35 protein-coding genes (2 of these 35 only partly in view) are annotated in these 57,671 nt (G+C 37.2%); 30 read left to right on the top strand and 5 right to left on the bottom strand.

The genetic code is table 11. The features are described 5' to 3' along the window. The 14 genes from KSX81_RS01075 to KSX81_RS01010 form a co-directional block, all read left to right on the top strand. Window positions 1-2,078 carry the 3' portion of a beta-galactosidase gene (locus KSX81_RS01075; RefSeq protein WP_195591091.1) on the top strand. It extends 211 nt beyond the left edge of the window, so 2,078 of the gene's 2,289 nt are visible here — the last part of the coding sequence; the start codon falls outside the window, past its left edge; the stop codon is at window positions 2,076-2,078. A gap of 38 nt (window positions 2,079-2,116) precedes the next feature. Next, on the top strand, window positions 2,117-5,329 hold the full coding sequence (locus tag KSX81_RS01070; protein ID WP_072066907.1) for a glycoside hydrolase family 2 TIM barrel-domain containing protein: 3,213 nt from the start codon (window positions 2,117-2,119) through the stop codon (window positions 5,327-5,329). A 333-nt stretch (window positions 5,330-5,662) separates the two neighbouring features. Then, a complete protein-coding gene (locus KSX81_RS01065; RefSeq protein ID WP_072066908.1) occupies window positions 5,663-6,292 on the top strand; it encodes a hypothetical protein in 630 nt (209 codons plus the stop codon). 81 nt (window positions 6,293-6,373) lie between these two features. Continuing rightward, window positions 6,374-9,439, top strand: coding sequence for a SusC/RagA family TonB-linked outer membrane protein (locus tag KSX81_RS01060; protein ID WP_195591094.1), 3,066 nt, complete (start codon window positions 6,374-6,376; stop codon window positions 9,437-9,439). A gap of 12 nt (window positions 9,440-9,451) precedes the next feature. Beyond that, window positions 9,452-11,245, top strand: coding sequence for a RagB/SusD family nutrient uptake outer membrane protein (locus KSX81_RS01055; protein WP_195591096.1), 1,794 nt, complete (start codon window positions 9,452-9,454; stop codon window positions 11,243-11,245). Window positions 11,246-11,280: 35 nt separating this feature from the next. Continuing rightward, on the top strand, window positions 11,281-12,942 hold the full coding sequence (locus KSX81_RS01050; RefSeq protein ID WP_128859082.1) for a hypothetical protein: 1,662 nt from the start codon (window positions 11,281-11,283) through the stop codon (window positions 12,940-12,942). 13 nt (window positions 12,943-12,955) lie between these two features. Beyond that, window positions 12,956-15,001: a hypothetical protein gene (locus KSX81_RS01045; protein ID WP_128859081.1), complete on the top strand. Its 2,046-nt coding sequence runs from the start codon at window positions 12,956-12,958 to the stop codon at window positions 14,999-15,001. A gap of 77 nt (window positions 15,002-15,078) precedes the next feature. Then, window positions 15,079-16,182, top strand: a complete 1,104-nt coding sequence (locus tag KSX81_RS01040; RefSeq protein ID WP_072066913.1) for a family 16 glycosylhydrolase — start codon at window positions 15,079-15,081, stop codon at window positions 16,180-16,182. Window positions 16,183-16,413: 231 nt separating this feature from the next. After that, a complete protein-coding gene (locus KSX81_RS01035) occupies window positions 16,414-16,599 on the top strand; it encodes a hypothetical protein (RefSeq protein ID WP_072066914.1) in 186 nt (61 codons plus the stop codon). 20 nt (window positions 16,600-16,619) lie between these two features. Beyond that, window positions 16,620-17,075, top strand: a complete 456-nt coding sequence (locus KSX81_RS01030) for a hypothetical protein (RefSeq protein ID WP_195637796.1) — start codon at window positions 16,620-16,622, stop codon at window positions 17,073-17,075. 445 nt (window positions 17,076-17,520) lie between these two features. After that, entirely contained in the window at window positions 17,521-17,769 is a 249-nt protein-coding gene (locus tag KSX81_RS01025) for a hypothetical protein (protein ID WP_072066916.1), read from the top strand. 273 nt (window positions 17,770-18,042) lie between these two features. After that, complete coding sequence (locus KSX81_RS01020; protein WP_195591098.1) at window positions 18,043-19,632, top strand: sulfatase-like hydrolase/transferase; 1,590 nt, start codon at window positions 18,043-18,045, stop codon at window positions 19,630-19,632. Window positions 19,633-19,771: 139 nt separating this feature from the next. Further along, on the top strand, window positions 19,772-20,500 hold the full coding sequence (locus KSX81_RS01015) for a FadR/GntR family transcriptional regulator (protein ID WP_004320118.1): 729 nt from the start codon (window positions 19,772-19,774) through the stop codon (window positions 20,498-20,500). Between the two features lie 283 nt (window positions 20,501-20,783). Beyond that, window positions 20,784-21,512, top strand: a complete 729-nt coding sequence (locus tag KSX81_RS01010; protein ID WP_072066918.1) for a FadR/GntR family transcriptional regulator — start codon at window positions 20,784-20,786, stop codon at window positions 21,510-21,512. A 55-nt stretch (window positions 21,513-21,567) separates the two neighbouring features. Here the strand turns inward: KSX81_RS01010 and KSX81_RS01005 are convergent, their stop codons facing one another. Continuing rightward, entirely contained in the window at window positions 21,568-22,743 is a 1,176-nt protein-coding gene (locus tag KSX81_RS01005) for a transposase (RefSeq protein WP_317191158.1), read from the bottom strand. A gap of 270 nt (window positions 22,744-23,013) precedes the next feature. On the opposite strand from KSX81_RS01005, the gene KSX81_RS01000 reads away from it, so the two are divergent. The 16 genes from KSX81_RS01000 (at window position 23,014) to KSX81_RS00925 (ending at window position 49,077) form a co-directional block, all read left to right on the top strand. After that, window positions 23,014-24,942 (top strand): FAD-dependent oxidoreductase, encoded by a 1,929-nt coding sequence (locus KSX81_RS01000; RefSeq protein WP_128859075.1) that lies wholly within the window; start codon window positions 23,014-23,016, stop codon window positions 24,940-24,942. Between the two features lie 57 nt (window positions 24,943-24,999). Beyond that, window positions 25,000-25,191 carry a twin-arginine translocase TatA/TatE family subunit gene (locus tag KSX81_RS00995; protein ID WP_072066919.1) on the top strand — a complete coding sequence of 64 codons (192 nt, stop codon included), beginning with the start codon at window positions 25,000-25,002 and terminating at the stop codon, window positions 25,189-25,191. A gap of 335 nt (window positions 25,192-25,526) precedes the next feature. Continuing rightward, the gene (locus KSX81_RS00990; RefSeq protein WP_141652218.1) at window positions 25,527-26,903 is read left to right on the top strand and encodes a hypothetical protein; all 1,377 of its coding nucleotides are present in this window, start codon (window positions 25,527-25,529) and stop codon (window positions 26,901-26,903) included. An 84-nt stretch (window positions 26,904-26,987) separates the two neighbouring features. Further along, on the top strand, window positions 26,988-27,980 hold the full coding sequence (locus KSX81_RS00985) for a hypothetical protein (protein ID WP_195591100.1): 993 nt from the start codon (window positions 26,988-26,990) through the stop codon (window positions 27,978-27,980). Beyond that, complete coding sequence (locus tag KSX81_RS00980; protein ID WP_195591102.1) at window positions 27,923-29,032, top strand: hypothetical protein; 1,110 nt, start codon at window positions 27,923-27,925, stop codon at window positions 29,030-29,032. Before KSX81_RS00985 ends, KSX81_RS00980 begins: the two co-directional genes overlap by 58 nt. Before the next feature lie 398 nt (window positions 29,033-29,430). Beyond that, complete coding sequence (locus tag KSX81_RS00975) at window positions 29,431-32,535, top strand: SusC/RagA family TonB-linked outer membrane protein (protein WP_080973943.1); 3,105 nt, start codon at window positions 29,431-29,433, stop codon at window positions 32,533-32,535. Between the two features lie 6 nt (window positions 32,536-32,541). Continuing rightward, window positions 32,542-34,386: a RagB/SusD family nutrient uptake outer membrane protein gene (locus KSX81_RS00970; RefSeq protein ID WP_072066922.1), complete on the top strand. Its 1,845-nt coding sequence runs from the start codon at window positions 32,542-32,544 to the stop codon at window positions 34,384-34,386. A gap of 33 nt (window positions 34,387-34,419) precedes the next feature. Further along, window positions 34,420-37,470, top strand: a complete 3,051-nt coding sequence (locus KSX81_RS00965; protein WP_060451295.1) for a SusC/RagA family TonB-linked outer membrane protein — start codon at window positions 34,420-34,422, stop codon at window positions 37,468-37,470. Between the two features lie 11 nt (window positions 37,471-37,481). After that, a complete protein-coding gene (locus KSX81_RS00960) occupies window positions 37,482-39,263 on the top strand; it encodes a RagB/SusD family nutrient uptake outer membrane protein (protein ID WP_080973944.1) in 1,782 nt (593 codons plus the stop codon). Window positions 39,264-39,568: 305 nt separating this feature from the next. Continuing rightward, window positions 39,569-40,189, top strand: a complete 621-nt coding sequence (locus tag KSX81_RS00955; RefSeq protein WP_044917864.1) for an RNA polymerase sigma-70 factor — start codon at window positions 39,569-39,571, stop codon at window positions 40,187-40,189. 73 nt (window positions 40,190-40,262) lie between these two features. Next, on the top strand, window positions 40,263-41,243 hold the full coding sequence (locus KSX81_RS00950) for a FecR family protein (protein ID WP_072066923.1): 981 nt from the start codon (window positions 40,263-40,265) through the stop codon (window positions 41,241-41,243). A gap of 46 nt (window positions 41,244-41,289) precedes the next feature. Next, entirely contained in the window at window positions 41,290-44,607 is a 3,318-nt protein-coding gene (locus KSX81_RS00945; protein WP_081084229.1) for a TonB-dependent receptor, read from the top strand. Window positions 44,608-44,618: 11 nt separating this feature from the next. Then, window positions 44,619-46,367: a RagB/SusD family nutrient uptake outer membrane protein gene (locus KSX81_RS00940; RefSeq protein ID WP_060451317.1), complete on the top strand. Its 1,749-nt coding sequence runs from the start codon at window positions 44,619-44,621 to the stop codon at window positions 46,365-46,367. A 15-nt stretch (window positions 46,368-46,382) separates the two neighbouring features. Next, entirely contained in the window at window positions 46,383-46,844 is a 462-nt protein-coding gene (locus tag KSX81_RS00935; RefSeq protein WP_060451316.1) for a DUF5018-related domain-containing protein, read from the top strand. A gap of 41 nt (window positions 46,845-46,885) precedes the next feature. Beyond that, the gene (locus tag KSX81_RS00930; protein ID WP_060451315.1) at window positions 46,886-47,860 is read left to right on the top strand and encodes an IS982 family transposase; all 975 of its coding nucleotides are present in this window, start codon (window positions 46,886-46,888) and stop codon (window positions 47,858-47,860) included. A 431-nt stretch (window positions 47,861-48,291) separates the two neighbouring features. Continuing rightward, the gene (locus tag KSX81_RS00925) at window positions 48,292-49,077 is read left to right on the top strand and encodes a hypothetical protein (RefSeq protein ID WP_060451314.1); all 786 of its coding nucleotides are present in this window, start codon (window positions 48,292-48,294) and stop codon (window positions 49,075-49,077) included. Window positions 49,078-49,226: 149 nt separating this feature from the next. Here KSX81_RS00925 and KSX81_RS00920 read toward each other — a convergent pair whose 3' ends face one another. The 4 genes in view from KSX81_RS00920 to KSX81_RS00905 are tightly spaced (at most 15 nt apart) and all read right to left on the bottom strand, a layout consistent with a single transcriptional unit that may run on beyond the window. After that, window positions 49,227-51,707 carry a glycoside hydrolase family 2 protein gene (locus KSX81_RS00920; protein WP_195590909.1) on the bottom strand — a complete coding sequence of 827 codons (2,481 nt, stop codon included), beginning with the start codon at window positions 51,705-51,707 and terminating at the stop codon, window positions 49,227-49,229. 15 nt (window positions 51,708-51,722) lie between these two features. After that, window positions 51,723-53,195 carry a sulfatase gene (locus KSX81_RS00915; RefSeq protein WP_060451208.1) on the bottom strand — a complete coding sequence of 491 codons (1,473 nt, stop codon included), beginning with the start codon at window positions 53,193-53,195 and terminating at the stop codon, window positions 51,723-51,725. 6 nt (window positions 53,196-53,201) lie between these two features. Then, window positions 53,202-54,650 (bottom strand): sulfatase, encoded by a 1,449-nt coding sequence (locus tag KSX81_RS00910; RefSeq protein ID WP_081084211.1) that lies wholly within the window; start codon window positions 54,648-54,650, stop codon window positions 53,202-53,204. 6 nt (window positions 54,651-54,656) lie between these two features. Then, a protein-coding gene (locus KSX81_RS00905) for a glycoside hydrolase family 2 TIM barrel-domain containing protein (protein WP_060451210.1) crosses the window boundary here: on the bottom strand, window positions 54,657-57,671 show its 3' portion. The gene runs 42 nt beyond the window's last position; the window shows 3,015 of its 3,057 coding nt (coding positions 43-3,057); its start codon lies beyond the right edge, outside the window; it ends in the stop codon at window positions 54,657-54,659.

Raw genomic sequence — 57,671 nt, 5'->3', positions numbered from 1 at the left:
ACATTGAGCCTAATGTTTATCAGTTCAGAGCATGGCCGGCTTATAAAAAAGATGCAGAAAAGATGGCTGCAGAGCTTGCCGAATTCGAAAGAGATGAAGTAAACAAAATGCTTGATACCGCTATCGAAGAATTACAAGGTGTTATATCAGGCAAATATGTACGTCGTCCGGTTCCTTCTATAGATTGGGAATCCATTAAAGTAAAAGGAAACCAATTTGTGAGTGGCAATCGACCTGTATATATAAATGATTATTTTACGAAGCCCGACTTCATGGTTAATGAATATTGTGGAAAAGTCGATAGAGTTTCATTGGCGTTACCATCCATAAAAAATGAGAACGGAGATCTTTCGTATATGGGTGTTGAAAAGATAGCCAAATATCCATCCAAATATTCCGGTTATGTACTTTTATGGCATGGAGTAGCTCCAAAATGGGCCTTGGACATTGACCCTGATTTAGGTATAGGCTCAAGATACTTTACAAAATACGATATTGACAATCCTAACATACGTAGATTTTGGGAAACGACATTTAAATCTACGATACCTTTAATGAAAGGCAAGGCCTATACTGATATGGGGTATATACTGTCAAATGAACCGCATTGGTTTTCTATGCAGAAAACGTGGGCTACTGGTGTAATCTCGAAATATACAATGGAAAAGTTCCGTGTTTGGTTGAAAAACAAGCATGGCAATATAGCTCATCTCAATAAATTATGGAATACATCATTCTCTTCTTTTGATGAGGTGGAGTTTCAAGTTCCGTTTGCCGTAAATCTTAAGGGAAAACCGGCCGGCTATGATTGGATGTCGTTTAATATGGATAGAGTGACAGAATGGTTCAAGTTCCTTGATTCAGGAATAAAGAAATACGATTCTGATGCAAAAACACATTTAAAAATCATGCCACATCTTTTCTCGGACGATAAGATAGATCATGGTATTGACATGGAAGCTCTGACAAAACTTTCTGATATAATCGGTAATGACGCTAAAATAGTAAAGAAACAGTGGAACCGCAGAAAGGAAAAAGAATATTGGGAAGGGGTTTATTCTTTCGATTGGAAAGAAGTGACTATGACTTATGATTTTTGCAGGTCGGTTTCTCCAAACAAGCCAAATGTAAACTCGGAGTCACATTACCTTTCCTCGTCACAGTATCGTAACCTTTATATGACACCTGACTTTGTTCGTTCTGCATATTGGCTTGCAACCCTCCATGGTATGAATGTTAATTATACATGGTTTTGGGCAAGAGAAAAAGACGGAGCTATACGAAAAGATCTGATGAATTATAGAGGGCCTGACAATGCGATGAACAATGCATATGCGGCAAGTGTGGTTCAGCAGCCAAGGGTGGCAAACGAAGTTGCAAAAACAATGATGGATCTTAATGCTTTCAGTAGTGAAATCGCAGCAATGCAAAGCCTTAAACAGCCTATACGCCTGTTCTATTCTAAAACTTCTGTCATCAACAAGTGGTTCCATATGCAAAACCTTTTCGATCTTTATCGCAAAATGTATTTCAACGGTGTTCCATTGGGATTTGCTACGGAAGATATAATCAACAGTCAGAAAAATAATCTTTGGGAATTGATAGTAGTGTCGAAAACAGAATTTGTGACAGATGCAGAGTTTAATTCCATACAAAAATATCTTGACAATGGCGGCACGGTTATTATAGATTCTGTCAGTTTGAAGAAAAATGAATATGGACAACCTCGGAATATCTCCTTGAACGCATCTAAAGGCAAGTTAATCCCTATGGATGGCATTGGCAAAATAACTAACGAATCATTTAGAATTCTCGAACAGAAGAAACTTATGCCGGATGTGTTCATTGTAGAGAAAAATGGAATAAACACAAAAGGTTGTATGTGGAGAGTCGTTCCGACAGGCAAGAACAAATATGTCATGTCGATTATAAATTTAGGATGTACAGATGCCATTGTGACTTTGAAGTCAAAGAAAGGAAACATAAAGAACGTCGTAAATCTTATAAACGGAATGTCGCTGGGACAACAATTCACTTTGACTTCCGAAAAAACAATGCTGATAGAAATTCAGAAATAAAGAACTGATAAGTAACTTAAACTTAACATTGTAGATTTATGAAAACCATAAAAACATTATGTTTAGCTATGATGCTTGCATCAGTAAATGGTGTGGCGCAGAATAGGACAGAGTGGTTAGACCCTGAAGTAAACCAGGTGAACCGCATGCCGATGCATACATATTATTTTGCTTATGAGTCTGAAGAACTTGCCATGAAAGGTGATAAATGGCTCTCGGAAAATATCATGTCTTTGAATGGAATATGGAAATTCAATTGGGTAAAAGATTCGGATATGCGCCCTCTTGATTTTTATAAAACAGATTTCAACGACCGTGGATGGGGCAAAATGCCTGTGCCCGGAAATTGGGAAATGAACGGATATGGCGACCCGCAGTATGTCAATCTTGGCTATCCATGGAGAAGCCAGATTGAAGACTGCGAAATAAACGACCTAACCCAGGCATGGACCAACAAATATTATCATACTCCGCCTAAATTTCCTGTTGAGAATAATCATGTAGGCTCTTATAGAAGAAGTTTTGTCATTCCTGCCAATTGGAAAGGAAAAACAGTCATAGCACATTTTGGTGCGGTGACATCAAATATCTATCTTTATGTAAATGGAAAATTCGTAGGATATAGTGAAGATAGTAAACTTGAGGCAGAGTTTGATCTCACCCCTTATGTGAAATTTGGAAAGGAAAACCTTATTGCTTTCCAGGTATTCAGATGGTGCGATGGAACTTATCTTGAGGACCAGGATTACTATAGGCTGAGTGGCGTGTCGCGCGATTGTTATCTTTACGCCAGAAATAATAAACGTATTGACGATCTCCGTATAATGCCTGACTTGGACAAAACATATACTGATGCTACACTTGATGTTTCTTTAAAATTAAATGGACGTCAGACGGTATCTCTCGAACTATTCTCTCCGGACGGACAGCCTGTCGAAACCAAGACGGTTTCAGGGAGTGGTCACCAGACAGTAAGCTTCAATGTGAAGTCTCCTCTGAAATGGACTGCAGAGACTCCTAACCTTTATAAACTTCTTGCCATTTCAAATGGTGAGGTAATTCCCGTAAATGTTGGTTTCCGCAAGGTGGAACTGGATAACGAAAAAGGACAAATTCTCGTGAACGGACAGCCTGTATTATTCAAAGGTGCCGATCGTCACGATATTGACCCGGATTATGGATATGTAATCAGTAAGGAAAGAATGCTTCAGGACATACGTCTCATGAAAGAATTAAATATAAATGCCGTACGTACGAGCCATTATCCTAATGATACATATTGGTATGATTTGTGCGATAAATATGGAATTTATGTGTGTGCAGAAGCTAATATTGAATCACATGGGATGATGCTCTTCGAAGATCGTTCGCTTGCAAAAAACAAACAATATGCCAAAGCGCACCTCGAAAGGAATCAACGCCATGTACAGCGCAATTTCAACAATCCTTCCATAATATTCTGGTCGTTGGGTAATGAAGCAGGTATGGGACCAAACTTTGAAGCTTGTTATGAATGGATTAAGAAAGAAGACCCGTCAAGAGCATGCCAGTTCGAGCCGGCTATGTCTCAGGTCATAAGAGACCTTAACAAAGGTATGCCATTGGAAGAATCGCTCAAAAAAAATCCAAGTGTTAACTATACTGACATATTCTGTCCTATGTACGCGGGATACAGTCCTTGCGAAAAATATGTAAAGGCAAATCCTAAAAAGCCTCTTATCCAATGCGAGTACGGGCATTCAATGGGTAATTCAATGGGAGGTTTCGAACATTATTGGAACATGATACGCAAATATCCTCAGTTTCAGGGAGGTTTCATTTGGGACTTTGTAGATCAAGGTATTCGTAGATATGATGAAAATGGTAATATGTATTATGCCTATGGAGGTGATTTTAATCCGTATGATGCTTCCGACAATAATTTCTGTGCCAACGGACTAATCAGTCCTGATCGTGTGCCTAATCCGCAAAGTTATGAGGTCAAATATTTCCATCAACCGATATGGACAAGTGCATCCGATATCAAGAATGGAAAAATAAATGTTTATAATGAATATTTCTTCCGCAGTCTTGATGCATATATCATGAATTGGGACTTGTCAGTAAATGGAAAAATTGTTGAAGAAGGAATTGTTTCAAAACTTGATGTACCGGCGCGAGAAACTGTTGAACTTCAGATTCCATTCTCACGCTCAAACTTTGCCGATACAGACGAGGTCTACTTGAATGTCTATTACACACTCAAGCAATCCGAACAGTTGCTTCAGGCCGGTCATATCATAGCTAAAAGCCAGATTGAAGTAAATATTCCTAATCATAAGTTCCAACAGTTGAGCAACAATCCCGTTGGTCATGCCGAAATTATAGCACCTCGTATAAAGGAACCGGATGTTAACAGAGTAATAGTTGAAGGCGAGAACTTTAATATAGAGTTTAGCAAGGTCGATGGTTTCCTGTGTCGTTACGATGTCAATGGAGTATCAATGATAGAAAAAGGCTCAAGCTTGACACCAAATTTCTGGCGTGCCGGAACAGACAATGACTATGGCGCACGTCTCAACCTCAAGTATAAAGTCTGGAAAAATCCGGTAATGAAACTGAACAACATTACTTCTAAAGTTGAAAATTCCATGGTCTATGTAGATGCAGAATATCAAATGCCTGAGGTATTCTCTACATTAAGACTATCGTATGTCATCAACAATGAGGGAGCCATTCAGGTTACTCAGAAACTCTTGACAGATAAAGGCAAAAAAGTTCCAAATATGTTCCGTTACGGAATGCGTATGAGGATGCCTAAAGAAATGTATTATAGCCATTTCTATGGACGAGGACCTGTAGAAAACTATATAGACAGAAACCACAATTCGTTTGTCGGTATATATAAAATGACCACACAAGAACAATTCTACCCATACATTCGTCCGCAAGAAAATGGTTGTAAGACCGACATCAGATGGTGGAACCAAACAAATAAAGGTGGTATAGGTTTGAATTTTGTGGCTTCAAAACCTTTCTCTATGGTAGCATTGAACTATACAATTGAATCTCTTGACGATGGTGACCTCAAAGATCAAAGGCATTCAGGTCAAGTAGAACCTGCCGATTTTATCGAAGTATGCATAGATTACGCCCAGCAAGGATTAGGTGGCGAAAATAGTTGGGGTAGCACCTGTTTGCCTCAATACAGGCTAACATATAAAGATTACGAGTTTACATATCAGATTAAACCACTGGATACAGTTTATTAATTAATTTTTTTGTTTAGGGTATCGCAAGCTTACATATCGAAAAAATATTAAGCTTGCGATTTTTTTCTTTATCCAAAGTCCGTCCCATGTCATATAATCCGAAAGTTTCTTTCCCATAGTCCTAAATAAGTATCGCAAAAAGCATAGAATTTACATTGTGTTTATTATAGTTAAATATCACCCTTAAGTGTGGTTATATTTTAAAATTATTTGTATATATAGAATATAATCCCTAAACTTGCAAAGACATCAGACAACCTACATTTAATTTAAAGTCTAAAAGAACGATATTTAAGAGAAAAACAATAATTCATAAACTAAAATTTAATTATCATGAAAACAAAAGTATTATTCCTTGGATTGGTCATTGCTTCAATGGCTTCAGCAAACGCTCAGACATTTAATAAAAACAATTACGCTTTCGAGGTAGGCAAGATGGCCGCAAACCTATCTGTTAAAAGTTCATGTAACTGGTGGTTGCAGGATAATGATGTATTCGCCGTTACAGATTCAAAGAATCATACACCAAATGGAAAACACAGTCTGTGCTTTAAAAGCGAAAGTATTTTAGAGAAACTGAAGATGGCATGTGGAACATTCAACCAAAACGGTCTTGTGGAATTGAAAGATGGAAAATACATAGCCAAGTGTTGGATTTTTATAGAGTCAGGTAAATTGAAAAACTTTACGATGTATTTCCCGAACGCCAAATATAAGGACGGCAAAAAACTTGCTCCAAATTCTAATGAAAAACCAGATTTCGAATCGCCTTATCGTTCGTCTATGCTTAAGACTGGATGGGTGAAACCAGGAAAATGGGTTCAAGTGAAATCCGAACCTTTCCATTTGGATGGTAATAAGGAGATTGATATGTTGAAAGCCCCTCTTCATATCAATGTACCAAAAGGAACAGAACCTGTAGTTTTCTATATTGATGACATTACTTTCGAGAAAGTTGATTAAAAAGAAAGTATATTTCAGGTCTTATGATTGATGCTTTCCATTAATAATAATGCTTGAAAAACATTTTAAAAACAAATTTATATGATAAGAAATAACAAGAAGTTTAACAGGAGGTTTTTTTTCTTATTGTCCTTTCTATTTGTCTCTTTAGGGCTGTTTGCGCAGAAGATTACAGTTAAGGGAGTCGTAAATGATGCAACAGGCGAACCGGTTATAGGTGCAAATGTCATTATCAAAGGAACTTCGGTAGGTACAATTACCGATTTTGATGGAAATTTTACATTAAATGCAAATGCCAAAGATGTGTTGGTCGTTTCATTTATTGGTTACAAGAATGCTGAGGTTAAAGTTAAGCCTAATATGGTTATAACTTTGAGAGACGATACTCAACTTTTGGACGATGTCGTAGTAATCGGTTATGGTGCAGTTAAGAAGAAAGAACTTACAGGGGCTGTGGCCCAAGTTAAGTCCGAAGAGTTGACCAAAATCAATACATCCGATTTGGGTAACGCACTTCAGGGTATGGTGTCGGGTGTTAGCGTCACCGCAGAGAGTGGTGCTCCTGGAGCAAGTTCAAATATTCTTATTCGTGGTGTAACTTCAGTTAGTGGTGGAAATACTCCGCTTTATGTAGTAGATGGAGTTCCTCAAGAAGGTGACCCTCGCATCAGCCCGAATGAAGTTGAAACAATTGATATTTTGAAAGATGCCGCTTCGTGCGCTATTTACGGAACTCGTGGAGCTGCCGGAGTTATTTTGATTACTACTAAAAAAGGTTCTGCCGGAGCCATGAAAGTTACATTCGATGGTAGTTTTGGTGTTAAGAAAATTGTATCAAACGATTTTTTGATGAATGCTTCAGAACAGAACTATTTTGAGATAATTCGTAATAGAGCCTTGAAGCCTGATCTGCTTGACGACCAAGTGATTTTGGATTTGTACAAGGTTCCTGGCTATTTCCATAACAATACAAATCTTTTGGATCAGATATTTATTGATAATGCCATAAATCAGAATTATTCGTTAAATTTGAGTGGAGGTGGAAATGGCTTGAACTATAGTGTTATGATGGGATATTTCAATCAGGGAGGTAGTATTATTAATTCAGGATTTGACAGATTTAATACCCGTGTAAATCTTAATTACACTAAAGGAAAGTTCTCTATGAGGGGAAGTGTAGGTCTGTCTGTCGAAGATACGGATTATTCTCCAAGTGGAATTATTGTTCAATCTATCAAGTATTATCCGTCGCAGCCATATATAGCTCAGGATCAGAGCTTTGAGACAGCCGGTGGCGAGGAACAAAATAGAATTGGATATGTACTTCAGACTTTCTTTTCTAAAGATAATTTGCGTACATCTAATTCTTTCGCAAACTTAAATGCAAAATATACCGTAATAAAAGGTCTTGACCTTTCGGCACAAGTGTCAATGAATGAAAGTCATGGAGTAAGAAACCAGTTCAGACCATATAAAGAAATCATTAATCAGAATACTGGCAAACTGATATCTAAGCCGGAAGACAGTTATGCTTTGGCTCGTTCTATTAATAGAAATTCTATAACATGGAATTTTGGAGCGCAATATCAGAATACTTTTAACAAGCATAAAATTACCGCATATGCTGGTGTGACTGGCGAAGAATATAATTTCGAAGGTTTCTATGCCAGAAAAGAAGGGGTGCTGAACAATGACATCGAAGTTATAAATGGTACGTCAATCAACCCGGAAGCTGGTTCAGACGGAAATTATACGAACAAACTTCTTGGTACTATAGCCCGTTTGCAGTATGACTGGAAGAGCAGGTATCTATTAAGTATGAGTATGCGTGCGGATGCGTCTTCGCGTTTTGCAAAAGAAAACAGATGGGGATTTTTCCCGTCTGCATCGGTGGCATGGAATATAAGTGATGAGCCATTCTTCAAACCTTTGACAAAGGTGGTAAACAATTTCAAGTTGAGAGGTAGTTATGGTACTACAGGTAACCAGAATTTTTCTCCATATTCATTCTATTCGACTGTTTCTCCAGGATACGATTATACCACAGGAACAGGTTCTGGTGAATATCTTGGATTAGGTACTACACAAGTGAAATATGCAAACCCCGACGTTAAATGGGAGACTTCAGAGCAATACAATTTGGGTCTTGACCTTGCTTTTTTGAATAATAAGGTAACATTGACTGCCGAATATTATTCGACAAGAAAGAGAGATATGTTATTCCCGGTTACTTTGCCTGGTTCAACCGGTTCCGCATCACAGCTTACAATGAATGTTGGAAATATGGTAAATAGTGGGTATGAGCTGGCTGCACAATATCGTTCACATATTGGTAAATTCTATTATAATTTAAGTGGAACGTTCAGTACCAATACTAATAAAATTACTCGCATTAATGGAGATGGTACAAGAATAAGTGCTTATAAATGGGGACTTGTGTCAGGAGCACAAGATGTATCTCAGGTTACATATATAGCAGAGGGGTACGAGGCCGGTGCTTTCTTCCTTTATCCTACAGATGGTATAATTAATTCATCTGAAAAGCTTGCAGCTTATCAGAAGATAAATCCGTCTGCAAAAATGGGTGACCTTATATATAAGGATACGGACAAGGATGGAAAAATAACAGACAATGATAGGGTATATTGTGGTAGTGGTTTGCCTAAATATGAGATAGGTTTCATTATGCAATTCAACTATATGGGATTCGATTTGTATACCAATTTTTATTCAGCTCTCGGACATGAAATTATGAATGGTTCACGAGCTACAGCTTTTGGATATGGAAGACATAAAGATTTGGTTGCAATGTATTCACCTGTAAATACAGATTCTCCTATACCGACATATCGTGGTGACTTGAAGTCACATCCCAACTATCATGCTGATACTGACTTGTGGCTGGAAGATGGCTCTTATTTAAGACTGAAGAATATTACATTAGGATATACGTTACCTAAGAGTATAACAACCAAATGGCATTTGAATAAATTCCGAGTTTATATAGCTGCACAAAACTTGTTTACTCTTACGAAATATTCTGGATACGACCCGGAAATTGGTGGTAACATCAGCACAAGAGGTATGGATATGGGTAACTATCCAAGTTTTACAACTTACAGTGCAGGTATCAATTTATCATTCTAATTTAGTATGACGATGAATAATATATTAAAAAGTATAGCTATATTGACAGTCGCATTGCCTACTTTCACATCTTGCGACAATTATTTGACAGAACTTAATCCAAATGAAACCACCACCGAGGTGTTTTGGAATACTTTGTCGGATACTCAATCCGGAATATATGCTACATATGCAGTATTACGAAACGATTATGTCTTGAATATACGCCAGGAAGCATGGCGTTCTGATATGGGATGGCCCGGATATGGACGACCAGTTCCGCAAAATAACGACGAGGGTTGGTCGTGGTACACACATTTGTATAATTACACCACAGATGCCATATCAAGAAAATGGGATGCTCTTTATACTGGAGTATGGCGTGCAAATCAGGTTATATATGCATTGGAAAATAGGATAGACAGGGAGGCTTTAAGTGCCGAAGACCAGTCTAAATGGGACTATCAGATGGGACAGGCCAGATTTATGAGAGGTTTGATGTATTTTTATCTTTCGTCAGCGTTTAACAACGGAAGCGTGGTTTTGCGTAAAAACCTTATCCAGTCCACTTCTGAATTCAATCAGCCATTGGCACCAGCCGAAGAAGTATTGGAATTTTATCGTGCAGATTTGCAGGCAGCTTATGATTTGTTGCCATATACCAATCCGTCAGGACAGGCATACGTGGGACTTGCTACCAAAGGAACTGCGGCTACTATTTTAGCTACCAGCTATATGTACACAAAAGATTATGATAAGGCGGAACCTTTGTTCTATGAGGTGATAACCGATAAACGTTATGGTTACGAACTCGTTCAGGACTTGTCAAAGATGTTTACCACTGCCGGAGAGTTTAATTCCGAGTCCATTTTGGAAATATCTTATTCGCTCGACCAACGTCCTGATATCGGAACATGGGATGACAACTGTATGTACAATCGTTTGAACTCTATGACTACGAGTACAGTTGGATGTCTTGTTCCTGCATGGTTGGTCTGGGCATACAACAATGAAGAAATGGATCCGGCTGTACCGGAAAACCATTTGGATGGTGATCTTAATAAAGCCTTAAGAAATGTTTCTTTGCGTGCGTCCTCCATGGTTGCTTTGATAAATGATGTCACTACTCCATATTATATCACAGGCAATACGGCTGAACAGCCCAATATGTATGGTGGTCCTAAGGCTGAGTGGGGATTTGGTAAATACAAGAAATACACCAATCACGATATCGTGACAGAAGAAAAGGCTGTAATGTCCGGAAAAAATGTTGTGGTAAATCGTTTGTCCGACGTGTATTTGATGTATGCCGAATGTTTGCTTGTAAAAAATGACGTTCAAGGTGCATTGAATTATATCAACGAAATCAGATACAGATGGGGGTTGAAATTGTTGGGTACAACAGGAAAATACAGTTCACGCACATACGATGGCAAAACTTATTCAAAAGAAGAAGTCTTGCATCATTTGCAGTTTGTAGAACGTCCTTTGGAACTTTCAGTGGAAGGACATCAAATCAGATGGCAGGATTTGTTGAGATGGGGCTTGCTTGAAGACGATGATAATAATATTTTCAAAAAGCTTTCCACGGATGAGGAATATGAATATTGGACAAATAATTTTGCTGCTGTGAAACTTGACGGGACTCCTCTGACGGATTTGAAACAGAACTGCACTTTGGTTAAGACAAAACCTTCGGGCAATCCCAAGACGCAGTTTATCAATTACGAGTATGATGATGCGGCGATGAACTATAGGAAATCTTATAACGCGTATTATCCGATACCTCAGAAAGAAATAATGAATAACACTGCTATTCAGAAATAATTATTGGTTGATGAATTTTTAATGATAATTACAGTATGAAAAATAAATATATAATAAATTCACTTATAGCTGCGGCAATGCTTTCTGTTGTGGGTTGTAAAAACGATTATGATCCCATGGATACTCTTTGTGACGTTTCGTGGTACACAAGTGAAACTATTAAGCAAAGCGGAGTTTACAAAGTAAATGTCGATTCTTTTATTTCATTCATGGATTTATCTCAGGGATGTCTGAAACATGAATGGATAATAGAAGAAGGTTCCAAGTTCTTGAAAAATGATTTTAATTATAAAGATGGTAATTTAAGCTCCCAAGTAGATGAAAACAAAGGTTTAGTTTCTACCAGACAACAAGAAAGTGTATTCTTTGCAAAACCAGGTATGACCAAGGTTGTTCTGAGGAATGTTTTTTCCGAATGGGTCAGGTCTAATACTTCTGAGCCTGTTGAAGCCGTAAAGGAAGGTGATGACTGGGTATTGACAAAAGAATTTCCTATTGATGTCTATGGTAAGCTCGACCCTGCTGTAACAGTAAAGAAACTGGATGGCACTGTTGTACTCGACATTGAACCGGGTTATGAAGTATCCGACGATAAGGAGCAATGGACTAAAATAGAATTGATGGCTGGCGACCAGTTGGTATTTATAGATAAAGAGGGTGGCGACCGTCCTGATTCTCGGACATGGGCTGTTGCTAACAGGACATACAGCGATAAAGAGGCTGTGGTAAGATTTACCAATGCCAATACTTTCTCTGGATTTACAATTTCGAGTTCAAGAAAAGAACCTAAGGCTAATGTCAGAAAGATTATTCCTCTTGTTGTAACAGTGAAGCCTTGTACAGACCCGTTTGAAATTGATTATGCTTCGTCGTATGTTGATGTCACTTCTCCTGATATTATCGTGCTTCAAGCAAAAAATGGTGCCTTTCTTAAGGCAACTGGTGTAACAGATGATTTTACTGTCAAGGTAGCATCAGATAATACAGAATTAGATGTTATAGAAGTTGTAATTGACGAAAGCGACAACTCCAGATTGAATTTGAAACTCGCAACACCTGTTTATCCTGATGAAAAGATCTTGGTAAGTTATAACGCAGGTGCAAATGAGATTGTGGCTACGAATGCCAACAGGGTTTTGCAGAATTTCTCAGACCAGGAAATAAGAAACGACTATTTAGGAGAAAGTGTCATACCTGATGCTGCATTGAAATTATGTGGATTTGAATTGCCGTATGCAGGTAATTATTGGGCCGATAATAATTCTTTGAAACATTGTAGCTTGTCGGGCGACAGGTATTACGAAGGAGCACAGTCTCTTAAGGTCGATATTAATTCGGTATTAAGCAGTCAAATATTCTTCATGCAGTCGGAACCTAAATACTTTGCGTTAGAACCGGGTACATACAAGCTTATGCATTATATTTATGTGGAAAAAGCAGGTTCAGGTCTTGCCGGTAAACCATATAGCGCATATAGTATGGGGGCTAATAATGAACAACATGATGAAGACGGACAGATTGTCCAATTCAAGTTCCCTGAAAAAACAGGAGAGTGGGTTCTTAATTCATTGGTTGTGACATATACTGCCGACGATATTAAGAACGGAAAAATGGGATATAAGTTTGTATTCCCGCAGACAACACCACAGGGAAGCTTGTTCTATATTGATAACATAAATCTAATCAAATTAAGATAAAATGCTAATAGTCATGAAAAAAATATTTCATTACATATTCTTGCTGGCAACATTCCTCTTGCTATCATGTCAACCGGAGAAATGGGAGGTAGATGTTCCGGCAAAAGAATCAATTTATGAATTGACGGAGGTGACGAGTGGAAAAATCAAAATAGACTTGATGGAGGTTTATCGTACCAGGCCATTGATGATTCAGTTTGTCGCCAATCAGGCCACTGCATTCAAAACTTCCGATTTTGTAGACAATTCTACTACAACCAACTTTGATTTCTCGTTCAAGATAGTGTCCGAGGTCGAAGCTGCTCGCGCCGAAGGCGAGAAAGTGGAAAGGATTGACGAATATATTTGTTCCGGTAGCAAGCTGGACGGTAAATCAACCATGGAAGTAACTACCACAATAGGAACTTCTGTTACCACCACGTCGTATACGATGAAGATAGCCGAGACGGAGAAATACACTCCTTCAAGCGAGGAATATCATTACAAGGCTGCGTGGGATTCATCGGCTGTCAATGTGATAATGGTTGACACTTTCCTTACATTTACCAATAAGTCCGTGGGATGTAAATCTCATGAGTGGATAATAGAAGAAGGCAATGGATTCTTGAAAAAAGGATTTAATGTAGACGACGATTTGCGCCAACAGCTTGTTGAAGGCTTGTCGTCTAATGAAGACACGGTCAGTGTTCTGTTTGGTAAAACAGGTGTTTCTTCTGTTACTTTGCGTAATGTATACGACAAACCGGTGGCTTTGGAAGATGGCTCTTTAAGAGCCATTCAGGATGAAACTACAGGCGATTGGGTTATTACCAAGAAATTCGAAGTTAATGTTTATGGTGGATTGGAGCCGCGGTTTAAAATAACCAATATGGCTACAGGAGAAACTATGGACGAAAAATCGGAATCTATAACATGGACCATCGAAGCCGGACAGAAAATAAAGGTTGAAGATTTGACTGAATCCGATCGTCCGGATGCAAGGACTTGGAATGTGGAAGGTTCTTCGGAAAAAACATCAACAGAAGAGTTTGCGGAATTTACTTTTGCTGTTCCGGGTGAGTATTCTGGTTTCACATTTGTGGCCAAACGTACGCAGCCTGCTGCTGTGGCAGTCGAAGTGACCAAAAACATTCCTTTGAAAGTTATAGTAAAGAAATCGGAGAAACCATTTACTATGCAGTCTGTTTCCATTTCTTCCGAAGCAAACAGTCAGATTGTAATCAAGGCCGACGGAGCATTCAAAAACGAGAATTTAGAACAGGCTGTCGCAGACTTTACTTTGACTGTAAATGGTGTTGATGGTAATCCTGTCGAAAATCTTGCTGTTTCTGAAATTAATGTTCTTGCAGATGGTAATTTGGCTCTTGTTTTGTCTGACCGCATATACGAAGGTGAAACAGTGAAACTTTCGTACAATGGTGATAAACTGACTTCTGTAGACGAAAGGACTCTTTCAAGTTTTGACAATGCCGAAGCTGTTAATTCTATTAAAGATATTTCTGTACTTCCATTAAATGAAGGAAAGAATGTAAATAGCTTTGAAGGTGGAACTGGTTTCTGGTTGACGAACGAATGGTGGGCTGCCAATTTCTTTTATGGAAATCAAGTAGGAGTAAATGGTGTTGTACAAGGCTCATCAGAACAAGCTTGTGAAGGAAGCCGTTCTTTGAAAATATCCTATTTGGAAACTACGTCTATTGACGAAGGAAAGAAAAATGACCAGATGCAGATAATGTATGCAAAAGCTCATTATTCTCCGACAATACCAGTGGGCAATTATAAGTTTAGTTTTAATATTTACATCACAAGTGATAGCAACAATAATATTAAATCTAAAAACTTCTGGTTCTATTATGGTACAGATGGCAATGCCTCTACGAAAATAGCAGATTTCTCTTTCAATCAAACCAGAGGCGAGTGGGTGAAACTTTCGAAAAATATATCCTTGAATAATGATATTCAGAAATTTTCTCTAAAACTAACAGTGCCTTCATGTAATGCATTACAGTCAGGTGTGGTCTTTTATATAGATGACATACAGCTGATACCTGTAAGATAAAATAATTATATAGTTTTATTGAACCTGCTTATTTATACCAATTATGCTTAAGCAGGTTTTTTAATAATTCATTCATCATGAAAAGATTATTTCAAACGAAACTTTTTGTTTTTATATTTGCTATACTTACGGGTGGCGCTACAATATCTTGCCATGAAGAGAAAATTGGAAATGATTCCGGAATAGATTCTCCCGATGGTAACGATGGCTCAACTCTGCCCGACCATGGCGGCGGTAGTTCCAAACCGGAGATGGGGGATGAAATAACGGCTGTGGATGGCACTAAGCTTGAGGAATTAAGTAAATGGACCGTCACCCCGCATACCAATCCCGGACTTTTTGTTCAGGACGAGGCTTTTTCCAACGAGTTCGATACCGACGGCAAGGCTTACGGCAGTAATTGGCTGGCTGCCACACAGACATTCGAAACCATAGACTTTCATCCCGAAAATGTGATGATGAAAGATGGAAATCTGAACGTTACCATCAGGCATAATGAACACGATGCGCCTTATGGCGAAAGTTCCATACATATGTATTTCCAGTCGGGGATGTTGCGCTCCAAATCCAAAACCACTTATGGATATTATGAAGCAAAGATAAAAGGCGCGCACGTGTTCAAAGGCACTTGCTCGGCTTTCTGGCTATATAACATTCCATGGGAAAAGGTGGAGGGAGAGCCTTACCCGCGAAAAGTGGTGTACAATGAAATCGATGTGGTAGAGTTGCAGCAAGTACCAAAGGATTTGCACATTATGAGCTGTAATTACCATATCATGGTGTTGAAAGACGACTGTGTGTCAAAGGATTTTATCCGTCCTGACGATATGTGGGGGACCAACGAGTGTCTTGTGAAATGGGATTCGCGCGACGACTATCATCTCTACGCTTGCGAGAACCGCCCGGATTCTATAATATGGTATATAGACAACCGGCGTGTAGCCTCGAAACCTAACTACTACTGGCATCTGCCGATGTATGTTGTCCTTTCCGTCGAACCACGTACTCCGTTTGAAAAATATGTCAATGGAGAACGTTTTCCCGTCCCGACCACCAAAGAACAGGCCGATGCGGCCGGATTTCCCTCTACCATGAAGGTAGACTATATACGCACATGGCGAAGAAAGGATTATTCACAATTCAAGTCCTCCAAGAGGGAGTACAATCCTAATGATTTTTAAGCTTTCATTTGTATGGATGTACTGCTCGGAAATCTTTCTTGAAAAATGCTGTATAACATATGTTGTTAAATAAATATTAAAAAGCTTGCTGTTTTGCTCTTTAATATGTGTTTTTGTGTAGATGTCGGACAAAAGAAAGCTCTTTCCTCTAAAAACACTGCGATGTTAGGCTGTATATCTCGTTAGGATTTTTATTTGTTTACGAATACTAATTAAATAAAATATATTAATATGAAAACAAATCAAACAATAATCGAAAATGGTTCTTTGAAGGACGTTTCTTATGAATTCCCCAAGTGTGTAGTGATTAATGTTGAGTCGGAAGGTGTCTTGTGTTCAAGTGGGGATAAGGGTGTCGGTATGGATAATTTTACAATAAGTGAATCAAATCGTTTCGATTCAAGCATTTGGAAATAACCATTTAAAAATTTGAAATTATGATTAGAAAATTTTTTTGTATATTGAGTCTTGTAACACTTGCAACATCTTGTACTAAAGATAACTTTGGGAATGATAAAAATAGCGGTGATACGATAACCATGAATGTTTCGGCATCTATGCCAACTCCGAAACAAGAAACTATGCTTGAATCAAGAACAGTTGTTGATCAGATTACAAAAAATAATATATCATTAAAATGGGTAAAAGATACGGATACAAAAGCTTATGCTCTTACTCTTTATACCGACAATGAAGGGCAACAAGTAATGGGGCAGCCGCCTTTTAATATTGATCGTTATAGTGACGATATGAAATCCGTGTATTTTAATGCAAGTTTTAATTCAGGATTTAAAGAAGCATATTTTTATTATCCCTATGCTAATACCATTGATAGAAAAACTAAAGTTCTGACTATACCGGCAGAACAAACTAAGGCAGGTTTTAATAAATAAAATGTAATGATTTCAGATAAAATAACGCCAACTAAATCCGGTGATTTGTCTGTAACGTATAAACAGTTGACATCAATCGTATATGTAGAAGTAGAGAATATTCCTGATGATAAAACTATTGCAAACAGGTTCTTAATCAAATTCCGTGCTAGTAAAGCTCATTGAAAGGCCGATGGATAAAGGGATATCGGCATATTAGAAATAACAAATAAATTATCCAAACTATATGCATCTTAAAGTACTCCAGAATAGCCATGAATAAGGTAATTGAACATAAATAAGTAGCACGGAATTTGATTAAGAACCTGCAAACATTACTTTTTATCCATCCAATAAAGATGGAGGTTCAGTTAAAACAGTGGTTTTAAACCAATTAACTTTAGGATTCAATGAAACCCAAACACTGACTCAAACTTATGAGTCGAGTTTAAATTCGGAAAAGTGGATGAGATATACATTTAACGAAGGTGATGAAGCTGATAAATGTATGTTTATTATCTATCCGCCGGCTATGAATAGTGTTAAGGCGGATGATATGACTTTCACTGTAAACTATACAGACGGAACTAAGAAGAATTCAAAATTATCTTCTGATAGTGAAGGTGTAAACAGGATGCTTCAAGCTTTTAATGCTTTGAAGGCAGGAGAAGTGTTATGTCTGACTATACCAGGTTCTACGGCACCAGCTAACTAAAGATATCTATTAAAGTGCAGTTAACAGAATCCTCAATCTAACTGCCGGATTTATACACTAAAAATATTGGAGCATTCTTTTTCTATCCAGTTAAATTCAAGCGCCTCGACGTTTTGATTAAAATGACGAAGAATTTAAGAGAAAACGTTTCGTCGTTTTATCCAAAATGCCGAGGCGTTTTTTGTGATTCGAAATTGCTGTGAATCAGCTTTCCCTTTTGCTTTTAGCATAATTGGAAAGTATTGTTTTTATAAAATAAAAATATATTATACTATGAACAGATTTTTGTATTTATCATCAGCTTTGTTTCTTTCTGTAAGTAATTCGTCTTGTTTTAAAGATAAGACTGATGTAGATAAGCCCAATTTACTTGTAATTATGACTGATGAACATTCTATAAGGACTTTGGGGTGTTATAGAGAACATATGGCAGAATGTCAGAGAAACTTGTGGGGAAGTTCGCTTAAAATAGAGACCCCAAACATCGATAGGCTTGCTTCTGAAGGAGCTTTATGTTTGAACTTTTTCACTTCCGCACCTGTATCAACACCGGCCAGGGCGTCATTCCAGACTGGACTTTATCCTGCTGCTGCAGGGGCGCCTATCAATGGTATGCCAATGGATTCAAATCTCATGACTTTTGCTGATGTACTTTCTGAAAATGGATATTCGACTACTTACGTTGGCAAATGGCATCTGGCAGGAGTTCCTAAAATTCCTGGCAGAATGTACTACGAGCCTGGCTTTTCTTTTGGGTGGCAGAATAGAAACTATATGTTTGAGACAGATCACGAGAAGTGGTATAAGGTGAAAGAAAAACCCAATAGAATATACATCACCAATAAGAATAAAGAAGGGGATGATGCTTATGAATACAGTACTGACTTTTTGACAAATAAAGTCATTGAATTGTTGGAAGAACGTGATAATCGTCCGTTTTGTATGATGCTGTCGATTCCCGACCCTCATTCACCTGATCTGTGCAAGGAACCTTACATATCACAGTATGCTAAAATTGAAATTACCAACCCATCTACAAATACCGAAGAGTTGCTTAATGCTCGTCCGGGATGGGGGATAGGGGGAAAAGCTCAAGCAGAAAAATTTGTTCCTAAAAATATCCGGAATTATTTTGCTATGGTTAAATGTATAGATGACAATGTTGGAAAAATCTTGAAATATCTGGATGATAATAGTCTGACTGATAATACGATAGCTGTTTTTACATCCGATCATGGAGACATGCTTTATAATCACATGAGAGTTGATAAAGGTTGCCCTTATGATGATGCAATAAGAGTTCCTTTTATTGTGAGATATCCTTCACGTATAATGTCGGGGAAAGTGATAAAAAGAGCTTTGAATACAACTGATTTTCCTCCTACTATATTGGGACTGATGGGCTTTAATGAATTGGGTGAAGTTCATGGTGAAGATGAGAGCTGTATTTTGAAAGATACAGTCAGTGTCGTGGAGAATGGCAGAATGGTATACATCACTGACTCTCCTTTTAGTGAGTGGACTGCTATCACAGATGGGAAATACAAGCTTGTTTTGTCATGCAAGGATAAGCCTTGGTTACTCGATATAGAGAAAGACCCTTTGGAAATTCAGAATTATTATGATGCTCCTGAATATTCGGATATTAGGAAAAGATTTCAAGATGAATTAATTTTAAAAATGAAGAAATATGATGAACCTGCTTTAAAATTAGATCGTCCTTTCCTATATAGCAGTGACGATGATATAACATATAAATCTCCTTATTATGGAATGAACAGAAAACAGATTAGTGAGGTTGAAAAGGGAACTTTGGAGAAATATATTATCGAAATGCATAGAGATTATTATCGAAAATATTAAGAATGAAGTAGTTTTTGTACTTATATTGTGATTTTAATCACAGAAAGTTTCCGTTATTTAAGAAAAAGTTATCATATTTGCATCATAATATGACATCAGATAACTTGAATAAAAAAATAATAACAAAAAATAATAACATATGAGTTCGGATTTATTGAAAGGATTACCAAGTTTGGCCAATGAATCTGTGGCTAAACAGGTGACGGATATTTTGACAGATTTAATCGTGTCGGGAAAGATTAAACTTGGCGAGTATCTCCCCACTGAGGAAGACTTGTGCCGCGAGTTCGGAATAGGCAGAAGTTCTGTAAGGGAAGCCATCAAGACCCTTGAGTCGAGGGGAATGGTAAAGAAGTTTCACGGCAAGGGGATGGTAGTGATAGACGAAAGCGCGGCGGCTACTGCCAAACTGCTGCAGATATCGCTGAAAATGAAAAAAACTACGATGAAGGATATCATGGAGTTCCGAAACTCGATAGAAATCAAGATGACGGAGTTGGCTGCCAAACGTGCCACCGACGAACAGATACAAATTATTTCCGGTCATTTGGAAAAGATGAAGAACGAGGAGTACAAGCTTGACACATTTGCTGAATTCGACTATAATTTCCATAAATCAATAGCCGACGCTTCCGGCAACAGTGTGTTCTCGCTGATGATGGAAACCATGCGTCCGATGCTTTATAATCATATCATATATACGCTGAATCCTACATTCAATCCTGAACATTCGAACCATTATCACGAAAAAATCCTTCAAACCATCAGGGACAGGAATCCTGAAGAGGCGGTAGAGGCCATGCGTTTGCATCTGACCGGAACGGAAAGGATAATAGAAGAACTTGAAGGCGTAAACGTCACTATATAGGTGGCTGCCCATCACGATAATTCAAGCCCTGCCATTGCCGATATGTCTGTCGGCGATGGCAGGGCTTTTGTTTTTAACATATAATATTTATTGAAAAATTTACAGAAAAGCTTGTTTGTATGATAATAAGAATGTATTTTTGTGCAGATGTCAGACAACATAGCTCGTGCGTGTAGCTTTCGAACAACAATTGTTGTATTATTCAATCTGGGCGTGTCTGATGAGTATTATTCATTTTTAAGATATAGCGTCAAAAAACATTTTAACAAACTTAATTTAACTTATGACTTCCAAGATATTAAATAGTTTGCCTCATTTAGCCAATGACTCTGTGACTAAGCAGGTGACAGACATACTGTCGGACTTAATAGTTACAGGCAAAATTGTAGAAGGGGATTTTTTGCCAACAGAAGAAGATTTGTGCCATGAGTTCGGTATAGGGCGTAGTTCGGTGAGAGAGGCCATCAAGACGCTTGAGTCCAGGGGTATGGTGAGAAAACTCCATGGCAAGGGGGTGGAAGTGATAGACGAGAGTGCCAAGGCCACAACCGAAATGCTTCATATATCGCTCCGGATGAAGAAAACGACGGTACGTGATTTTATGGAATTCAGAAAGTCTATGGAAATCAAGATGACCGAAATGGCTGCCTGTCGTGCCACGTCTGAACAAGTGAAAACCATCGAAGAAGTTTTAGAGAAGATGAAGACGGACGAATACAGACTTGAGACATTTGCCGATTACGACTTCATGTTTCATAAATCGATAGCCGATGCTTCGGGCAACAAAGTCTTTTCGCTGATGATGGAGACCATCCGCCCCATGCTTTATTCTCATATCATTTATACGCTCAACCCGAATTTCAATCCGGAGCTGTCGAACCATTTCCATGAAACCATACTTGAGGCCATAAAAGCTAAAGACCCCAATGCAGCATCAGCCGCCATGGCTGCACATTTGGCGGGAACAAAGAGTATAATAGATGAACTGGAAAGTGCTAATGTAACGTTGTAACTATTATATTTAAATTGATATCCATGAACAATAGTTCGTTAAAAATTCGCCAAGCCTAAGCGGCTCTGGCAGTAAATAAAATGAGTTCTTTGAAGAGTTTGTCAATAACTTGCATGTCTGGGTTAATCCCAAACACGCAAATAAATCGTTCAAGCATATACGCATTGTGTATGAATGACTTGCAAGAGGATATGGAATAGGCTATTCCGAGCCTCTTACATGCCGCTTTGGTCAAGTTGACAGCAGCAAGCGATGCATTGAAGTGAAAATCCAACTTTCTGAAGTCAGTTGACTGACAGTTGGTAATTCCAGCATGCTGCTTTCCATCTCTAAAGCAAAATTCCAATTGGAACCTGGTTCTGTAATAATCCAGGACTTCGCATCCATCCATGGAATCATCTGTAGAGAAATAAAGCTGCCACTTGTCTGTCCTCCCGTCCATCGGATACCAGACGGCCAAGGAAACATACCTTTTGAGAGCTTTTGCATATACCCTCAATCCGTATAGTTTTCCCTTGTTCACCTCGTATTCCTTGCACCGGGTCAGATCCAGATTGGCAAAGTCAATCCTGCCGTCAAACCACTTGGGATGACCACGTTTTCTTGTTTTCTTTTCCAATGTCGGATAGTACAGGACTACGTCGTTCCTAAAGCGGCTGATGACATGGAAATCACTCTCACACATAGGCGTTATGAAAGTTTCCTTGGAAAAGAATGCGTCTGCAACCACCGTTCTGGATATGCTCTGTAGCTTGTCTTTTCTACTGATTAGATAGCTGCTATACCAGTCAACCAGGTTCTTACCCATATTATCCAAGGTCTTACAGTCCGGTGTCTGAATGGAACCTAAAGTCATGCATTCATGGTTGTCGATGTCAATGACACCGATGCCCATGATTTCTAATCCTCGCTTATAATCCCCGGCACAGCCTGACCAGAGGTAACCAATCCAAGGTGTCTTATGACCGGACTTGGGGATATAGGAAGGATCGATGGCGATGGCTTTTCTTTTGCCTGTGAGATGCTTGCTGATGATAGAGGCGTTGAACGCAAACCAGTCGAAAGTTTCATTTTCAAAAAGGTTACGGTAGGTCTGTTCCGAAAAACATCCATACCTGCCCAATTGGAGGAAGTTTATACGATCCGGGATGGCCATGAATAATTTCATGGTGTCCATGAACGTTTTTTCAAAAGGTTTGTGTATATTCACGACTGATTTGAGAGCCGACAGGCACTCGGATTGGTATTACATAAGGAGTGTTTCTTTAGCCATAATTAGATGAGTAGTTAACTTCTAATTTACTAAAAAAATCAACGAATTATGCAATACTTTTCACCTTTGTTATCAGCAGGTTAGCCCATTTTTTTCAGCACATTTCTTCATGCTTAACCATTCGTTTTTGACAACATTTCAATGACCTCTTTAATGTTTTCGAACCGACTTTTGCCGGTTCTATTGTTTAACTTTTAATTTTTCGGTAAAAATTTACCGAAGTATTACATGAAAAGACGTGAATTTTTAAAAAAATCATTCCTTACAACCACTTTTTTATCTTGTGGGGGATTTTCCATCGCAAGTCAGGGCAATGAATTTAAGCCGAGAGAGTATTGGCCTAAGCGTGACGACAACTGGAAGTATATGGGCAAAAAGGATACTTCTACAGTAAAGCGCGAAAAGGAATACACTTTTGATGTTGCAGTGATAGGTGGTGGAGTGGCAGGATTGTGTGCAGCGGTTTCAGCAGCGCGACATGGTGCCAAAACGGTGCTTGTGCAAAACAGACCGGTACTTGGTGGAAATGCATCCAGCGAGATTCATGTTCCTATAAACGGCTCTTATCATTTCAAGAATAAATTTGGAGTTGACAGGGAAACAGGTATAGTAGAGGAAATCCAGTTGGAAAACAGGTACTATAATGTCCAGAATTCTTGGGAGGTATGGGATCATGTAATGTATGATTATGTAACTCGCCAGGAAAATCTTACATTGATGCTGAATACTCAGGCCATGGAGGCTGTCATGGACGGAAATTCAATAAAAAAGGCCATATGTTTTCAGTTCTCTACGGAATCAAAGATAATAATAAGTGCCGATGTCTTTATTGACTGTTCCGGTGATGGAGCTCTCGCAGCGAGTGCCGGTGCCGAATATAGGACAGGCCGGGAAGGCAAGGCCGAGTTTAATGAAAAATATGCGCCTGACGAACCCGACGGATGGGTGATGGGCGACAGTATTCAGTTCAGTTCAAAAGATATGGGGTATCCCGTACCATTTAATCCGCCATCGTTTGCAATAAAATATGACCCAAGTAAAGCTAATAAACGAAATATCACACAGTTGAGTTGTGGATTCTGGTGGGTAGAATTAGGTAGCGACTTGGATATTGTTGATGTTACAGAAGAGAACCGCCACAAATTGTTGGGATATCTATATGGTGCTTGGGATTATGTTAAGAACTCTGGAAAATTCCCTGAAGCCGCCAATTTGGTACTGGATTGGGTTGGTTCCGTTCCGGGACGACGTGAGTCAAGGCGTTTTATGGGAGATTATATCCTGAATGAAAACGATTTGACGAAGTTCACTCATTTTGATGATGCAATAGCATACGGAGGCGGCTGGTCGCTCGACGAACACTGTCCCGGCGGAATTTTGAATGATAAGGAACCTGCAAGTTATTTCCATCAAAGATTTGAAAAAATGTTTGAAATTCCATACAGATGTCTTTATTCCAAGAATATCGACAATCTTATGTTTGCCGGACGAAACGTGAGTGTCACCCATATAGCTTTGTCGGCCACCAGGCTTATCGCAATATGTGGTCTCATGGGACAGGCAGCCGGTACAGCGGCAGCCATGTGTATGGAATATAAGGTTTCTCCAAGAGGTATTTATAAAAAGTATATCGAGGAACTGCAGGAAAGGCTTTTACGGGATGACTGCTATATACCAAACCGTCCTGCAAACGATGAGGCTGATTTGGCACGTAAGGCCAAGATTGAGGCTTCGTCAACAACTTCCGGCAACGTCGCGCTATTGACTGATGGTTACAGCAGAGACGAGGTGGACCACATACATCATTGGCAGTCAGACGGTTTGAACCCTGATTTGACTCTCGCTTGGGAGAAACCCGTGTCGTTGTCCTCGGTAGAAATTAAATGTGATTCAAATCTTCATACGGAAATCCAGATTCACCCTAATATAGAAAAAAGAAGAAAACAAAGGCCTGGAATGCCAGTTGAACTTGTAAAGAAAGTTTCTGTTGAGGCAGAGGTGAATGGAGTGTGGAAAGAATTGACCGAGATTGACAACAACTTGCACAGGCTGATAAAATTAGAATTCTCACCTGTCCGTACTTCCAAAATACGTCTGAACTTAAAGGAAACATATAGCGCTTCTGATATAAAACTTTTTGAAGTCAGATGTTATTGATTCAGGAGCTGGCAACGCCGGCCGTTTTTATCGTGGTTAAAATTAGCTTAATTAGATATGTGTAATTTGTTGCTTTTAGGTATTGGAGGTCAGGAGCTGGTATTTATAGCTCTAATCATTCTGCTGTTGTTCGGAGGTAAAAAGATTCCTGAACTGATGAAAGGTCTTGGCAAGGGTGTCAAGAGCTTTAAGGATGGTGTGAACGGGATAGATGAAATAACAGATCAGGAAGATAAGAAAAAAATATAACTGAAAAGTAAAAGAAAAGGTAAACATAGGAGTATTTGTAATAACCTTTTAACTCAATATGTGTACCTGGCGGTATTGTTAGGCAAATAGTACTTGCAGATACAAAATTAAAATTTGCAGATACGTTAATCTGTGCATGAATAATTTATTTTGTGACGCATGAAAGCAAGACTTGTGCTTCGGTCTTACTTTCATGCTGTAATGGATTCATCTTTTAAAAAAAAGTGGGTTCATTATTCTGTAAAAATAATGGTATAATGCAGGCCTCGTGCATTATACTGTTACTGTTTGTAAATCTTATTTTTAGAAAGGACATGAATAACATTAACCTTAAAATGACAATAATACCGTCTGTGGCAAAAGTAAAGCAGGTTGTTTTATTTTTATCAGTATCGTGTGTGTTATCTTGCAACAGATATGTTGCCGATTGGGGCGATGCGTCCGGTCAGGAAGAAAAAGAAGTTTTTTCACCTACATTGAATATCCCCGATATTTCCGGTACAGAGATACCTTTGTATACCATTCTTAGAACATCCGAGTCGTATGGGTTGGAAAGCAATGCGACCAAGGATCAGTCGTCAGCCTTCCAGAGTGCGATAGACGATTTGTCATCTAAGGGAGGCGGGGTTTTGTTGATATCCAAGGGAACATATTGCCTGAATAATGTGTATATGAAGTCCGATGTACATATTATGGTTGAAAAGGATGTGGTATTCAAGCCTGTATTATCTGGAAACAAGTCTATAATGTTTATATTCTCGACTGTAGATGAGACTGTAGACGGTTATATCAGCAATGTCAGTATCAGTGGTGTTGGCGGAGAGAGGTTTACAGTTGATTTTACCGGATTTCACCCCGATAACGATTATTCCTGCGAATCGTCGTCCACAGCCCCTTCTTTAAGATTTATAAGATGTTGCATGGTGAAGAATTTTCTGATTTCTGATTTCAATGTCCTTGACAATTATACAAAGCATAGTGCGATAGAATTAAACTGTGCCAATGTCGATGTCGAAGGTTGGGAATTGTCCCGTCCGACTGACGGACTTGTAGAAAACTGCTATATAGACAAGGCAGACTGGGGATATGGACTTGTACAGGCACATGCCGCCCACAACGTGTTGTTCAGGGATATCAGCGGAGTGGGCGGAGTGACATTACGCTTTGAAACAGGTTACGGCAAGAATATAGGCCTTTTTGATGTATATGGGTATAATGTATCTGTGTCCGACGGCAGGTCGGCAGTGTTGTTGTCGCCTCATGTGTCACACAATGGAAAGGTATTGGTGGAGAAGGTTACTGGTATAAACACTGCATTGACCGTATCGATAGAAGAAGGTTTTGACGATGAGCGGGATCCATCCAAGGAAGGGATTAAAGGTTCATTCTCTGATGAGAGTGTCATTTATGACATATATGCCGAATATGGAGAAAAGTCACAAATCAGAATTCCCGATATATATCTCTATGAGCCTGAGTATTACCCTCTTTTCAAGAAGGAAGTCATAGGCGAATCTGCACGTCAATACACAGGACCTTCCATAGCGCCTGCCTTCGACGGCTCCAATAAGACATATTCCGTCAAGATTGAGAACATAAAATCGAAAGGCTTTAAATATCATTCCGACAAAATATTGTATGAGGAAGATATTGAAAGAGAAAGAAGCGATTCGTGGAAGATCTATAGAACTTTACCTTTTTATTACGAGTAGCGTGCGTTTGACGTCTATACTATGATTGTGACATTCAAGTATCAACTTGCTCTGCAATACATGCAGGGCGTTTATAATTTCCGTATGAAAAAGATATTATGTTTTTTTGGCATTATTATGATGTTCTCTTCTTGTTCTGTTGCAAAAAGACATGAAAAGAAAAAATTGCAGGATTTTTTTCTTCCGATAGAATCGAAAAGCCTTGTTTCCGATGGCATTTGGGGTGATACTTGTGTCTTACCTCGCGATACGATGAATGGTTTGGAAGACACGAAGATGAAACATTGGTGTTATTGGGATGGCAGCATTGTTAAAGATGACGAGGGTATTTATCATATGTATTCCAGCAGATGGTCGCAGTCGTTGTCTCATGGCGAGGGGTGGCATATAGGAACGAAGGCGGTCCATTCTGTTAGCAACAGGCTTGAAGGGCCATATAAGGATTTGGGTTTGGTATATCCTGATTTTTATGATGGCTTAGGACATAATGTAGTTGGACTTAGGACGAAAGAAGGCAAATATGCCGTTGTCGTCAGTGAATCACTTCCGGGTAATGTGTTCATTTCTGATTCGCCATATGGCCCATTTGAATTATTGGGCGAAATAAAGATTGATAATAATGGTTTTTATCCCGGATTTACGAGATATGATGAGTTGGATATAGGTGCTGTAAAAGCAGGTGCTTTAGGTAAGATGTCGAATGTAATGATATTTGTTCGCCCGGATGGTAAATATATGTTGTTGGCCCGCCATTGTGTGCCTATGATAAGTGACGATGGCATTTTGGGGTCATATAAGGTTTTGGGTGATAGGGCTTGGGAAAATATGCCTGATACGCCTCAGTATTATATGGAGGATCCTACAATATGGTATAGTGATAGTCTGTATCATATAGTAGTCAATTTTCATAAAAAGGATGTATCTTATCATTTGACGTCTGAAGACGGAATAAGCAATTGGAAAAACAGGGGTGTGGCTTTTGATAAAAAAAGTCTAAGTTTATATACACTGATGGTCATGTGGAAAGATGGTATACAGTCCAGCGCCCTACAGTTTATGTTGAAAATGGAAAAGTAAAGGCTTTTAATTTTTCAGTGATAGATGTCCATAAAGGAAAAGACAGGGGCAATGATAATCATGGCAGCAAAATAATGGTTATACCTTTCGATTCTGAGGGCTTCAGCAAATATATAGCTGATTTAAGAAAGAATGACGAGTTGACAACTTATTCGACGCCAATACCCCAAGACTGGGAATATTCAAGGATTGGAAAGAAAACCAATGTGTCTAAAATAGGTTTTGACTCTATAGTAAATACAATATATTTTAATAGTCAATCATCGGAAATAGATGATTGTTCTGATTCTTTTGATTATATATATAAAGAAATGAGTTCGAATTCAATAATTCAAAGTCAGATTTTATCTAATGATTTTTATAAGTCTCGCAATTCGGTAGAGTCCGGACTCATGCTCAGAAACGATATTTTGCCGGAGTCTCCTTATGTCAGTGTCACTATTTCTAAAGATAAAAAATTGATAATAAGGCATAGGGATAGATTGAAATCGAAAGTTACAAAAGTGATATTGGGCGAATATGATACCCCTTATTGGATTCAGTTACAGAAGAATGGAGAAAAAATAGAATGCTATGTCTCTTCAAGTAATAAGTTTAATTGGGAAAAAGTGTACGAGCAGAACTTATGTTGTGATGATAAATATTATGTGGGAATGATATCATTGTCTGATAAGGGACAGACAGGTTTGTCGCGGTTTAAAGATTTTGAAGTAAATGCCATCGACAACCCATTGCGTGACGGTATAGTAATGCATACGTTCCCGGATACGATACCGTCAAGGGGATTGATAGATTTCGACATCCAGATTAATACAAAACGTCCTTTGTATGTTTGGGCTGAATTGGAAAACATTCAAACAGGAGAGAAGTATAGGGTTTTGCGTAACATATTTCGTTATAGTGAAAGAAAAAAGCTTTCTTACGACACAGGTGTGGATGAACTGAATCCTGAAAATACATATTGGTTTGTGGTAAAGGCAGTACCCTTGCATGGGCATGATTCAGAGAGTGTTTGTTCCGGATTTAAAAAAATCTTCATAGAAAATAAATAATGAAGATTAGATTTTTGTACGTGTTTGGCACCACAATTGTTTGATATAGGCTAATTATTAACAAACTTATTTATTTAAAATTTTATATGAGAAAACTTTTGTTCTCAAATGTTAAGACAGAGGCAAAAGAACAAAAAAGAATAAATAAAAATGAAATATCTTTTTGTCTGGCCTTGTATCGGAATGCTTAAAAAAAACGGGCTATAAGATATTGGTTGCTAATCTGATGTTTGATTAATTCTTTACCGAAAGTCCGTTAATTATATTATGAGATGTATTTTAATGTCTTATTATCTGTGGATACAATTTTATTACTTGCAGATACATTAAGTGTTGTTATATTATAGATATTTGTAACGATAGTTTAACCAAAAAATGTTTTATTTAATAGATTTATTATGAGACACAGATTAATGATTTTATGTTTCATTATTTTTTGTCCTTTTATATTGTATGGACAAAGGATTTCAATTTCTGGTAATGTAAAGGATAAAAATGGCGATCCTTTAATAGGGGTAACCGTTCAGGTAAAAGGTACTAACAGTGGTACAATTACGGATTTTGATGGAAATTATTTGCTTCCTAATGTATCCAAAAAGTCGATTTTGGCATTCTCTTATATTGGAATGGTAACTCAAGAAATAGAGGTAAATGGGAAATCTTCTATTAATGTTGTTTTAAGAGATGACTCAGAGTTGCTTGAAGAAGTAGTAGTTGTCGGTTACTCTACTCAAAAAAAAGTAAGTGTTACCGGCGCGGTTGCTGCGATTTCTAATGACCAAATAAAGCAGAGTCCTTCTGCAAATCTGGTAGGCTCTTTGACAGGTAAGTTACCTGGTTTGTCGATTATGCAAAATAGTGGACAACCTGGTGAAGAAGATTTTCAGTTGAGATTACGTGGAGCAAGTACTATGAATGGACAGAGTCCTTTAATATTAGTAGATGGTGTTCCCCGTGAAGATTTGTCATTGCTCGATCCCAATGAAATAGCTGCCATATCAATCCTGAAGGATGCTTCTGCAACAGCGGTTTTTGGAGTTAGAGGTGCTAATGGAGTGATTCTTGTTACAACAAAAATCGGTGAGCAAGAAAAACCTTCATTAAGTGTGTCTGCAGAGTATGGTATCCAAGAGTTTACAAAGAATTATGAAATGATGGACTCTTGGCGGTATGCTACATTGTATAATCAGGCTTTGGTAAACGACGGTCTGCCTATTAAGTATTCTGATAGACAAATACAATTGTATAAGGACGGTACAAACCCATACTACGCAAATACAGATTGGTTTGATGTTATGTTTAAGGATCGTGCGGTTATGAGTAGATATAATGCCAATCTTTCCGGAAGTTCAAAAAGGGTCAAGTATTTTGTAAATGTAGGTATGCTTAACCAAGGAGGTATGATGAATACAGAGTCGAGAAGTAAGCTGGGATATGATCCGCAATTTAAACTGAATAGATATAATTTTAGATCTAATCTTGATATTAGGGTTGTGGATTGGATTAAAGCAGATCTTAAGATTGCAGGTTATATAGATAAGGTTGGACGTCCAGGCTCTGCTGCTTCAGATCAATTTCAGTTTTTTAGAAAAATTTATACAATGTCTCCTACAGTACCGGTTTTTCCGGATGAAAGTTTTGGAATACCTATGGATGCATTGGTCTCAACTTATGACTCATCACCTTATGGAGAGTTAAATTATTTAGGCTATCAGACACAAGATAAAAGTAAGCTAAATACTTCATTAGGTTTTGATTTCGACCTTAATAAATTTGTAAAAGGATTGAGTACAAAGGTACTTCTGGCATATGATGTTAATGCAAATTCCATAATAAAAGGCACTAAAACAGGCTATAATGTATATCAACTCTCTATATTAGAGCAGAAGGATGAGAATGGTAATATAGAAGACGTTTACTCATTAACATCACAGAATGAGTATCAGAAGTATCAGTTGTCATTAAATAAATCATATAGTTTCTCTTATTCATTGAACTTTCAGTGGATAGTTAATTATATGAGGGATTTTGGAAAAAATAATGTTGGCACAATGTTTGTTTTTCAAAAAGATAATAGTGAGGCGGCTTCAGGTACAAGTATAGACTTATTGCCATATAATCGTTTGGGATTTGCGGGACGTTTGACTTATAGGTATGCTGATAGATATATGGGTGAGTTTAATATTGGATATAATGGTTCTGAGCAATTTGCAAAAGGAAAACGATTTGGTGTTTTTCCAGCTTTTTCTTTAGGATGGCTTGTCTCTAACGAGGATTTCATGAAAGATATAAAAGCTATTTCAAATCTGAAACTTCGTGCATCTTTTGGTAAAGTAGGTAATGATAAAATAGGAAATCAGAGATTTTTGTATTTAGATAATAATACTATAGTTAATCGCCCTCCAACAATATTTTATGATACTGTTCTGGGTAATGCTCAGATGGTTCAAGAGAAATTAATTGGAAATCCCGATCTTACATGGGAAATAGCATATAAACAAAATTATGGTATAGATTTGGGCTTATTTAATAATAATTTGACAGTTACATTTGATTATTTTAGGGAAAATAGAAAAAATATCCTTATTACCCGTAATACAGTACCTTCCATATTAGGTAATTTTCAATCAGTGATGCCTAAAGCTAATTTTGGTGAAGTTTTTAACCATGGCTTTGAGTTAGATATATTTTATAATAAGAAGGTTAATAAGGACTGGTCTTACTCAATAAGAGGAATGTTTAATTTTGCAAGGAATAAAATAATTTTTAAAGATGAATTAAATTTAGGGGATGATTATTATTGTCCTTATAGAGGTCAGGGCTACTCAATGGGACAGAATTTTGGATATTTGATTGATTGGGATTCGCCTGGTCATGGCTATTTTTTATCTAAAGAAGAAATTGCTGATTATCCAGAATATTCAGGTATTAAGCCCAGGGTAGGTGATTTTGTTTATAAGGATATGAATGATGATGACGTAATTGATGAGAAAGACTATGCTCCAATTGGTAAACCATCACTTCCTGAATTTAATTATAGTTTAACATTAGGTTTTTCATATAAGGGATTGGATTTTTCAGCTTTGCTTTATGGTATAGGAAATTCTTATAATAATTATAAAGGTGCTATGGGCATTGATGAGACTAAATCAGTATTTCAAAATCATCATCTGAATGCATGGTCTCAAGAAAGATATGAACAAGGTAAAGAAATATCTTATCCAGCTTTGACAACATCCGGCAGTTCATCTTTGGGGCATAATGATTATTTCATAAGAAACAGGGCATTTTTACGTTTGAAAAATTTAGAGATAGGATATGTTTTACCAAAAAAATTAACAAAGAAAATAGGAATAAGTAAATTAAGGTTTTATGCAAATGGTCAGAACTTGCTAACTTTCGATAATTTGCCGTTCGAAAGTGTTGATCCAGAACAGAAAACAACATCATCAGTTCTACCAGTTTTAAAAGTAATAAATTTTGGTGCTAATATTAATTTTTAGATTATTATGAAGAAAAAATATCTATATACATTGTTTTCTGTTTTTTCAGGTTTATGTTTATTTTCTTCTTGTTTGGATTCTCTGGATGTAATTCCTGAAGGACAGCATTCGTATGATGAAATTTTTGCAAATGAAGTAACTACCGGAGCGTATTTGAATTCTTGTTATGATGAGTTGCCAGAATTTGGAATAAAATATTCCTGGGGAACAAACTTGCCTATTATTCTGACAGATGATGCTTGGGAATATACTACAAATACCAATTATGTAGGAGTCGCATATAAGGGAATGAAATCTGATAAATGGAGTAATAAATTGATTGCAGATAATTCGAATTGGGGAAAAGGGAATAGAACATCGTGGGATCTTTTTTTCAGGAACATAAGACGATGTAATTTATTTATAAGTAGGATTGATAATGCTGTAGTTCCAACAGAGCAGGATAGGGTTCATTGGAAGGCTGAGGCCAGAGTTCTTCGTGCTTATTATTACTGGGAACTTATTTCCAGATTTGGAGGTGTACCTCTTATAACAGAAGTACTTCCTGTTGATTATGATGGTGCAGATTTAAGAAGGGAGTCATTCAAGACTTGTGCAGATTTTATAATTTCTGAGTGTGAAGAAGCAATGAAAGTTCCAGAGTTCCCTTGGAGATATGAAAAAAACGGTGAGGAAATACGAATGACAAAGGCTATTGCTGCAATGGTAAAATCAAGAACTGCATTGTATATGGCAAGCCCTTTATTCTGTGATGGACAGAATTATTGGGCTGATGCAGAACGTATAACAAAGGAAAGTCTTGACGCTTGTCTAGCAAATGGTTATGAACTGTATACAGAGGTGAGGAATACAAATCTGTATGGAGATAATGCATTTTATGAATATTCTACTTCACAGGCTGATTATGGACCTTCTCCAATAGATAAAGAAACAATATGGATAGCTAAGTTTCAGATGGGAGGAAATGCTTCGATTAAATTTAACGGATTACCATCAAATGGTGCCAATAAATCCGGTATTTGTCCTACCCAGGAACTTGTAGATGCATTCCCAATGAAAGACGGTACATATGTATTAGATTTAAAAGAACCCTACAAAGACGAACTTCATCTTGAGCCAAACTATGCAAGCGGAACTACATATAATCCTCAAAAACCTTACGAGAACAGAGACCCACGTTTTTATGCAATAATATTTTATAATGGTTCGCAAACAATGAATAAAAATCAGAAAATGTTCGATATATGGACATATAACGGGGCTAAAGATGGTATAAAGATGGGGGATATTAAAAGAACATGTACAGGATATTATATGCGCAAGTATATGCGCCCGGATTCTTATCCTGGATCATGGTTAAAAATTCATTGGAGAATGATGCGTTTGCCGGAATTATATTTAAATTATGCAGAAGCTGCTATTGAGAATGGTAATTGGAAAGATGCAGTTGATGCTATAAAGCCTATAAGGGATCGCGTAAAGATGAAAAACATTAATCCTTCAAATCAGGAGGAAGCCAGATTGATGGTTCAGAATGAAAGGAGAATTGAAATGGCTATGGAAGAATGCAGATATAATGATATCCGCAGATGGACTAAACCTGGTGAGGAGATGAAGTATGGTGGAAAGCATCTAACTGCGATGTGGATAGAGAAGGTAGGTAATACTTATGAGTACCATAGATGTCCGATAGGTCAATCTTACGATAAGAAGACAGACTCTTTTGTAGGAACACCATGGACAAGAGAAACTTATAAAAGTAAGTATTTGCTTCACGGTTTAGAATTAGACGAAGCAAACAGACTTGAAGCAGTTACAGGAGTAAACTGGCAAAACCCAGGTTGGGATTAAATTTCATTTATAAAACAAAAAATATTGGATATCATGAGAAAATACTATATAAGTAAGTTTTTCGCATTGTCTGTAATATTGATGATGAACTTAAACTTGATAAATGCTCAGTCTCGTTCCATAAAGGGATATGTATGTAATGATTCTGGAGACAGACTTCCTGGAGCTATAGTTAGATTAGTAGGTGAAGACGATAATATAATTACTGATGCGAATGGTGAGTTTAGTGCAGAATTGTCTAACGGTACAAAATATTTGTTGGTAGAGTACGTAGGATATTCTACTAAAAAGATTAAAATTAATGACAAACTGAATTTGTATGTAAAGCTCGATAGAGACGTCAGCAATAAGTACCAGGAAGTAAATTTAATTAAAGATGTCCGTCCTTCATATTCTGTAGGAGGTTCTGCTATTGTCATAACCGGTGATGAGTTGAGAAAAACTCATAATCATCATTTGGCGGCAGCATTAGCAGGTAGAGTTCCCGGATTATATGTAAAGACAACCGGTAATGAGCCTAGTAAAGAAACATATTCATTGAATATAAGGGGAGCTTCTACAGTTAATGGTAGAGCTACTTTGATCCTTATTGACGGAATGATAGGAAGTCTTGATAATGTTAACGTCAATGATGTCGAAAGTGTCACTATTATGAAGGATGCATCGTCATCTGTCTTGTATGGTATGCAGGCTGCTGCCGGTATAATATACGTAAAGACAAAGCGTGGAGGAGTTTCTGCTCCCTCTATTAACGTAGACGTGAACTATACGTTACAGAATGCAATAGTAAGACCAAAGATGATATCTTCAGGTGATTATGCAACAATGATTAATCAGGCTTGGAAAAATGACGGTTTTGGTGATTACTATATATATTCACAAGATGAAATAGATAATTATTATAATGGAACTGATAGGAATCTGTATCCAAATAATAATTGGTATGATATGTTTATGAAGGATGTTGTACAGACTCAGAATATTTATACCAGTGCTCATGGTGGAACTAAATATGTCAAATATTATGCAAGTTTAGGATATATGCATCAGGATTCTCCATTCAAGACCGCTGATGCATTGAAAACTTACGGTCTTAACAGATTTGACTTCAGATCGAATGTGGATTTCCTGATAAATGACTATATCAAGGGATATGTGAATATTGCAGCGCGAATAAATAAAGAATTGTCACCGAATGCTACAGATGGAACCGGAGGTGTTATGAGTTCTATATTTGATATGTCTCCCGTCATATATGGTCCGTTGACACCGGATGGAAAGGTTGTAGTAACTCCTGAGAATACAAATCCTACATTTGGTAGGCTGAACAGATCAGGATATGTTAAAGGAACAGACTATAATTTGTCGACTAACATTGGTTTGGAATTTGACTTAAAATTCATAACTCCAGGTCTTAAAACATCAGGTAATATTATTTATTTCAATAATACTACATCTCAAAATAAGGGAAATACTGACTATGAGCGCTGGACAAGGGATTTGACAAATACAAATGAATTATTGTTTTATCAATATGGCACTACAGAAAAGGAACCTCTTCTTTTCTCAAAATCAACACAAAGTTCTATCAGGTCACAATATGATTGGAATATTGACTATAACAGATCTTTCAACAGACATAAATTGGGAGTAAATTTGTTTTTGTCTCAACAGTACTATAATGCAAATAAAATTCAGGGAGTACAGCCTGTATTGAGAATGACATATGGAGGTCGTTTGTCATATGGTTATGATAATCTGATTTTTGCTGATTTTACAGCAGGATATCAAGGTTCTGAACAATTCTCGAAAGGAAACAGGTATGGTTTCTTCCCTTCCGGTTCTTTAGCTTTTGTCGCAACTAATCTGGATGCCTTGAAGAACAATAGAGTATTGTCTTACTTAAAGTTCCATACTTCTTATGGACTTGTTGGTAATGATAATTTTGGTGATGACAGGTTCCTTTATAGAGATTATCTGGCTAGTGCAGCAAGTAATGGAGGAATAAATTATTTATCCAAACCTATAGATATAATAAGATTGGGTAATCCGAATTTGACTTGGGAAAAATCAAAGATATTCAATGTAGGTGTAGATTTCAGCTTATTTAATCAGTTGTCTGTTGGTGTTGAATATTATAATGACAGAAGAACAAGCATATTGGTTGATGATAATATCACTCCATTGTTGAACGGACTTTCTTCTGATTATTTAAGCAAGATAAATCTTAGTGAGATTCATAATTCCGGAGTTGATTTGTCTCTGGGTTATTTCAAGCAGATTAATAAAGATTTTTCTCTTGGCTTAAGTTCTAATTTCGCATTTAACAAGAATGAAATTATTGAAATTGGAGAATTGCCTAAAGCAGACGATTATGCATATAAATATAGGCAGACAGGATATAGAATAGGTCAGACTTGGGGATATGAAATTGATTATTCTAATGGTAACGGATATTTTAACAGTCAGGAAGAAATTGACAAATCAGGACTTACTTATGTCGGTAAATCTCCAAGACCTGGTGATTTTATATATATAGACCAAAATAGTGATAATATAATTGATGAGAAAGATATAGTTCCTATTGGCGAGTCAACAATACCTCAGATTGCTTGGGGGGCAGAATTGTTCCTTAAGTGGAGATCATGGGACGTTTCTGTTTTATTCCAAGGATTGGGCAAGTTCGGTGGTTTCAACAATGGAATAGGATATTATGAAACATATAATAACGGTACTTTCTTTGAACATCACTTAAAAGCCTGGACATCTGAAAGGTATGCTAATGGCGAGGTGATACTGGCTCCTGCTCTGACAAAACAAGGAAGTTCCAGCCAAAAGAACAATAACTATTATTATCAGAATAAAGGCTTCGCCAGACTTAAGAACGTAGAAATTGGTTATACAATGAAGGATAAAGCTTTTATGAAGAAGATGCATATTAACCAATTAAGATTTTATATCAGTGGTATGAATCTTTTAACTTGGGATCATATGAAAACCAATGATATAGATGTTGAAGGTGGAAAGGTATCCAATTTCCCAACTTCTCAGTATTGGACTGTAGGTTTAAACTTAAACTTTTAAATTAATTACTTATGAAAATAATTAATATAATAACATTAGGAGTGACAATATTATTGAGTTCTTCGTGTGAAAGTGTTTTCGAGTACGATGCTGATGACAGAAAAAATTATGACGAAATTTTTTCTGATTATAATATGACTGCACAATATCTTAATACATGTTACAAGAAAATGCCGGGTTATGGCAGATATAGCGCCGGTGGTACTTTTATTGCAAGTTTTACTGATGAGGCGCAGGATGCTAATGATGTGAAGGGTTCTAAAGCTTATTCTTATTATTTGGGTTCTATGAGTTCATCAAACAATATGATGAATACTAACCTATATAAAGACCTTTATGAAGGTATATATCATTGTAATGTATTTATAGAAAATGTTGATAAAGTTCCTGTTTTTACTATACCAGCATATCGTAGTAGATGGAAAGGAGAGGCATACTTATTACGTGCTTATTATGCATGGGAATTAATTAAACATTATGGCCCGTTGCCTATAATAAGGACCTCAAATACAGAAGACTATGATTATTCAAAAGTTGAAAGACCATCTTTTTATCAATGTGTAAAGGATATAATTGCCGATTGTGATATGGCGTTGAGCGAGCCTGAATTATTGTGGAGAGTAGAAAATGGAACTGAAAATGGTTCAATGACACGAGGTATAGCCTATGCTATAAAATCTCAAGCAATATTGTATGCTGCAAGTCCTTTGTGGTGTAACGGTGAAAATCATTGGAAAGAGGCTGCAGAAATAACCAAGGAATCGCTTGATAAGTTGTTGGAAGAGAGTAGATACGGTATTTATAATCCAGCACCTGCTAAATTGGTCAATAAAAAAGCGTATGGCTCTTATCAAGATTATTTCCTTCAAGGGGTTGGTGTAGGAACTAAACCTATTAATACTGAGGGAATTTATGTGTCAAAGAATAATATAAAAACTCTTTGGGCACAATATGGATTGCCTATTTTTAAGGATGCAGGTGTTGTAAATAGTGGTATTTCACCTTCTCAGGAATTGGTAGATGCATATGAAACAATTGATGGCGTTCCAATATTAAATCTTGAAAAGCCATATTTGGATGAAGATCATTTAATTCCTAACTATAATCCTGAAGCTTTAAAGGAAAATGGTGGTAAATATGATCCGAATAATCCTTACGAAAATAGAGATTTGAGATTAAAATCAACCATATATTATAATGGTATATTCCATAATCAGGAAAATAATACTCAAGTGGTAGAAACTTTTGTTGATGGTAATTGTGGAATTTCCTCTGTAAGCGAGCAATATACAAGGACAGGATATTATCTAAGAAAGTTCATGCATTGGAAAACCAATAAAAATCAGGATCTTAACGGATATTGGTCATATTATAGACTTGCAGAAATGTATTTAAATTATGCTGAAGCAATGTTGGAATATAAGGGAGCATGTGATGAAGTCTATGATGCTATCAACGTTGTCAGAACTCGTGCAAAAATGCCTAACCTTGTTAAAGGTACAATGGATACAGATGAGCTGCGTTTAAGATTACGTAATGAACGTCGTGTAGAATTTGCTTTTGAGGAACACCGTTATTTCGACCTCAGACGTTGGAAGTTGAACGATAAATATGAAGGTGTGGTTACAGGTATGAAGATTGAAAAGAATGATGATGGAAACCTAACTTATAATAGATTTGTTGTTCAAAAGAGAGATGTAGTAGATGACAAATATCGTATTTGGCCTATTCCATTGGAAGAAGAACTCAAATATGAAAGATTAAATATTGATTTCCAAAACCCAGGATGGTAATTAGTGTAAAACTCTGATTATCTATATTTTATCCCTACTAATAGTATATGTCTAATAGTAGGGATAATATCAATTAATAAAATTATTATATTAACATATATACATATCATAGTAAGTCGGTTTTGTAACTGTGAATAACGTAAATATCCCAGAAGAAAGACTTAGACTTTCATAGGCTGCAAATACTGATAGAGAAATATATTATAATATAGTCAATGTGGTGTATAGAGTTGATTGGTCTGATATTGTCCATATACCTTACTTCCCCGTTTCAACGATAATAAATATATAAACCTTATTATATTATGATTGACACAATTCCTTATTCAGATAATGAACTTCTTAAAATGGTAAAAGAAGGTAATGAAGAGGCTTTCAGGCAACTTTTCTTTAAGTTCTATCCAAGACTTCTCAGATATGCAGTGAGGTATGTAAATGATGAGGATATAGCTGAAGATATCCTTCAGGATTGCTTTATCTCTTTTTGGGAAAGAAAGAGTAGTATCAGATATATTTCGTTATCTTCTTTATTGTTTTGTATGGTTAGAAATGCTTGTTTGAACTATATAAAACATAACTCTTTGATTGAGAATATTTCTGTTGATTATGTATTTGATATAGGAGGAGAGGAGAAACTGTATTCATTGGATATGCAACTTTCGCCGGATGAGATACTTTTCCAAAAAGAGCTTAAGATACAAATATCAAAAGCTATATCATTATTGTCAGATAGAACTAGGCAGGTGTTTGTTTTAAGCAGGTTTAGAGGACTTAAAAATAATGAAATCGCTGATAGACTTAATATTACTACTAAAGCAGTAGAGAAACATATTACAAAATCTTTGAAAATAATTTCATCTTACTTAGAGAACCAATCTCTTGATACTAAGTATTTTATAATAGTATCTCTGTTTTTCTTATCCTAAAAGAAAAAAAACTTATAAAAATAGGTAGGGTAAGAATGGATAGAATTGTTTTATCAGTAGAAAGACTAATGATATGAAAAATATGGAAGAGATAAAATCAACAGCTTTTTTGTATTTTCAAGGTAAAATTTCTCTTGAAGATGAAAAGGTCTTGTTTGATTTTATAAATGATAGTAATGAGAATATGAAACTGTTCCGTCAATGGGAAAGTGAATGGATAAGTGGATATATTAATGAATATGAGATGGCAGATAAATGGGCGAGACTACAAACGCGGATGAATACTTCTAGAATATCTTTATCTCATGACAGGAATAGAAAGTTGAATTCGGGATGGTTGTCGGTAGCAGCTTCTATCATGATTATAATATCATTGTCTGTTTACTTGTATGATAGATTTACCGGAAAAAGCAATGACTTATATTTTGTAAGTGAAGTACCTTCAGGTCAAAAGTCGAAGTTGGTTCTACCGGACGGAACTATGGTGTGGTTGAATGGTGGGTCAACTTTGAAATACCCGAATAATTTCTCTGATAAAAAGCGTAATGTTGTGTTGGATGGCGAGGGGTATTTTGAGGTTACATCCAGAAATGGTGTACCATTTACAGTTTCAACGTCGGCATACGATATAATAGTAAAGGGAACTAAATTTAATGTATGTGCGTACGATATTGATGCAACTTCCTTGACAAGTCTTATTGAAGGTAAGATTGAAATAGATTATAAAGATGAGTTGTATGAAGTATCACCTGGAGAAGGTGTATGTATAAATAAGAATAAAGGAACTGTTGAAAGTTTTAGGTCGGATGTTGATGATTCAAATGCCTGGATTGATGGCAGGATAGAATATGAAAAAATTACTTTAGCGGACTTTGCTGCGAAGCTTTCAAGAAAGTATGGTGTAGAGGTGTGTATTGAAAACAATGAAATAAAATGTCATACGTTCAGAATTTCTTTGAAAAATAATGAAACACTAGTGCAAGTTCTGGATGGTTTGCAATTAATTATACCGTTTGAGTATACTATTGATAAAGATAGAATAATAATTAAATAGCTAGAGATATGTAATATATTTTTCTAAATTCTAAAATTTAATCACTATGTTTAACCGAACATGTCTTTTAAGATTACTGTTAGGAGCATCCATAGGTTGTGCAACTCTTAGTATTGATGCGCAAACAGTAAGTAAGACCTTTACAAATCAGTCTTTTAAGACTGTTTTAAAGGAAATTGAAACTCAAACAGGAATGTCTGTCATTTACAAAACGGACGAAGTAAATGAAAGTAAGAAGGTGACAATTACCTTGACCAATGCTTCTGTTACAGATGCCTTGTCAAAAGTTCTGGATCCTAATCTCACCTGGGAGATTCGTGATAAGATGATTGTCATATCCAGAAAAAATCAGTCTTCGTCTGCAAAGAAAGTTACTGTAAAAGGAAAAATCCTTGATTCTCAAAACATGCCTGTTATAGGAGCTTCTGTAATAGAAAAAGGAACTTCTAACGGAACAATAACAGATTTTGATGGAAATTTTACTTTTACTGCATCAGAAAACTCTGTATTGCAGGTCTCTTATGTGGGCTACAAGTCTCAACAGTTTGCTGCAGTTGGAGGTAAAGAGTTGTCAATTGTACTTAAAGAAGATACAGAGGTTCTTGATGAAGTGGTTGTAATAGGATATGGTACTACAACTAAAAGAAAATTGACTGGCTCTGTTTCAAGCCTAAATGCAGAAAAACTCGAATCAACACCTTTCCCGAATGTTACACAAGCTCTTCAAGGTCAGGTTCCTGGTCTTATTGTAAATAGTTCTGGAGGAGCTTTGGGGGAAATGCCATCAATATCCATTCGTGGTGGAGAGACGCCATTGTTTGTAATCGATGGTGTTATTTCTGATGCTTTCGTATTTTCAACCTTAAATCCTGAAGATATCGAATCTATGTCGTTCTTGAAGGATGCTTCTGCTACTGCCGTTTATGGTTCTAAGGCAGGTAACGGTATTGTGCTTGTACAGACCAAGAAAGGTAAAACCGGAACTCCAAAAGTGAGGTATTCAATGAATCTGCAATTGAGTCAGCCTACTGTTTTGCCAGCTCCTCTTGATACTTATGAATTTGCAGAAATGGCTAATCAGGTATATCTCAATGAGGGAAGCGAACCATTCTGGACACCGGAACAGATGGCTTTGATTGGTAAAGATCCTGATTATCCCAACAACAATTGGCAGGATTTGGTACTGAAGAATTTGTCGCCGGAACAAAAACATACGTTATCTGTAGGCGGAGGAAGTGAGCATACCAATTATTATGTGTCTTTAGGATACATGGGACAGGAAGGTATATTAAAGTCTGACGCTTCTAATCTTGATAGAACTACTTTAAGAAGTAATGTAACTACAAAGTTTGAAAATATCGGTCTGGAAATAAATACAGCCCTTAATGGAAGTATTCAGAATACTAGAGAGCCTTATGATGGCAGTTGGTTCCAATTGTTATATAATACTAGACCATATGTACCTGGTTATAATCCGGATGGAACACTTGCTGCCGGCAATGAAAATCCTTTGGTTAGGTTTGACAAGGATTCCGGTTATATAAAGAAAAGAAAAAAATATCTGAATGGCCAGATATCTGCAACCTGGAAACCTAAATGGGTAGATGGCTTGTCTTTCTCAGGAATGGTAAACTATAATGATATAGATTATTTTGAAAAATCATGGAATGCTACGGCTAAGCAATACGAGCTTGACGGTTCTTTATATCAGTCAAGTGTAAAACCCTCTATGGATGTAAAATCCGGTTATAGCAGGATCTTTGATATGGAGTTTAAAGCTGCCTATCTTAAGACTTTCGGAAAACATACGTTAGATGCAACTTTTGTATATACCCAGCGAAAAGGTTTTTCTGAATTTGTTAGTGCAGGTAGAAAAAATTATATATCTACATCAATGGATCAGCTGTTTGCCGGATCTGTAGATGGACTGACAAATGATGGGTCGGCTGCTGAATCTGCCAGTATGGGTTATGTAGGTCGTCTTAAATATGACTATCTTTCAAAATATATTATTGAATTCAGTGGACGTTATGATGGTAATGACAATTTTCATCCTGACAAAAGATGGGGATTTTTCCCTGCTGTATCAGCAGTTTGGATGATTTCGGATGAAAACTTTATGCAGAAGCTTAATGATAAGAATATTCTAAACAGTCTAAAACTTAGAGCATCTTATGGAGAGACAGGTATCTCGGACGGCGTTACCCGATTTGGGTATATGGCATTGTATAATCAGGGTGCAATGAAGGAATATTATAATGCAGGTAATATATTGAATGTCACTTTCTCTGAAGGAAATCTTGTTAATCCGTTGGCTTTGACATGGTATACCAGAAAGTCATTTAATGTTGGCTTTGATTTTGCTTCCTTGAACAACAGACTTGAAGGTTCTTTAGACTATTTCTATTATAAAACGTCAGGATATCTGATGAGTCCTAATAATATTTATGCTACTACGTTAGGAAAACCACTTCCTGAAATTACTTCTGGCTCAAAGCATCGTCGTGCCGGTTTTGAACTGAACTTAAGATATAAGGAAAAACGTGGAAACTGGTACTATGAAATCGGTGGAAACATCTCCTATTACAACCAGTTATGGGAACAGCTGGATTCTGAAGACCTGGCTACATTGAAGAATCCTTATACAAGGCAGACTCATGAAAAGGATTACTTTTATTCGATGTATTTAAGTGACGGATTGTTCCAGAATAAGGAGCAGATATTGAATTCTCCTAGACCATTGCCTTCTACAGAAACTTCAATGGGTGACATAAAATATATTGATGCAAATGGGGACGGTAAAATAGACTCAAATGATATGCGTAGGGTAGGACAACCTTCTATGCCTCATTTGAATTATGGTTTTGATTTTAGAGTAGAATATAAAGGATGGTCGCTTTCAGCTTTATTCCAGGGAACAGGTGACAGATATATAGCAATGGGACAACAGATGCAACGTGGTGATTATGCAAGTGTTATTACAAAGTTCCAGGCTGATTATTGGACGCCTGAAAATACGGATGCAAGATTCCCCCGAGTAACAAAAGCTGGTTACCCGAATGGTGAAAACAATGCTCTTGTTACTGATTTCTTTAATATGAATGCCAAATATTTCCGATTGAAGAATTTACAGATAAGCTATAATTTAAAACGTGATTTGCTTAAGAACTGTAATTTTATTCAAGGTTGTAGGATTACATTGAGCGGAACTAATTTATTTACAGTATCAGACGTTCTGGATTTCACTGATCCTGAAGCGAAGATGATAGAGCCAGATAAGATTGAGAAAAATCTTCGTTCTATATCTGGTGCTTCATATCCTGTCTTCAGGACATACTCTTTAGGACTAAATGTTGAATTTTAAAAATTAAAGATATGAATAAGTTTAAGATATTAATATCGGGTTTTGCTATTGTTATGGCAATGTCTTCTTGTGATGATTTATTGAATACAAAACCCCTTGATAGTTATTCAGATGATTTGATTTGGAGTGATTATAAACTTGTTGAGGGTGTTATAAACAATGCATATAAAGATATAGTTAAAGAATATATTTACACTCCTTTGGAGTTGGATGCTTATTATGGTGCTGCTAATGATGATTATTCTGATAATATTATAATCTCAACTAATAATGTGGTGACTATAATAAAGGATCAGATGACTCCGGATAAGGATTATCGTTGGTCTACTGCCTTTCCTCTTATCAGGCAGGCTAATCTGATTATAGAGAATGTCGGTAAATCTGACTTTCCTGATAATATAAAGAAAGAAATGATAGCAGAAGGAAAAATGCTTAGGGCTATGATATATTTCAATAAAGCTCGGTTATTTGGAAAGTTTGTTTTAATTGATAAGGTTCTTACACCAGAAGACGAACTGCAATTAGGGAGAAGTAAGACCATAAAGGAAACTTATGATTTTATACTTAAAGACTTGAAGGATGCTGCTTCCGGCTTGCCTGAGAATGCAGAGAATGGATACTTTACCAAAGGTGCAGCGCTGGCACTAAAAGCTGAGGTCGCTCTTCATGGAGCTTCTTATATTGAAACAGGAAAAGAAGACTATTACAAGGAAGTTAAAACCAGCAGCGAGGAGTTGTTCAAATTAGGTTATTCATTGGATAGTGACTATAAAAAGATGTTCAATGATTATGATTATGCTTCAAATTCTAAGGAAATTATCTTTGCTTTGTGGAGAAATAAATCAGTTACACAATATAAGGATACTCCAATGCAACAATTTACACCAAATGCAGAGACTAATGTGTTGCATGACTTTGCATGGCCTAAGCTTAAACAGAATTTTTTGGGTTGGGGAAACAGGTGGCCTTCACAGGATTTGGTTGATGAATATGAGGTAATAGACCGTGACGGTAAGGCCAAGAAGTGGAATGAGACTTCGTATTATGAGGATTATATTAATAATCCGGGCACATATTGGGTTTCAGATCATTTATATAAACATCGTGACCAACGTTTTTATGCATCAATAGCTTATGATTCTACTTATATTTATGAAAATTTGGTTGTAACAAGAATTACAGGTAATATGCATAGAAAATCCTTAAATAAGGCTTCAAAGCTTTCTACCAGAACCGGGTATTTTGTAAGAAAGACCTTATATGAGAAGGAGCCTATATTCGCTCAAAACTATACTGACTATCATCATGTAATTTTGAGATTAGGAAGGTCTTATTTGAATTATGCAGAAGCGTGCCTAAGGTTGAATGAAAAAGATAAGGCTATTGAGTATATTAATAAGACCCGTACTTTACACGGAGGTCTTCCAGCTCATACAGCTGCTGCTATGACTCTTGATGATGCCTGGAAGGCATATAAATCTGAAAGAAGAGTTGAACTCTTTTTTGAAGGTGACAGATATTGGTCTTTGATTCGCTGGGGTAAAGCTGATGGTTTGGAAGTTATTCCTGAATTGAATCATGCATTCCAAACATTGGAAATTGCTGCTGATGGGCATTCGTATGAGATGATTGATGTACCAGATGTACATGGACTGAATTCTCGTGCTTTTTCAGCTAAGAGATATTTGTTCCCTATTCCTAAGAAAGAAATGGAACTAAACAAGAATCTTGCAAATGATCAAAATCCTGGTTGGAACTAATTAAAATTGTAGATTATGAAAAAAATATATAATGTATTGCTTTCCTTATTTCTGATGACAATGATTTCTTCATGTCTGAAGGCGGGTTTAGAAGAGCTTCCTGCATATGAGGATGCTGATATTACTAATTTCAAGTTTGAATATCGTTGGTTTGATGATGCCAAGAACAGAATGTGTGTAGAACAAATGACTGTTAAGACCATAATAGATAAAGAGAATCTTATTGTAACTTGTGATATTACAGTTCCAAAGGCTGATGATGATTTTCCTAAAGAAATTAGGGACGGTGTCTCTTTATCAAATTTGGTAGGTTACTGTGATATATCTACTGCTGCAGTTATAGCGCCAGTTGGTGATTCTCCTAAACTAGGAGAGATACAGGATTTTAGTACACAGAATGAAATGAGTTATAAAGTTACAGCGGCAAATGGTGATAGTAAAACTTGGACTCTGAAAATAGATTCATTCAATAAATAATAATCTATACCCGTTGGCGGAATTAAATTGATAAAATAAATATGTATAAAAGGTTGTACATATCGCTGGTTATTAGTAAATTAGAAGTGACCAAACTATTAATTTACAATAAAGCTATGCACAACCTATATGCAATATTCGCAAAATTCCTGAACATATGCAAGCAAGTTGCAGGTAATTTAGTAAATGAATCAGGTAATATTCCCAGAAGAGGTGTTGTTCCACGATTCTCCGATCTTGAAGTAATTGCATTAAATATGACTTCAGAAGCAATGGGAATTGACAGTGAATCCTTGCTGTTTTCTAAATTGCAGGATTATAGAAAGGAAATTCCCAATCTCATCTCGCGCAGACAATACAATGACAGGCGTAAGATAACCTCATCTCTTTGTAATGCAATCAGGGAAAGGCTTGTTAAGGATATAGACGGTGGTGAAGACTATTTCTGTATTGATTCAAAACCTATAGAGGTCTGTCGTTTTGCACGTGCAAAACGCTGTAGTATGGGAAAGAATAATTTTGAGAAAGCGCCGTCAATCGGATACTGTGCCTCACAAGGAATATATTATTACGGATATAAGCTGCATGCAGTCTGTGGTTTAAGTGGAGTAATCCATTCTTTTGATCTTACCAAGGCAAGTGTACCTGACATTCATTATTTGAATGATGTCAAGGTGGAATATTGCAACAGTACTTTTATAGGTGACAAAGGGTATTTAAGTGCCAGTGTACAATTGGATTTGTTTGAAACAGCAAATATCAGGCTGGAAGTTCCATACAGAGCTAACCAGAAAGATTGGAAACCTGTATTCCCCGGGTTTGCCAAAGCAAGAAAAAGAATTGAAACCCTATTCTCACAGCTATGTGACCAGTTTATGATTATAAGAAATTACGCCAAAGATACAGATGGATTGTTTGCCCGAATTATAGGGAAGATTAGCGCACTTACAATCCTACAATACATCAACTATAAAAACAACAAACCCATTGGCAAAGTTAAATATGCGCTGATTTAATTCCGCCAACGGGTTAATCTATATATTATTTTATGTGTAATGTATGAGGGTGTGTCAAAATGATACATCCTCTTTTTGTTATCACAAAGCCTCGACTTTCCCAAGCCGAGGCTTTGATATATCCTAAAAAATAAGTATCTTTAGGAATGACATTTAAAGCCCTTATGTGGTGTCTGCTGTGGAAAGTTTGTTTTACCATAGGATTATGGTTAGGTTTTCTTAGCCATATCAGACGATATCAGTAATACAAAAAGAGAGGCGTGTTACCGCCTCCCCAAGTAGCATTACTGCGTACCGTCAGGATGTTTATTGCTGGTAGGTTGCTCCTCAGCAGAGCCTACTTCCTATTAACATCCTGATACAAAGATATAAAACTAAAGTTAATTATTAATGAATTATCCAACTTTGTTTGGATTTTAAATGGAAGTATTATGAGTGTAAAGAATAAATCTTTTTTAGTTTCTGATAATGATGTGTTTCTGGATGTTAACCTTACTGTCAGTGAGAGTAAACGTCTTATAGCAAAAGGAATAATCAATATGCCTTTAGTAAAAGATAAATTACAAAAAGGTATGATTATAATAACAAAAGGTTCTACTAATTCATATATTGCAGAGGAGTTGATGAAGAAAACAATAGAACATGGCAGTTTCCTTCTTGGACATTTTATTCCTGCAGGAAAAGAAGCACTAAATATTAAGAAGAACCATATTAAAGAAATAGTATTTGAGAATGGAAAACTTATTGATATAAGTTATTCTGAAGCTCTAAGGTTATTGAAACCCGGAGATTTGGTGTTAAAGGGTGGTAATCTTTTAAATTATTCTAGAAAACAGGCTGCTGTCTGTATAGGTGCATATGATGGCGGTACAACTCATAAGTTTCTGCCATATGTAGGTGAGAATAAAGCCAAATTGGTAATTCCTATCGGTCTTGAGAAAGAAACCTCTCTAAACTTGGAAGATTCTGAAAATGTTTTAAATGCTAATAATGAAAGATTAGGTTCTATACCTAAACTTTATTTATTTAAAACCGGAATGATTTTTACAGAGATAGAGGCTATTCAACAGTATGCAAATGTAAAGGTCTTTTTATACGGCCTTGGTGGATTGTCTGGAAGAGAAGGAGGTATATCATTTATTGTTGTAGGGACAAAGGAAGAAATAATAAAAGTGAAATCATTTATTCAAACTATTAAAGGTGAACCTCCTTTTTAGATTAAAACTTCATGGAGTGATAAAATCTATGTGTCTAGTATTTCAGAAAGGGGGAAATGGGATGCCAATGTCATCTTTCAGAACTGACAGATAGCCATTAAAAAAAGTGTCATGATTTAATGATTCATGACACTCTTATTATGGTCAGCTTAGAAACTGATTGTGGTATCTTTTATTCCCTTTGATGATAGATTAATGACGGTTTTTTCGTTTTTGCCGTTTGACTGCACAGTGACAAGCAATGTACCGTTTTGTGCCTTTCGACGGTCTGTCTTGAAATTTCCTGTATAATACAAATTAGGCGAGTCTATACCAATAAGTTTTGCTCCACCCGTTACGGAAACGATGATCTCATTTTCAGCCTCTGGGACAGTCCTGCCTTTATCGTCTGTTAGCCTTATCTCTATTATATTAATATCTTTTCCGTCTCTTGACATTTCTTTCCATACCGGATTGGCCTGAATCTTAGAAACAGATCCTGTTGTTTCAAGTTTGCATGTACCGACTTTCTTTCCGTTGCGGTAGCCTATAGCTTCAAGTTTGCCGGGTTTGTATGAGACCTCAAACTCTGCATAATAAGTGTCCTTTCCTGTTTCCTTTCTTCCTAAAGACTTGCCGTTTAGCTTGAGTTCTATTTCATCACAGTTGTTGTATACTGTGGCAAAAGTTTTCTCGCCTTCTCTTTTATTCCAGCTAAACAACCTTTCTTTGCTTAATACGACACGTTCGCCAGCCTGTCCGTATGTAGTGTATTCCATAGGTCCTGATGCTGAGACATCGCAAGAAGTGATGAAAATCCTTGGTTCTTCAGTCCAACAAGCTTCGTACAGAGCTCCTTCGTATTTCTTGTTTAATGTAAGATCCAGTAGTGATGAGTTCCATCCTCTTCTTCCAAGTTCTTTGGTTTCTCCTAGGTAATCTATACCTGTCCAGATGAATCCTCCTATTACGTAAGGGTTGTCTCTCATTGCTATATGGTAGCAGAGTTCTTTGTTGACTTCACTTCCAAAGCACAGTTTCTCAGGGTATTTTTCGTGCATGGGTCTGTACATGTCCTTGCTGCCAAAATCGCGTTCTATGTAATTGAATCCCATAATAGGCAATTGTTCTGTTACTCCATTCTTATCTGTAAGTTTACAATTGTTGTCGCCTACACATGATGGTCTGGTTGGGTCTAATTCCTTGCATAAAGCCAACATTGGTGCTATCGTTTCTCCTGCGTGTTTATAGTGCCTGTAATCTGGAATCTCATTTCCTACTCCCCAGATTATTACTGATGGATGATTTCTGTCTCTTTTTATCATATCTGCCAAATCGGTACGCCACCATTCGTTGTAGAGATGGTTGTAACCGTTCATGGCTTTACCGGTAGGATTTTCTGTCCAGTTTACGTTCCATCCGGTAGTCCATTCGTCGAAAGCTTCGTCCATTACATAAAATCCCATACTGTCGCATACTTCATAGAAGGCTGGTTCGAAAGGGTTATGTGATGTCCTTAAAGCATTACATCCCATTTCTTTTAATTTACTCAGACGATATATCCAGACTTTTCTGGGTACTGCAGCACCAAGACTGCCAGCCTCATGATGGAGACAAACACCTTTCAACTTTGTTTCAACACCATTGACAAAGAGTCCTGCTCCGGGTACGAAATCGATTTTTCGGATACCTATCTCCGTAACTGCATCGTCCAAAAGTTTGCCATTGTATTCTATCTCACTTTTTACAGTATAGAGATATGGTGTTTTGTCGCTCCACAGATTTGGATTATTGAAAGTAACGGTTTGTGTCGCTTTATAGTTCGTTTCGTAGTTTTCGATGACATGATTGTTTTCTGTTCTTGCCACTTCTTTTCCTTTATGGTCGTAAATTATAGTACGGATAATACAGTCATGTTTTCTTGGAGCATTCTTCCATTTGTTCTCTTCACGCAGCCATCTGTTTTTCTTAAATAGTTTTATTTCATTCTTATCGAAGAATGTGCCCATGATTTCATAATTCGCTTTTATTGTGGCTGTATGTTTTTCTGCTATAGGAGTGGTAATATAGATACCTCCATTATGGCGGAAATGAACATAGTTTGTTTTTATCAGATGAACGTTTCTGTATATTCCTGACCCGTGATACCATCTGTCTGCTCCGGGATTACTGTTATCAACCCTTACAGCTATTACGTTTTCTCCTCCAAACTTGAGTTTATCAGTAAGGTCATATCTGAATGTTGAGTATCCGTATGGTCGTCTTCCAAGGTAGCAGCCATTAATCCACACTTCGGAATTCATAAATACACCGTCGAACTGAATTACAAACTGTTTGTTTAAATCTTCTTTGGCGACAGTGAAGGTTTTTCTGTACCATCCTAATCCCTCGGGGAAGAAACCGTTGTTTTTTCCGGCAGGGAAATCCGGTGTATAGTCTCCCTCAATGCTCCAGTCGTGTGGCAGATTAAGAGTTCTCCATTGTGAGTCATCATAGTTGATTTCTCTTCTTTCAGGGCTGTCTCCTAATAAGAATTTCCATCCCATGTTGAAATCTTCTGTAACTCTTATTTTAGTTTCTGTAGAGGGGGCTGCTTTTAACAGTGCCCCCATGAGAATTAATGTCAAGGAAAGTAGTAGTTTCATATTCATTTTGTAAATTTATTATTATAATTTTTCTCCGGCTCCCTGAAGTGAAGCATCGTGATTCCACATTATGTACCAAGGATCTTTAGTCTTCAACTGCCACTCTTTCAGCTCTTTTTTCATTTGTTCGAGTATGTCTGTATAGTCTTTTTTCAAAGCCAGATTGTTTATTTCATCAGGGTCTTCTTTAAGATTATAAAGCTCGAATTCTGGTCTGTGAAGATAGGAGTCAGTAGTGCGTTTACCGAAGTGTGTCAAATTGTTTCTGTAAATGCTTTGCCATGTTGACGAAATCCATAAATCAGATGCAAACGGATATTCCAACGAATGAGCTATGTTCCATATTATTTTATAGTCACCTTTTCTCATTACCCTCATTGGATAATACATTGTGATTTCATGGAATGTATGTGAAGCGAAAATCCTGTTCCATCCTTCGTGAGATTCACTCTCTATAACCGGTAGGAAGGAGCGTCCCATGAATCCTTCATCTTTGGTGTTTATACCTGCCATGTCGAGTATGGTAGGGGTCATGTCGACCCATGAAATCATTGCACCATTTGTAATTCCTTTTGACTTAATGAATGGTGAGCTAATGATACAAGGTAACTTTAGCCCTGGCTCATACACAGTAGTTTTTGCTCCAGGGAAAGCCATGCCATTATCTGAAATATATATAATTATAGTATTGTCAGCTTTTCCTGATTCTTTCAGATATGAGAGAAGTTTACCCATTCCCTGGTCAACTCTGGAAACTGATTGATAATATTGTGCAATTTCTTCTCTCGTTTCTTTGTTGTCAGGGAGGAATGAAGGAACAATGACACTGTCCGGCGAATATACTATATTGGAACATCCTTTGTATCCGTCTTTTCTGTTACCGAATGGATTGGGCGAACTCCAGTCGTCTACTTTTTCTGTAAATCCGCTACGGTGTGGGTCGTCAGTACAGAAATAGAGGAAAAACGGTTTTTCAGAATTGAAGATCTCTTTACAGTTTTCAGCCATTTCTACAGTATTTCTTGGATTGCCTGTATATACTTTATCGAAATGATATACGGATTCAGGGGCTACATGATATTTGCCTATTCTACCTGTAAAATACCCATTCTCTGAAAGGATTACAGGAAGGGAACGCACATCCTTAAAAGTACTGAAATGATGGTAGTCGTGTGTATGGCCGTATGCTCCGATGGCATGTCCGTATTTACCTGTTAGCAGGACGGAACGGCTTGCTGCTGAACTTGCACTAGTGCAATATGCCTGAGTGAACCTTACTCCATTAGCGGCAAGCGAGTCCATATTAGGAGTTTTGATAATGTTGTTTCCGTAGCATCCCAATGCATCCATACCATGGTCGTCTGTCACAAACAGTATGATATTAGGGCGTTTTGAGGAGGTGTTTTCTTTAATTTTTCCGGTGCTGTCACTGCATCCGTAAAGTGTGGGTATGAATGTCAGTGCATAACCTAAGTTAATTATATTATTGTTCATGACATATTATTTTAGTATATATCCTTGTTTTTTGTTAAGTCCCGTGCCTTTAAACTCTTGAAGTTGTTTCATCAGCTCTCTTTGCATCTTTTGTGCTATTGCTTTCTTGTCTGCATCATTATAGCAGTTCTTAAGTTCAAACGGATCTTCTTTCATGTCGATTAGCCATGGCGATTCTTTTTTGTCTATTACCAGTTTGTATCTGCCGTCTGTTGCAGCAGCCCACCAGCCTTCGCATTGTGCAAAATGTACTATTCTGTTGCCATTTACAATTTTATCTTTGTTTGTGAAGTCGGCAGAAGTATCCTTACCATGGAATTTTACGTCAGTTTTTATACCCATAAGTGAAAGTATGGTAGGAGCAAAGTCTGTATTCACATATGCTTTGTTTATGACTTTTCCCGCCTTGATTTTTCCAGGGTATCTTATTACAAACGGTATGCGAGACGAGGCTTCGTATGGAACTCCTTTGTTCCTTCTTTTATGTTCAAAGAACATATCTCCGTGGTCGGATGTAAATACCACTATTGTATTGTCCAGTAAGCCGTTGTCTTCAAGGAATTTAAGAATCCTGCCTACACTGTCGTCTATGTGTTTTACCATACCAAAATACTGTTTCAGGGCCTTTGTATCGAATGTCTTTGCCTCGTTCTTGTCTTTTTCGCTGCCTTTTCCCCAGCTTGGTCTTTGTGATGCATATTCAGGTTTCATCGTAAACGGCATTTCCGGCTTCAGATTTTTGTACATATCGTGATATGGTGGGCGTGCATAGTCCGGTGTATGCGGATCCGGAATGGACAGCATGAGGCAGAATGGTTTGTTTTTGTCTCTTTCCAGTATATCGAGTGCCTTGTCGGTAAAGAAGTCTGTAAGATGGATTGTTTCATTCGCAGGAAGTTTTGCGGCAGCTTTATCCCCGATACCTGCCACTACTTTACCGTTTTTTATATGAAAGTAAGGAGCGTGTCCTCCTGTCATCATGTATGTATTGTCTTGGAATCCTCCATTATATTTTATGCCGAACGTGTATTTATTCTCATCTCCTGCAAGATGCCATTTGCCTACATACGATGTGACATAGCCATTTTCGCTTAATATGGATGCAAATGTAGGTATTTTATCACTTAGGAACATTCCGTTCTTGGGTGCTCCTGTGGCTTGGGGGTAGAGGCCTGTGATCATTGAAGCTCTTGAAGGTGTCGACACCGGCGAACTACAGTAATATTTCATACATATAGCTCCTTCATTAGCTATTCTGTCTATGTTGGGGGTTGTTGAATTGCATCCTTTTCCCCAAACAAAAGCTTCTTGTTCAGGCATAAGGTTCTGATAACAGCTTAAGGTTCTGAAACTGTGCTCGTCTGTATGGATTATGACCAGGTTTGGTTTTTCGGCAGCTGATATTCCTGTAATTGGTGCGCAGCCTGTTAACACCATTAATGTAAATTTATTCATCGCTTGTTATTGTAAAATTGTTATTTGATCAATACTTGGTGTAGCATCATTGCTTACACTTTTTAAGGTTATATTGTTTGCTCCGGAATATATGGTTATAGGAACTGACATTTCACGCCAGTGGAAACCAACACTTCCTGTATCGGTAAATTTAATTCTTTCCAACAGCTTGTCGTTATTATACAGCTCCATATATGAATATGTGCTGCTACTTTTCTGTGAGTATCTTATAGAAATTTTGGCATTGAATTTTCCACCATCATTTTCCTGATACCATGTGATAGAACCTTTACCTGCTTTCGGTATAACAAATCCGTCGCCGAAATACCCTTCGCCATCTTTTTTAGTTTTGACACAGTTAGTGAGACTGGCTGTTTCAGCCTGTTCTCCATTGAACTCGCATGCCGGTTCTCCTGGCTTTCCCCAATATAAGCCTTCGTTTGGACCAAAACTTTCCTGCATGTAAATTTCATCTTTACCATTTATATATATAACAGCTTTAACTGTAGCCGCCTCTTTTAGCGAAAATGGGGCATTGTATTTTTTACAATTCTTGTCAGGTTTCCTACCATCTGTAGTATAATATATCTCAACATTATCTTGGGGACTCTTTCCTCTTAATGAGATGCTTTCATATAAAATTGAAACTTTGTCTGAAGCCCATAATTTCTTATCGCCTGATATACATCCAAGATATAATGTAACGGGCGAATTTTCATTATAACCTGTAGACTGGATGAAAATCCTGTTAAGTCCAAAGAAACATCTTTTTGATTTTGCAATGAAGTTTGTTTCTGTATCAACAGGGTTACCGCTTTCAAATGATAGGATTCTTGCATCACCTTTTATATTGGCATGTATTCTGTTTTCTCCATACGGGTATAATATTCCGTTGTTGTCTTTTTGACTTATGGATATAATGCTGATATCTTGACAGTCTGCTTTCAGATTCTTGTTTTCGATGTCAATATCAATTTTAGCAGGTGTGCCCGCTGTGGCTTGCGATGTCCTGGCTATTTCTTTTCCCTTTCTGTATGCTATTGCTTCAATCTTTCCTGGTGTCCATGGGACTCTGAATTCACATTGCATTTCATTCCATTTTTCCCCTTTTTTTATTTTCCCAAGAGAATTCCCATTGAGTAAAAGTTCAACTTCATCGCCTGTTGTATACACCCATACAGGTATTTCTGTTCCTTCTTTCATTTTAGGATGTGTCCAATGTGGCAGAATATGAACCATATCCTTTGTTGTCCATTCACTTTGGTAGAGAAAGTACAAGTCTTTTGGAAAACCTGCCAAATCAAGTGCACCAGATTGGAAAGCTCTGAACGGCCATCCTCCATGTACATATCCTGCTTCGCCAAGGTAATCAAAACCAGTCCATCTAAAACTTCCGGAGAACCAGTCTTTGTCTCTTAACGATTCTATGATATGTCTGGCTGTAACTCGCACGGTGGCATTATCATACGAAGAGTTGAATATCTGTTTTGCACTCTTTCTTCTGTCTGGTGATGTCCAGTCATATGAGAAAATCTCTTTATCCGTAAGGTTGGGTATGAACATCGGATCTTGTTTCTTATTGGGGTACTTGTCTCTATACCACGTCTGTGTTCTATAATATCCTCTAACTTGCCATGTATGAGGGTTTTCTGTTCCTATGAATGCTCTATTTCCCGGCTTATATGTTTCAAGAAAAGTTTTCTTTTCGCTCCATCCGTTCACGCCATATACATCCATATCTTCAGAGTTTGAGTCTCCTGAAGTGACTAATCTCGTATGATCTTCCTCATGGCATATTTTTACCATCTTTTTGGCAACATCGCCTTTGGTTTCATTCCCTATACTATATAGGAACACTGAGGGATGATTCCTGTCCCTTCTAATGAAATCTCTTAAGTCTCTCTCATACCAATTGTCGAAAGCCTGGAATCCATAGTCAAAGTCTGCTTTTTTGTGCCATCCGTCGAATATTTCGTCCATGACGAACATTCCAAGCTCATCGCAAACTTTATAGAAAATAGGCAGATGAGGGTTGTGAGCCGTTCTGATGGCATTACATCCCATATCTTTAAGAAGTTTAACTTTCCATCTGATGAGTTGTTCTGTTGTAATGGCTCCAGTAGGACCTCCTTCCATATGTTCGCATACGCCTCTAAGTTTATACTGTTTTCCGTTCAGTATAAATCCTTTATTGGGACTCCATTCTATATATCTGAATCCGAAATCGATACTTTTCGTTTCGATTATATTGTTATTTCTGTCGGTAAGTGTTATTCTTGATGTATATAGGTTAGGATTTTCAGGAGACCACAACTCGGTCTTTTTGATTTTTAGGTTGAAGTTGATTTCTGCATTGTTGTTGTTAGTGGAAAACTCTAATGTTTCCGATTGTGCTTTGCATTTACCTGCTTTGTCAAAAATTTCCAGTTTGGCTAAATAGTTGGCAGATTTTTCGGCTGAAATAACTTTTGCGTTTACACAGACTTTGTCTTTCGAGGGGGTAGTGATAAAAATTCCATCTTTTTCAAAGAAAGCATTTTTGTGGCTTCTTAATGATACATTTCCATATATTCCGCAGCCATGATACCAGCGGGCGCTGGGTTCCATACTATTGTCTACTCTTACTGAGATGATATTTCTGCCTTCCACAAGGTATTTCTTTATATCGAATGAGAACGGAATGTATCCGTATGGTCTTTCTCCTGCAAAGTTACCGTTTATCCATACCTGATTGTTCATGTATGAAGCCTCGAAGTCTATGAAAATAAAATCATCTGACAGGTCTTTTTCAGTCAGATATATCTCTTTGCGATACCATCCTATACCGCCTCCAAGGTAGCCACCCTTGTCTTTCTGTGAGGCATTTGCTGAATATCCGTTCTCAAAAGCCCAGTCGTGAGGTATGCGGATGTCTTTCCATTCTGAGTCATCAAAATCTACATATTTTGCTTCTGGTATGTCACCGTAAAAGAATTTCCAGTTATTGTTCAAGTTTTTTATATTTGCTGAGATATTCGCTAT

Source organism: Bacteroides sp. MSK.18.37, assembly GCF_019129155.2.
In the GTDB taxonomy this organism is placed as follows: Bacteria; Bacteroidota; Bacteroidia; order Bacteroidales; family Bacteroidaceae; genus Bacteroides; species Bacteroides ovatus.
Note: the sequence above shows the minus strand (reverse complement) of the source record. Positions and strands in the feature narration are given on the sequence as shown.

Coding starts and splice junctions, on each gene's coding strand:
- KSX81_RS01015 (WP_004320118.1), top strand. CDS start 19,772: ATGAGTTCGGATTTATTGAAAGGATTACCAAGTTTGGCCAATGAATCT.
- KSX81_RS00975 (WP_080973943.1), top strand. CDS start 29,431: ATGAGACACAGATTAATGATTTTATGTTTCATTATTTTTTGTCCTTTT.
- KSX81_RS01030 (WP_195637796.1), top strand. CDS start 16,620: ATGATTAGAAAATTTTTTTGTATATTGAGTCTTGTAACACTTGCAACA.
- KSX81_RS01010 (WP_072066918.1), top strand. CDS start 20,784: ATGACTTCCAAGATATTAAATAGTTTGCCTCATTTAGCCAATGACTCT.
- KSX81_RS00990 (WP_141652218.1), top strand. CDS start 25,527: ATGACAATAATACCGTCTGTGGCAAAAGTAAAGCAGGTTGTTTTATTT.
- KSX81_RS00930 (WP_060451315.1), top strand. CDS start 46,886: ATGTATAAAAGGTTGTACATATCGCTGGTTATTAGTAAATTAGAAGTG.
- KSX81_RS00935 (WP_060451316.1), top strand. CDS start 46,383: ATGAAAAAAATATATAATGTATTGCTTTCCTTATTTCTGATGACAATG.
- KSX81_RS00910 (WP_081084211.1), bottom strand. CDS start 54,650: ATGAATAAATTTACATTAATGGTGTTAACAGGCTGCGCACCAATTACA.
- KSX81_RS01060 (WP_195591094.1), top strand. CDS start 6,374: ATGATAAGAAATAACAAGAAGTTTAACAGGAGGTTTTTTTTCTTATTG.
- KSX81_RS01035 (WP_072066914.1), top strand. CDS start 16,414: ATGAAAACAAATCAAACAATAATCGAAAATGGTTCTTTGAAGGACGTT.
- KSX81_RS01065 (WP_072066908.1), top strand. CDS start 5,663: ATGAAAACAAAAGTATTATTCCTTGGATTGGTCATTGCTTCAATGGCT.
- KSX81_RS01025 (WP_072066916.1), top strand. CDS start 17,521: ATGAGATATACATTTAACGAAGGTGATGAAGCTGATAAATGTATGTTT.
- KSX81_RS00965 (WP_060451295.1), top strand. CDS start 34,420: ATGAGAAAATACTATATAAGTAAGTTTTTCGCATTGTCTGTAATATTG.
- KSX81_RS00925 (WP_060451314.1), top strand. CDS start 48,292: ATGAGTGTAAAGAATAAATCTTTTTTAGTTTCTGATAATGATGTGTTT.
- KSX81_RS01000 (WP_128859075.1), top strand. CDS start 23,014: ATGAAAAGACGTGAATTTTTAAAAAAATCATTCCTTACAACCACTTTT.
- KSX81_RS00940 (WP_060451317.1), top strand. CDS start 44,619: ATGAATAAGTTTAAGATATTAATATCGGGTTTTGCTATTGTTATGGCA.
- KSX81_RS01045 (WP_128859081.1), top strand. CDS start 12,956: ATGAAAAAAATATTTCATTACATATTCTTGCTGGCAACATTCCTCTTG.
- KSX81_RS00960 (WP_080973944.1), top strand. CDS start 37,482: ATGAAAATAATTAATATAATAACATTAGGAGTGACAATATTATTGAGT.
- KSX81_RS00915 (WP_060451208.1), bottom strand. CDS start 53,195: ATGAACAATAATATAATTAACTTAGGTTATGCACTGACATTCATACCC.
- KSX81_RS01055 (WP_195591096.1), top strand. CDS start 9,452: ATGAATAATATATTAAAAAGTATAGCTATATTGACAGTCGCATTGCCT.
- KSX81_RS01070 (WP_072066907.1), top strand. CDS start 2,117: ATGAAAACCATAAAAACATTATGTTTAGCTATGATGCTTGCATCAGTA.
- KSX81_RS00970 (WP_072066922.1), top strand. CDS start 32,542: ATGAAGAAAAAATATCTATATACATTGTTTTCTGTTTTTTCAGGTTTA.
- KSX81_RS00950 (WP_072066923.1), top strand. CDS start 40,263: ATGAAAAATATGGAAGAGATAAAATCAACAGCTTTTTTGTATTTTCAA.
- KSX81_RS00955 (WP_044917864.1), top strand. CDS start 39,569: ATGATTGACACAATTCCTTATTCAGATAATGAACTTCTTAAAATGGTA.
- KSX81_RS00985 (WP_195591100.1), top strand. CDS start 26,988: ATGAAAAAGATATTATGTTTTTTTGGCATTATTATGATGTTCTCTTCT.
- KSX81_RS00945 (WP_081084229.1), top strand. CDS start 41,290: ATGTTTAACCGAACATGTCTTTTAAGATTACTGTTAGGAGCATCCATA.
- KSX81_RS01050 (WP_128859082.1), top strand. CDS start 11,281: ATGAAAAATAAATATATAATAAATTCACTTATAGCTGCGGCAATGCTT.
- KSX81_RS01020 (WP_195591098.1), top strand. CDS start 18,043: ATGAACAGATTTTTGTATTTATCATCAGCTTTGTTTCTTTCTGTAAGT.
- KSX81_RS01040 (WP_072066913.1), top strand. CDS start 15,079: ATGAAAAGATTATTTCAAACGAAACTTTTTGTTTTTATATTTGCTATA.
- KSX81_RS00995 (WP_072066919.1), top strand. CDS start 25,000: ATGTGTAATTTGTTGCTTTTAGGTATTGGAGGTCAGGAGCTGGTATTT.
- KSX81_RS00920 (WP_195590909.1), bottom strand. CDS start 51,707: ATGAATATGAAACTACTACTTTCCTTGACATTAATTCTCATGGGGGCA.